Here is a 56840-nt window from a genome sequence, read left to right as displayed (position 1 = left end):
AGCCGGTCAGCGCGAGGAGCGCCAGCACCAGGGCGCGTACCGGCGCCGCCGGCAGTCCGTGCACGGAACCGCCGCCCGTGGCGCGCGGGGAGCCGCCCGCTTCCGCCGCACTCACTGCCGAGCCCCTCGGCGTCGTACCCATGGACCTCTCCTCGCTGTCGGACCGGCTGCGGTCCCCGGTGCGGGCGACCCGCCGCCCCCGTACCAGTCTCGGCCGCCGCGGCGCCGCCGGTCACTGGGCCCTTCCCCCGAGTAGGGGTGGTGCTGGCACCACCCCCCGGACCTCGCCTTACGGCTCCGCACAGGGGGCTCTGACGGCTGGGACACCCGGGCGCCGCTTCCTAGCGTCGGAGACGACCTGAAACCCGCGTTCCGACCTTGGGGGGCCGGCACCATCATGAGGCGCAATCTCGCCGCACGCATCGGTATATGGAGTGCATACCACCGTAAAACGGCAGTCTTCGGCTGGTTGTTGTTCGTCCTGCTCGCCACCGTCGCGGGCGGATCGGCCGGAATGGTCGAGATGAGCGACGCGGAGAACGGCGCGGGTGATTCCGCCCGCGCCCTGAAGATCCTCGAGGAGGCGGAGCTGGAACCGCCCGCGGTTGAGCTGGTGCTGGTCAGCAGCGGTTCGCAGGGCGGCTGGAAGGCCACGGCGACCGAGCTGACCCGGGCCGTCGAGGCGACCGGCGAGACCGCAGAGGCCGACCCGCCGCTGCCGTCGGCCGACGGCAAGGAGGCCCTGATCCGGTTCGAGATGAAGGGCCCCGCGGACGAAGCGGGCGACCGGGTCGAGCCGGTGCTCAAGGCCGTCCGGGCGGCGGCTGAGGGCCGGGACGGGATCGAGGTCCACCAGTTCGGCGCGGCCAGCGCCGACGCATGGCTGAACGACCTGCTCGCCGACGACTTCACCAAGGCGGAGTTCACCGCCGTACCGCTCGCGCTGGGCATCCTGCTGGTCGCCTTCGGCACGGTCGTCGCCGCCCTGCTGCCCGTCGCCCTGGCGCTCACGGCCTGCGCGGCGGCCTTCGGACTGCTCTCCCTCGCCAGCCATCAGCTCCATCTCTTCCAGACCACCTACTCCGTGATGTTCCTGATGGGGCTGGCGGTCGGGGTCGACTACTGCCTCTTCTACCTGCGGCGGGAGCGGGACGAGCGGGCGGCGGGCCGGGACGCCGACACCGCCCTGCGGATCGCCGCGGCCACCAGCGGCCGGGCCGTCCTGGTCTCCGGTATCACCGTGATGCTCGCCATGGCCGGAATGTTCCTGTCCGGGCTGCTGCTCTTCGAGGGCTTCGCGCTCGCCACCATCACCGTCGTCCTGGTCGCCGTGATCGGTTCGGTGACCGTGCTGCCCGCGCTCCTGTCGTGGCTCGGTGACCGCGTCGACGCCGGACGCATCCCCTTCCTCCACCGCCGCCGGACGAAGAACCCGGAGGGCGGGGGATTCGCGGGTACGGTGCTGCGGCCCGTACTCGCCCGGCCCGGACTCTTCGCCGTCGCCGGGACCGTCCTGATGCTGGCTCTCGCCGCACCGGCCCTGGGCATGAAGACCGAGCAGCTCGGCATGGAGAAGCAGTTCGGCTCCGATTCCGCGCTGACCGTGGCGTACGAGAAGATCACCGCCGGCTTCCCCGGCGGACCCGACCCGGCCCGGATCGTGGTCCGGGCCGACGACATCGAAGCCGCCCCCGTCCGCAAGGCCCTGGCCGCCTTCGACCGTGACCGGGTCACCGTCCACCGCGCCGAGAACGTCGCCGAGATCGAAGTCCCGCTGCCCGGCGACGGCAGCGACAGCCGCTCCCGCGAGGCACTCACCGAACTGCGTGAGCGGACCGTCCCGGAGGCCTTCGAAGGCAGCGGAGCCCGTGCCTACGTCGCCGGCGAACTGGCCGAATCCGTCGATTTCACCGCACAGCTGAAGGACGGCATCGCCCCGGTCTTCGCGTTCATCACGGCCGTGACCTTCCTGGTGATGCTCCTGTGCTTCCGGTCCTATGTCATCGCCGTCACGTCCGTGCTGCTGAACCTGCTCTCGGTGGCCGCGGCCTACGGGGTGATGGTCGCGGTCTTCCAGCACGGCTGGGGCGCCTCACTGCTGGGTACGGAGTCGGTGGGCGCGATCGAGAGCTGGCTGCCGCTCTTCGTCCTCGTCGTCCTCTTCGGACTGTCGATGGACTACCACGTGTTCGTGGTCTCCCGGATCCGTGAGGCACGTGACCGGGGCGCGGAGAACCGCGCGGCGATCGCCGAGGGCATCCGCCGCACGGCGGGCGCGGTCACCGGCGCCGCGGTGATCATGGTGGCGGTGTTCGCGGTCTTCGGCACGCTGACCATGCAGTCCATGAAACAGATGGGTGTCGGCCTGGCGGTGGCCGTCCTGCTGGATGCGACGGTGGTGCGGATGGTCCTGCTGCCGTCGGTGATGGCCCTGCTCGGAGACCGCAACTGGCGCACACCGAGACTGCTCCGCCGGCTCCCCGCCCTGGAGCACGGCGAACCGGCGGAGGCGGAACCCCAGGTCCGCCGCCGCCACGCGGCCTCAGCCTGACAGGGAGCGGGCCCGGGGCGGCCGTACCCGTGGCCCGCCCCGCGCCAACCCCTTACCCGGGGCCCGCCCGTCCCCGCCCCTCGCCGCGCCCGCGCCGTACCCCGCGCCGCGCCCCCGCCGTACCGGCAACTGCGTCGGCACCGGCAACCGCGGCGGCACCGAAGCAGCCCGTACCACCGGACAGGCCCCGGTGGTACGGGCTCCACCACGCCCGCGCCCCCGCGGGTCACCCCGCCAGCAGCCGCGCCTCCGTCTCCGGGGAGATCCCCACCCCCGCCGCGGACAGCTCGCCGCCGACCCCGCGCAGCCACTCCCAGGTGTCCGCCACCGTCTCCGCGAGCGGCCGGCATCGCAGCCCCGCGCCCTTGGCTCGCCCCACGTTCAGCGTGTACAGCGCGCCCAGCAGATCCGCGGCCTGCGGCGGGACCCAGATCGGCAGATCCGTCCACGGCGAGACCCCAGCCGCCAGGATCCGCTCGGCAGGCGTCCACCGCAGCTCCACGGGCTCCCGGGAAGCGCCCTTCGGCGGCGGGCTCTCCGACACCACCCGGACGCACTCCGCGAGCACATCCCCGAACGTCGTCCCGCGCTGCTCCCCGACCATGTTGTACGGCCCGCTCAGCCCGGCCGCGGCCGCCGACAGGATCCACTCGGCCATATCCCGTACGTCGATGTACTGCACGGGCGCGTCCGCGGGCCCCGGCGCGAGCACCGTCCCGCCCCGGGCGATCCGCGACAGCCACCACGGCAGCCGCCCGATGTTCTCCCAGGGCCCGAGCAGCAGCCCCGCCCGTACCAGCAGCGAACGGTCCGCGCCGAAGGCCCCGACCGCCGCCAGCTCGCCACCGCGCTTGGATCCGGCGTACGGCACGTCCTCGTCGTCCGCCGAAGCGGTCACCAGCGGAGCCGACTCGTCCGAATCCGGCGGCGCGGGCCAGCTGTAGACCGAACAGCTCGACACGTACACATACCGCCCGGCGCGGTCCGCGAGCAGCCGTGCCGCATCCCGTACGGCCGTGGGCGCGGCCGCCCAGGTGTCGACCACCACGTCCCAGGAGCCGCCCGCGAGCACCGCCGGATCCGGCGGCCGCGTCCGGTCACCGGTCAGCGCGGTGACCCCAGCGGGCACCGGCCGCGTACCCCGGTTGAAGACCGTGACGTCCCAGCCCCGAGCCAGGGCGGCCGCCACGACCGCCCGCCCGGCGAACTCCGTACCACCCAGTATCAGAACTCTCATGCACCGACCCTGCCCCCAACCGCTCCCGGGGGAACAGGACTTCCGCTGACGGAGTAACCGCACGCCCCATCCGTCTCATCCGTCACGGGGCAATTTCCGACCGGACTCTCCCGCTTCCCGACCGGCGATGGCAGCATGTGGGGACCATGACAGAACCCCGGCCGCCGATGCGAGCCCTGCGGGCCGCACTCTTCGCGGCGGTGTGCACCGCTTTGTCGGCGACGGGGCATATGGTGATGTCCGGGCACGTTGTCCCTCTCGCCGTGCTGCTGCCCGCCTTCGCGGTGGCCGCCGCCACCGGCTGGCTTGCCGCAGCCCGCCGCCGCGGCCCGCTCGCGATCGGTACCGGTCTGCTCACGGCCCAGGGCGCCCTCCACTTCCTCTACGCCGGCGCCCAGGGCGACGCCGGCGGCCACCACCAGGGCACCGGTACCGCCGCCGTCGACTGGCTGCCGACCGGTGGTCCGGGCATGCTCGCGGCCCACGTTCTCGCCGCCGCGGTCTGCGGGCTCTGGCTGGCCAGGGGTGAGGAATCGTTCTTTCGGCTGGCGCGTGCCGTCGCCGCCCTCGCCTTCACCCCGCTGAAGCTGCTCCTCGCGTCCCCGGACGCCCACCACGTCCCGCGCCGCCGGGCCCTTCCCCGTACCACCGGGCCCGCGCGCTCCGGCGCCGCCGTCCTCCTCGGCCACACCCTGGTGCGCCGCGGCCCGCCGCCGCTCACCGGTACCCGCGCCACGGCCCCTGGAGCCGCCGTCTGACCGGGGGCCGCCTCCCCCATGTCGACACACTCACCTTCAGGAACGCCATGTCCATCGACACCTCTGCCCACGGCAGAACCGAGACCGAACAGGAGGCGGTGACCGGCTCCCTCTGGAGCAGGCTGCGCCCCCTCGTGCTGCGGATCCACTTCTACGCGGGGCTGCTCATCGCCCCCCTGCTGCTGATCGCCGCCGTCAGCGGACTGCTGTACGCGCTCTCCGTCCCGGCCGAGAAGATCGTCTACCGGCAGGAGCTGACCGTCCCCGCCGGTGACCGCTACGAGGGCCCCATGCCCCTCGCCGACCAGATCGCGGCCGCCCGCAACGCCCGTCCCGACGGCACCGTCACCGCCGTCTGGCCCGCGACCGGCGAACGCGACACCACCCGTGTTCTGATGGACGCCCCCGGCACCCCCGAGGGCACGTCACTCGCGGTCTTCGTCCATCCGCACACCGGCGAGATACGCGGCGAACTGCCCTCCTACGGCAGTTCCGGCGCCCTTCCCCTGCGGACCTGGCTGGACGGGCTCCACCGCGATCTGCGCCTCGGCGAGTTCGGCCGCAACTACAGCGAACTGGCCGCCAGCTGGCTCTGGGTCGTCGCCCTCGGCGGACTCGCGCTGTGGCTCGGCCGCAGACGGGCCTCCCGGCGCGCCCTGATCGTGCCCGAACGCGGAGCGAAGGGCCGCCGGCGAACCCTGTCCTGGCACGGCACCGTCGGACTCTGGGCCGTCGCCGGGCTCGTGGCCCTCTCCGCGACCGGACTGACCTGGTCCCGCTACGCCGGTGAGAACATCGGGGCCGTCCAGGACCAGCTGGGCGGTGCGACCCCGTCGGTCTCGGCGAGCCTCGACGGCTCCTCCGGCGGCGGTGACCACGCGAACCACGGCGGCGGCGGGACCGGCGGCGCCCACCACGGCGCCGACGTCGGTATCGACCGGGCCCTGGAGTCCGCCCGCGCGGCCGGGATCGACGGACAGCTGTCGATCACCCTGCCCGGCGAAGGCACCGGCTATCTGATCAAGGAGACCGACGCCACCTTCCCCGTCCACCTCGACTCCGTCGCCGTGAACCCGGCCGACGGCAAGGTGATGGACGAACTCCGCTTCTCCGACTACCCGCTGCTCGCGAAGCTGACCCGGTTCGGCATCGACGCCCATATGGGTGTGCTGTTCGGGCTCGTCAACCAGCTGGCGCTGGCCGCCCTGGCGCTCGCTCTGATCCTGGTGATCTTCTGGGGCTACCGGATGTGGTGGCTGCGGCGTCCCACCAAGGGCCGCTCCCCGGTCGGCCGCCCGGTACCGCGCGGAGCCTGGCGAAAGGTTCCGCCGCTCGCTCTGCTGGTGCTGGCCGCCGCGACCGTCGTGATCGGCTGGTTCGTACCGCTGCTCGGGATCAGCCTGCTGGTGTTCCTCGCCGTGGACCTCGCGGTCGGTGCCGTGACGAGGCTCCGGGCGCGCAGCGGCACGGCGGTCTGACGGACGCCGGCCGGTACGGCTCCGGGTACGGCCCCGGCCCCCGGGGCCGTACCCGGTCCTGAGTACGGTTCCGGTACCCGGCCCGGGTAGGGAACCCCGGGTGGGTAACCCCCGGGTCGGCCCCGCCCCCGGGCCCCCTTCTCAGGGCGCGTACTTGTACCCCACGCGCCGTACCGTCTGGATCGTGTGCCGGTGCTCCGCACCCAGCTTCCGCCGGAGCCGGGCGATATGGACGTCGACCGTCCGGCCGTCGCCCACATGCCCGTACCCCCAGACCGTCGACACCAGATGGTCGCGGGTGTGCACCCGCTGCGGCCGGGCCACCAGATGGGCCAGCAGCTCGAACTCCAGATATGTCAGGTCGAGGGCACGGCCGCCGACCCGGGCCACGCGTTCGGCCGGGTCGATCGCCACCGGCCCTTCCCCGTAACCGGACTGCGCGGTGCCGCGGCCCGCCGCCGCGGGGGCCGCCGCTTCCCCGGCCGGAGCGACCATCCCGGCCGGCCCGCCGGCCGGGGCCGGAGCGGACGGCAGCTGGTCGGCCGGGACCAGCACCAGATAGCCCACCATCGGCGGCCGCCCCGGCAGGGCCGGGACCTGGTGCTGGGGCGCGGGCAGCCAGGTGGCGCCGGGCGGCAGCAGATCCGTCAGCGTCCGCAGGGCACCGGGCGGTACGACCTCGCCGGGGGCGACGGCCCGCAGCCGGTGACGCTCCGGGCGGGCGGCGGGCGGCCGGCCGCCGGCCCGGCCCGGTACCGCGGAGGCGGCACCGGCCCGGGCCGCGGCCACCGCCGGGGCGGGCGAGAACGTACGGGTACGGGAGTTGACGATATTCGCCATGAGAGGTCAGCTCTCTTTCGCGCGGAGGGTTCGACGAGTCGGTGGAACGGACGTACGTCGTGCGCGCTGGCCGAAGGCCGGAAGACCGGTTTTAGAGGGCCCGCGCGTTCATCGCGCGGCAACACACCCGGTCGAAGTCGTGGTGCTGCCGGGAAGGCCAGAACGGTTCGAGGTCACTGGGACCCGTCACGGAGTTCTGGAAGCCGGTCATGTGCTCATTGAACCAGATGAACTCCCCGTGAAGGAGGGCTCCTCTCACCCATCGAGATGCCTGTCTCATCACACCGGCGGGAGGTTTGGTCCGCCGCGAGCGGTCGGGGGAGCGGACGGCAGAAGGGGCGCACGCCGTCTGCGGCGTGCGCCCCTCCATGGTCTGCCCCGACGGCCCGTCAGACCTGCCCGGCCTTCTCCAGAGCCGTGCAGCAGGTCTCCACGAGGAGCCGGGTGACCACGTACGGGTCGACGTTCGCGTTCGGCCGGCGGTCCTCGATGTACCCCTTGCCGTCCTTCTCGACCTGCCACGGGATCCGGACCGAGGCACCCCGGTCCGACACTCCGTAGCTGTACTCGTTCCACGGCGCCGTCTCGTGCAGACCGGTGAGCCGGTCGTCGATGCCCGCACCGTAGTTCTTGACGTGGTCCATCGGCCTGGAGCCCTCGCCCAGGGACTCGCAGGCGGTGATGATCGCGTCGTACGACTCCCGCATCGCCTTCGTCGAGAAGTTGGTGTGCGCCCCCGCGCCGTTCCAGTCGCCCTTCACCGGCTTCGGGTCGAGCGTCGCGGATACCTTGAAGTCCTCGGCGGTGCGGTAGAGCAGCCAGCGGGCGATCCACAGCTGGTCCGCCACCTCGACCGGGGCGAGCGGGCCGACCTGGAACTCCCACTGGCCCGGCATCACCTCGGCGTTGATGCCCGAGATGCCGAGACCGGCGGTCAGACAGTTCTCCAGATGGGCCTCGACCACGTCCCGCCCGTGGATCTCGTCCACGCCGACACCGCAGTAGTAGCCGCCCTGGGGCGCCGGGAAGCCGCCGACGGGGAAGCCGAGCGGACGGTCACCCTCGAAGAAGGTGTACTCCTGCTCGATGCCGAAGACCGGCTCCTGCCCGGCGAACCGCTCGGCGATCTCCACCAGCTCGGCGCGGGTGTTGGAGGAGTGCGGCGTCATGTCCGTGTTGAGGACCTCGCACAGGACGAGGAGGTGGTCGCCGCCGCGGATCGGGTCCGGGCAGGAGTACACCGGCTTCAGTACGCGGTCGGAGGCGTGGCCCTCGGCCTGGTTGGTGCTGGACCCGTCGAAACCCCAGATGGGAAGCTCCGCGCCGGCCGGAAGGATCCGGGTCTTGGAACGCAGCTTGGCCGTCGGCTCGGTGCCGTCGATCCAGATGTACTCAGCCTTGATGGTCACGGGCCTCATCCTTTGCGGGTGCAGCAGGGTCGCTCAGCAGCTTGGCAACGGGCGATTTCCCACCCGTTGCCCGTTGATGAACCCCGTGTTACGCCCGTGAGCGGCCCATTCGGCAGGTTCGCGCTCCCCGGGCTTCCCCGGGCCCGGCCCCTCTCCCGGTCACGCGTACCGCGCGTACCGCGCCTACCGAAGGTCCCCGTGCTTCAGCAGCGAACCGAATCCCGCGCTCCGGATCCGCCGCGCCAGCTCCTCGACGGACGTCCCCAGCGCCTCCGCGGTCCGCCCCGGCTGCCAGTCCGCCCGGTGCAGGGCGTCCAGCAGATGCCCCCGCCGCACCTGGACCTCCGAAAGCCGGAACGTCTTCAGATAGGCCGTCCGTCCCTTGTGGTCCCGGATCAGCTCTCCGATGTGCTGTTCCCGCCCGGGTACGAACCCCGGCAGGAACCGCTGGAGGGTGAACCCGGCCATGGTGTAAACCCGCTCGAAGCGGTAGCCCTCGGCGAGCAGCCCGGCGGCCAGGATCGAGTCGTGGTCCCGGCGCCACTCGGCCTCGGCGCGCCGGGCCGCGGCCCGCAGATCCGCCGTGGTCCGCACGTTCCGCCCGTCGCCGAGCCGGGCCTCGAACGCGGGCAGCGGACGGGCGTAGTACGCGTACTGGTACACCAGCTCCCCGTACAGATCCTCCACCAGCGTGCGGTGCAGAGCGCGGTAGTCGGCGGGGTGCGGGACCACGAAGGCCGCGGCGAGGGCATCGGCCGCGTACAGCAGCACTCCGCACTGGCGCGGGTGGATCTCGAAGACCCGCAGCGCCTCACCGAGCCCGGGTACGGACGCTCCGGCGTACGCCGCTTCCTCCCGGGGCGACAGCCCGCGCTGGAGCGCCGACCGCGACCACTCGTCCCAGGCGATCGACGGACCGCGGAAGTGGAGGGTCAGATAGCCCGCCAGGGCCAGCTGGAGCGGCAGGAACCGCAGCCGGTCCGTGGCCCGGGGCGGACGGCCGCGACGGCCCCGCTCCCGGACCCGGCGCGCCGGACGCCGGCCGGGGGAGACCGGGATGCGGACGGGTTCCGCGGTACCGTTGCCGGGGCCGAGCCGGGTGCCGTAGGCGGCGCCGCACGAGCCGTCGCCCGACCAGTCGGCGACGAAGGCGTGCGGGACGTACGAGACCCGCCAGGGGCCGTCGCACGGGTCGCCGAGGTCGTCGTCCGCGGCCGTGCCGAGGTCGCGGTGGAGCCGGAGCCCGGCGACGGGCGCGTCGCGCAGCAGGGGCACCAGCCGGATGCCGCCCCACACCTGTGCCGGGCCGGTGGTCAGCCCGGTCATGTCCAGCCCGCTCATATCCGCCCGGCCTCCCCGCCCTCGTACCCGCTCCCGTTCCTGTCCCGTCCGCTGTCCGGCAGGCGTCCCTCGTAGCTCCGCAGGAACCGTTCCGTCCGGCGGTCCAGATAGGCCCGCAGCTCGGCCGGGCCGGTACGGCCCTCCGCGAACTGCCCGATCTCCACCAGCGCCGGCAGATCCTCCGCGTCCCGGATCCCCACGGTCGGCACCGCGGGCGCGAGCCGCCGGACGTCGTACCCCTCCGCGTCGTAGACGGGGTTCACATGGACCACCGCCGTGGCCCGCCCGGGGTCCAGCGCGGTGCGCCACAGCCGCAGCACCTCACCCGCGAGCCCCGGCGGTGCGTTGTCCCAGCCGTCCGACACGATCACCAGCCGGCCGGGGGAGTCCTCCAGGGCGTCGAGGATCCGCGTGCCGAGCGGGGTCGGCCCCACGGGGTGTGCCATCAGCGGATCGGTCAGGCCCGACGTCCAGTGGGGGCGGTACGTCGCGGCGAGCGCCTCCAGCAGGAAGTGCGCGGCCAGCGCCACCGCGAGGGGACGGCGCCGTTTGACCCCGGAGCCGTACGAGGAGTAGCTGTCGTCCAGTACGGCGGAGACCCGGCCCCAGGTGCCCGCGCCGGCACCCGCGGAGCGCCGGGCGGCCGACCGCAGCGCCGCCGTCAGCACGGTCCGGCGGGCCGCCCGCTCGGCGCGGGGCAGGGAGAGGGTGTAGAGCGCGAGCCGGGTGAGCGGCAGCTCCGACAGCTCCTGCTCGCCGGTGCGGCCTCCGGTCGATTCGGCCGTACGCAGCTTCTCCAGCCGGGTCATCCGGGGCGCGATGCCTTCGAGGAAGCGTTCCCGTGGGATGCGGTGACGGGCGGCGAAACCCTGGGCGACGGTGAACGGCAGCTCGTAGACCGCCTGCTGCTCGTAGTGGGCGCGGCGGTAGGCATCGAGGAGGGGATGGCTGTAGCGGGTCCGGGTGCCGGGCCGGAAGAGGAAGTCGCCCAGCTCGCCCGCGCGGCCGTCGGCGAGCGGCCCGGTGCCGAGCACCCGGGCCGCGGGATGGGCGTGCCGGACCGCGGATTTCAGCCCCCGCCGGTACTTGACCGCGTCGAGGCCGAGATCCGGCCGGGCCGCCAGCCAGTCCCGCTGGACGGCGCGGGTGCGCCGGTTGTTCACCCCGGCGGTGCGGAGCGCCCGGAAGAGCCGGTAGACGCGCTGCGGCGGGAGGAGTGCGAGCCGTGCCGCGATCAGCCGGCCCTCGGTGCGCTTCTGCTCGGCGGTGGCCTCGCGCGCGGTGCGGAGCAGCCGTTCGACGATCAGGGCCGCGTTGTGGTCGTTGATATTGAGGGCGAGGGCCGCGGTATAGAGGGAGCGGTGGTTGACCTGCACGTACTCATGGAGGAAGGCGAGTGACAGCTGCTGCTCGGCCGCGTCGGAGCGGAACTCGCGCTGACCGGTCGCGGTGATCGCCGCGTTGACGAAGAGGAGCAGGTCCTCGGCGGCGACGAGACCGGCGCGGTGCTCTCCGGCGGACTGCACTGCCCGTACGGACGGCACCGCCCGTACGGACGGCACCGACTCCGCGGACGGCACCGAATCTGCGGGCCGCACCGACTCTGCGGCCCCTGCGGGTTCCACGGCCATCATGACCTCCGTCCAGTCCGCTCCATGAACACCACGGCGCCCGGAGGGCGTCCGGGCAGCAGAAACCGGCCGGGGAATGGGGGTGCGATCAGCGTAAACAGTGCTTCAGAGGCAAGTTCCGGAAGTCACACCGGAGTCCCGCGGCCGGTCGGTTCAAATTAACATCGCATGATGGCTCGGCGCTGTGGATAAAACGGGATCCGTGCGGTGGGCGATGGGCAGACTGGGCGCATGACGGAAGAAGAGCAGAAGCGGACACCGGCACCGGCACCAGCACCGGCACCGTCTCCGGAACCGGAATCCGAATCGGGGCAGCGGTCCGGGCGGGGGAGGCTCCGGATCGGTCTGGTCGGAGCCGGACCGTGGGCCGAGGAGACCCAGGCGCCCGCTCTCGCGAGCCACGACGAGGTGGTGTTCGCCGGGATCTGGGCCCGGCGCCCGGAGGCCGCCCAAGTCCTTGCCGATACCTGGGACACCACTGCCTACGACGGCGAGGAGGGTCTCGGCAACCTGCTGGCGGCCTGTGATGCGGTCGCCTTCGCGGTGCCGCCGGATGTGCAGGCGCCTTTGGTGGTCCGGGCGGCCCGTGCCGGATGCCATGTGCTGCTGGACAAACCGGTGGCGACCGGTGTGCCGGAGGCCCGGGCGGCGGCGGACGCGGTGGCCGCGGCGGGTGTCGCCTCGGTGGTGTTCTGCACCCTCCGGTTCGCTCCGGCGACCCGTGCCTGGACGGTCGAGCAGTCCGCGACGGGCGGCTGGTTCACCGCCTCGGCCCGCTGGCTGGGCTCGCTCTACGATCCCGCGTCCGATGCGTCCGACCATCGGTTCGCGGCCTCACCCTGGCGGCGGGAGAGAGGCGGCCTGTGGGATCTGGGCCCGCATGTGCTGTCCGTGCTGATACCGATCCTGGGCGAGGTGACCGAGGTGGCCGCCTTCCGGGGCCCCGAGGACACGGTCCATCTGGCCCTGCGCCATACCTCGGGCGCATCCAGCACGGCGGCGCTGGGCCTGAGCGCCCCGCCGAAGGCGGCCGGTGTCCACCTTGAACTCCTCGGTGACCAGGGCCCGGCGACCCTGCCCCGGTGGGCCGGTTCCGTGTCGGCGTTCCACGCGGCGGTGGACGCCCTCGTGGAGAGCGTGCGTACGGGCCGGCCGGACGACTGCGATATCCGCTTCGGTCTGCGCCTGACGGAGATCCTGGCGGAGGCGGAGGACCGTCTGGGAAAGCTGTGAGCGCCCCCGGCGCCCAAGGGGCCGGGACCCGGAACTCACTCAACCTCCACCTCCGAACCTTCTGAGGCAGCCCCGTCGCTGTCAGACCGGCGCCGGGGGCGGGGCGGGGTCAGGGACGTCCGTCACCGCGCTGCAGGGCGTCCCGGACGGCCTCCTCCGTCCGGCCGATCACCGCGGTCCCGTCGTCGGCGGTGATGATCGGCCGCTGGATCAGCCCGGGGTGGGCGGCGAGGGCGTCCACCCAGCGGGCGCGCGAAGCTTCATCGCGCGGCCAGTCCTTCAGCCCCAGCTCCCCGGCAGCCGCTTCCCGGGTGCGGGTGATCTCCCACGGCTCCAGCCCGAGCCGTGCGAGCACCGCCCGGATCTCGGCGGCGTCCGGTACGTCCTCCAGATAGCGGCGGACGGTGTACGAAGCCCCTTCCGCATCGAGCAGACCGAGGGCGCCGCGGCATTTCGAACAGGCGGGATTGATCCAGATCTCCATGGCGCCAACGGTAGCGTGCACCCCGTCTGGCCAGGGCCGATTGTCAGTGGCCCCCAGTAGAATGGAGATCAGTTCGGGATGGTCCCGCCACCGCAACTGGAGGTTGTCGATGGCCGTATCCAGACTTATGAGAAAGCCCGCTGCGGGGCACACTGCGGCGCCCGCTCCCCTGACGAAGACACCCCTCCCGGCGGGTCGGCCGCGCGAGTGGTATGTGACGCACAACCGCCGGCTCAAGGCGATGCGCCTGGCGATAGCCCTGCTGGACTCGGGCGTCTACCACCCGGCGACAGCCGACAATGTCCGGATCCGGACGACGGCGGACCATATCGGTGTCCACCCGCCGTCGGACAGCACCTGCCGGATGGTCAGGGCGCTGATCCGGTACGGCCGCTGAGCGACCCGCGTCCGGTCAGGACGCGATGAGCCGGTGTCCCCGCAGCGCGGCGGGGGCACCGGCTCGGCACCGGCCGGCGCGGCATATCGACCCGGTGCCGCCACCGGGTCCTTCCGGTCTCAGTGCGGAATGCCGTCGATCAGTTCCCGGGCGCCCTGTCGCAGCAGCGCCACCGCGACGGAGGTGCCCAGCGTCGCCGGGTCGAGCGGCCCGGCCCACTCATGGGCGTTGAGCACCTGCTTGCCGTCGGGGGTGAAGACCTTGGCGCGCAGGGACAGCTCTCCGCCGCGTTCGGCCCGCGCATAGCCGGCGATGGGGGAGTTGCAGTGCCCCTGGAGCACATGGAGGAGCATCCGCTCGGCCGTCGCCTCCCGATGGGTGGCCGGTGAGCCCAGCGCGCTGACCAGGTCGATGGTCGCGGTGTCCGCCTCACGGCACTGAAGGGCCAGAATGCCCGCGCCGATCGGCGGGCACATGGTCTCGACGGAGAGGATTTCGCTGATCACGTCCGGGCGCCCGATGCGTTCCAGCCCGGCCGCCGCCAGCAGCAGGGCATCCGCCTCCCCGGCGGCCAGCTTCTCCAGCCGCCGGTTGGCGTTGCCCCGCATCGGGACGCACTCCAACTCCGGGTGGGAGGCCGCCAGCTGGGCGATCCTGCGCACGGACGAGGTCCCGATCCGGGTGCCCGGGGGCAGTTGGTCCAGAGTGAGACCGCCGGGGTGGATCAACGCGTCCCGGATGTCGTCACGGGCGAGGAAGGCGGCGAAGGTGGTCCCTGCCGGAAGGGGCCGGTCGGCGGGGATGTCCTTGACGCAGTGCACGGCGAGGTCGGCCTCCCCGGCAAGGAGTGCCGCGTCGACCTCCTTGGTGAAGGCGCCCTTGCCGCCGAGCTTGGCGAGATCGCCCATCCAGCGGTCGCCGGAGGTCGTCACGGGGACGACCTCCGTCCGGATCCCCGGGTGCAGGGCGGCCAGTTCGCCTCGTACCCGCTCGACTTGGGCGAGGGCCATGGGAGACGAACGGGTGACGATACGGATGAGTTCGGGAACGGACATGCGGAACACCATAGGGGTTTCGGCTCCATGGTCGTTTCACCGCGCCCGGTCCGGCGCGGCAATTCGGCCGCGCCCACCGTCCTCGGGGGCGGTCCGGCCTGTGGCGGCGTCAGCTCCCTTGCTGCGCAACGGCGTTCGCTTTCAGGGTCCGCCCCGTTCGGGGGCATCGGCATCGGCATCGGGCACCGGCAGACCCTGCCGGAACCCGGCGGTGATCGGCTACTGGCGCAGCCGGCGGCACCGGGGCCGTGGACGCCGTGGCAGAAGAAGCGGAAGAAGAAGCGCTGACCGGCCGCCCCCGGCCCGGACACCCGGACCGGAGGGCGTCGGCGCCGACCGCGCCCGGGTGTTACGTGGTGGGGGATTGGACCCCGCCCGTTGCCCGGTGCCGCTTGATGTACGACCAGGTCACCGCGGTCATCAGAACCGGAATGGCCAGCAGCGGGGCGAAGGCGAGGCCCCAGACGGTCTGTGCCGTACCGCTCGACAGGTGGGTCCGGCTCTCGACGGTGAAGAGGACCACGATCTGCCACAGCGCCACCGAAACCAGAACGGCCGATGCGGCCCGTGCCAGGGCGGCGAGGGTACGGGGGCGCAGCGGCCGCCACCGGTCGTGCACGAGGAGCAGCGGAAACAGGGCGGCCAGTTCGGTGACGACGGACAGGCCGACGACGTAAGCGATGCCCCAGCCCGGGATGGCGAACACGTCCCGCAGGACCTGGTCGCTGTAGCCGACGTCAGCACCGGACGCCATGGCGATGCGCCACAGCCCGGACGGGACGGCACAGAGCGCGATGGCATGCGCGGCCCGACGGGCCCAGTCGGGCGCGGCAGGGACGGGCGGGGCGGAGGGCGGCATGTGTTCCATGCTGACCGCGGCCGTGCCAGCCGCACGTCGTCCGCGACGGCAGACCGCCTCCGCCTCCCGCAGGAGGCCGGGCCCGCCGGAAGGAAGACCTCGGAGGGAGCCCTGGGCCCCGTGCGGCTGACCGCACGGCCGAGGGCCGCCGCCTCCAGGAGGAGGTGGCGGCCCTCACAGGGCGTCTCCGGGGCTCAGTGGCAGATGAGCCCGGTCTGCGGTTTAGAGGTCGAAGTACAGCTCGAACTCGTGCGGGTGCGGGCGGAGCTGGATCGGGGCGATCTCGTTCGTGCGCTTGTAGTCGATCCACGTTTCGATCAGGTCGGAGGTGAAGACACCGCCGGCCTGGAGGTACTCGTTGTCCTGCTCCAGCGCCTCGAGGACGGCCGGGAGGGAGGTCGGGACCTGGGGGACGCCCGCGTGCTCCTCGGGGGCCAGCTCGTAGAGGTCCTTGTCGATCGGCTCGGCCGGCTCGATCTTGTTCTTGACGCCGTCGAGGCCCGCGAGGAGGAGGGCCGAGAAGGCCAGGTACGGGTTGGAGGACGGGTCCGGGGCGCGGAACTCGACGCGCTTGGCCTTCGGGTTGGAGCCCGTGATCGGGATGCGCATCGCGGCGGAGCGGTTGCGCTGCGAGTAGACCAGGTTGACCGGGGCCTCGAAGCCGGGCACCAGGCGGTGGTAGGAGTTCACCGTCGGGTTGGTGAAGGCCAGCAGCGACGGCGCGTGCTTGAGGATGCCGCCGATGTAGTAGCGGGCGGTGTCGGAGAGACCGGCGTAGCCCTGCTCGTCGTAGAAGAGCGGGGAGCCGTTCTGCCACAGCGACTGGTGGACGTGCATGCCCGAACCGTTGTCGCCGAAGATCGGCTTCGGCATGAAGGTCGCGGTCTTGCCGTTGCGCCAGGCGACGTTCTTCACGATGTACTTGAAGAGCATCAGGTCGTCGGCGGCGGCCAGCAGGGTGTTGAACTTGTAGTTGATCTCGGCCTGGCCGGCCGTGCCCACCTCGTGGTGCTGGCGCTCGACCTGGAGGCCCTGACGGTCCAGCTCCAGGGAGATCTCCGCGCGGAGGTCCGCGAAGTGGTCGACCGGCGGGGCCGGGAAGTAGCCGCCCTTGTAGCGGACCTTGTAGCCGCGGTTGTTCTCGACCGCACCGGTGTTCCAGGCGCCTGCCTCGGAGTCGATGTGGTAGAAGCCCTCGTTCGCGGAGGTGCTGAAGCGGACCGAGTCGAAGACGTAGAACTCCGCCTCCGGACCGAAGTACGCGGTGTCCGCGATACCGGTGGAGGCGAGGTAGGCCTCCGCCTTCTTGGCGATGTTCCGCGGGTCACGGCTGTACTGCTCGCCCGTGATCGGGTCGTGGATAAAGAAGTTGATGTTGACCGTCTTGTCCCGGCGGAACGGGTCGACCCGCGCCGTGGACAGATCGGCGCGCAGCGCCATGTCGGACTCGTGGATCGCCTGGAAGCCGCGGATGGACGAGCCGTCGAAGGCCAGCTCCTCCGACGGGTCGAAGACGCTCGCCGGGATCGTGAAGTGCTGCATCACACCTGGCAGGTCGCAGAACCGGACGTCGATGAACTTGACGTCCTCGTCGGCGATGAACTTCTTCGCGTCGTCGGCGTTCTGGAACATCCAACTCCTCCTACTCCCGTCCCGGGTGGGGGCGGGTTGGTAGCTCGTCCGTACGGCCAGTGCGGTGGCCACACGCAGGCCCGACCATAGGCAGAGGGGATTTCTCAAGGATGACCCGATTGTTTCGGACGCGTTAACCGGGCGGGTGTCCCGGGTCGGGTACGTCACTGCGGGCCGTGCCGCTGCGAACGTGAGCGGGGCGACCCGGCTGCCGCGGGACCGATCCGGGCCCAGTACCGTGGACGGGTGGACAACAGGCAAGCAATCGGATCGTGGCTCTCCGGACCCCGCGCGGCGGCCGAGGACATGGGCGTCGACTTCGGGCACCGGGGCAAGCGGCTCGGGCTGCCGGAGGAGGGGCCCGGCGCCATCGCACCCACCGGGCGGCGGCTCGGCGCCATCTTCGTCGACTGGGGGCTCTGCTTCCTGGTCGCGAGCGCCTTCTTCGCCGACGGCAACCGTCAGACCGGCGGCAACTGGGCGCTCGGCATCTTCTTCGTGCTGAGCGTGCTGACGCTCGGGACCGTCGGCTTCACCCCGGGCAAGCGGATCTTCCGCCTCCGGGTGGTGGCGGTCGAGGGCGGCCCGCTCCCCTTCGGCCGGGTGCTCCTGCGCAGTCTGCTGCTCTGCCTCGGGCTTCCCGCCCTGATCTGGGACCGTGACGGGCGCGGGCTGCACGACCGGTTCTCCAAGGCCGTCCAGGTCCGGCTCTGAGCTTTTGCCGACGGCGCCCGGCCCGAGGGCCGGTGCCGGGGTGGCGAGGACCGCCCGCCGGGCCGTGATGAGGCGGTGCGCAGGGGACGCGGAAGGGGCGGCCCGGAGAGTTCTCCGGGCCGCCCCTTCCGTATCAGGCGGGATTCGGTCAGCGCATCTTCGGGCCGCCGCGCGGCATCCGCATGCCCTTGGGCATCGGGCCCTTCGGCAGGGGCATATTGCTCAGCAGGTCACCGAGTGCGCGCAGCCGGTCGTTGGTCGCGGTCACCTGGGGGCCGGAGAGCACGCGGGGCAGCTTCAGCATGGTCGTACGGACCTTCTTCAGCGGCACCTGGCCCTCGTCCGTGCCCACGATGATGTCGTGCACCGGTACGTCCACCACGACCCGGGACATCTTCTTCTTCTCGGCCGCCAGCAGCGTCCTCAGCCGGTTCGGGTTGCCCTCCGCGACCAGAACGATGCCCGCCCGGCCGACCGCGCGGTGCACCACGTCCTGGTTGCGGTTCATCGCCACCGCGGGAGTGGTCGTCCAGCCCCGGCCCACGTTCTGCAGGACGGCGGCCGCCGCACCCGGCTGGCCCTCCATCTGGCCGAAGGCCGCCCGCTCGGCCCGGCGCCCGAAGACGATCGCCATCGAGAGGAAGGCGAGCAGGAAGCCGAGAATGCCGAGATAGATCGGGTAGCCGACCCAGAAGCCGATTCCGAGGAAGACACCGAAGGTGACGATTCCTACGGCCGCGATGACCAGACCGACCACAGGGTCGGCCTTCCGGGTCATCTTGTAGGTGAGGGCGATCTGCTTCAGTCGCCCCGGGTTCGCAGCAGCGTCAGTGCTGTCCGTTTTTGCCTTCCTCGCCATACTGCGAAGTTTACGTGGCCCGCGGCGCGCGCTCCGCCACGGCCTCCAGTACATGCTCCGTCTCGACCCGGTCCCTGGCCCGGCGGCGGTCCTCCAGGACGGCCGTCCAGGCGTTGCGGCGGGCGGTGCGCTGGCCGCCGCCGAGCAGCAGGGACTCCATGGCGCGCAGGGCGCCGGTCACGGACGGGAGGGCGGTGGCGCGTACCGGACGTGCCTGCGCGGCCTGCATGGCGGGGCCCCTTCGGGGAGTGGCGACCGCGGCCGGGGCCGCCGGAGGGCGGGGGAAGACCGGTCGCGGTCGGTGGACGGACGGGAGTGATGCGGTGGTACGGGGTGGGGCGACGGGCACGTGCGACGGTGCGGGGACCCGGAGCGGTGGTGCGCGGGCGGTGCCGTGTCCCGGAGGGCCGGCGGCCCGGTGCCGTGCCGCAGCCGGGTGGTGCCGGGTGGTAGCAGATGGCATCGGATGAGACGGATACGGCTGTGCCCGACCGTTTCCGATCGCCTTTGGCCGGACGGTCCCCGGGTCCTGACACCAGGGTCACTGCTCGGTGTTACCAGGGCGTGACCGACCGGTCAAACGCCGATGAATCCCTGACGCCCGGCCCCCGGATCCTGACGCGGCCCGTACGCCGTCCCCACCTGCGGGAAGCATACGGGCCGCGCCGGCCCTCGTGTTACCGAGGGGTAATGTCTTGTGCTTGAATTCACACCACGGGCAGCGTGGTCCGCTCGCCCGCCAGCCGCTTCTCCATCGCCTGCTGGTAGAGCCGCCCCGCCCGGTACGACGAGCGCACCAGCGGTCCCGACATCACTCCGGAGTAGCCGATCTGCTCGGCCTCCTCCTTCAGCTCCACGAACTCGTCGGGCTTCACCCACCGCTCCACGGGGTGGTGGCGGACCGACGGCCGCAGGTACTGCGTGATCGTGATCAGCTCGCAACCCGCGTCGTGCATCTGCCGCAGCGCGTCGGAGACCTCCGCCCGCTCCTCGCCCAGCCCCAGGATCAGATTCGACTTGGTGACCAGACCGGCCGCACGGGCCCGGGTGATCACCTCCAGCGACCGCTCGTAGCGGAAGCCGGGGCGGATCCGCTTGAAGACCCGCGGCACGGTCTCGACATTGTGCGCGAAGACCTCCGGCCGCGAGGCGAAGACCTCGTCCAGCAGCTCCGGCACCGCGTTGAAGTCCGGGGCCAGCAGCTCGACCTTGGTCCGGCCGTCCGCGCGCCCGGCGGTCTGCCGGTGGATCTCCCGTACCGTCTCCGCATACAGCCAGGCGCCGCCGTCCGGGAGGTCGTCCCGGGCGACACCGGTGATCGTCGCGTAGTTCAGATCCATCGTGACGACGGACTCGCCGACCCGGCGCGGCTCGTCACGGTCCAGCGCCTCCGGCTTCCCGGTGTCGATCTGGCAGAAGTCACAGCGCCGGGTGCACTGGTCACCGCCGATGAGGAAGGTGGCCTCGCGGTCCTCCCAGCACTCGAAGATATTGGGACAGCCCGCTTCCTGGCACACCGTGTGCAGATCCTCGCGCTTCACGAGGCTCTGCATCTTCGTGTACTCGGGGCCCATCTTCGCCCGGGTCTTGATCCACTCGGGCTTGCGCTCGATGGGGGTCCGGCTGTTCCGGACCTCCAGGCGCAGCATCTTGCGTCCGTCGGGTGCGACAGCGGACACGTGGCGCCCCTTTCTGCTATCGCGGCATTCGATTCTGCGGCGCACACCAGGGTACGCCCGTGCTTTGTACGGCCCTGTCTCGTGACAACCCGGTCACGCTGAGGCGCATTCCCCCGAACGGCCCCAGGGCGGTTCGACGGCCGACCGTTCAGCGGTCGCCGGGCCGGCAAGGGCCGGCCGCCGACCGGCTCCGGGCCGGTTCAGGCGGTCGTCCCGACCGCCCGCGGAAGCGGATCGGCGCCCTCCAGCACCTCCCGCAGCTGCCGCTCCACCACGGGCAGCACCTCCGCGATCGTGATGTCACGGCCCAGCTCGCCCGCGAGCGACGCAACGCCCGCGTCCCGGATACCGCACGGCACGATCCGGTCGAACCAGGTGTTGTCCGGGTTCACATTGAGCGCGAAGCCGTGCATCGAGACGCCCTTCGCGATCCGGATCCCGATCGCGGCCAGCTTGCGGTCCTCGCGCCGCTGGCCCGCGTTGGAGGGGGCGTACTCGGGGCCGTTGAGCCGCGGGTCGAACTCCTCGTCGTGCAGCCGGGGGTCGAAGTCCAGGGAGAGCCCGCCCGCGGACGGCCGCTGCTCCACCGGGTCGCCCAGCACCCAGACGCCGCTGCGCCCCTCCACCCGGCTCGTTGCCAGGCCGAACTCGGCGCAGGCGTTGATCAGCGCCTCCTCCAGCCTGCGGACATGCGCCACCACGTCCACCGGACGCGGCAGCTTCAGGATCGGATAGCCCACCAGCTGCCCCGGACCGTGCCAGGTGATCTTGCCGCCGCGGTCCACGTCGACGACGGGAGTGCCGTCGAGCGGCCGCTCGCTGTCCTCGGTCCGCCGCCCCGCCGTGTACACCGGCGGGTGCTCCAGCAGCAGACACGTGTCCGGGACCTCGTCCGCGAACCGCGCGGCGTGGACCTCGCGCTGCTTCTGCCACGCCTCCTGGTACTCGACGGCGTCCCCGCCGAAGCCCAGTCGGACGAACCGCAGCTCACCCACGGCACTGCCTCCTTCGAACCTTGCGTCGTGCCCGCCGTGCCCGCCGTGCCCGTCGTGCCCGCCGCGCCCCTGCCACTGTACGGCGGGGGGTACGGGCCACGGGCGGGAGGTTTCTCCCGTCAGCGCACCCCCCATCCTCACACGTTCGGATGAAGCTCCTTCGAAGCCTGCGGGCCGGACCGGAGGGGCCGCTAAATTCGCGCCGTTCCATGAGGGCTGCGACCGGCCCGGAAGGCAGGAGACCACACGGCTGATGACGGAACGACCCCCGCAGCGCATCCCCAACCGCCAGCTTGCCGCACTCATCGCCGAAGCCGGATTCTCCAATGCCGGGCTCGCCCGCAGAGTGGACCAGCTCGGTCTGGAGCACGGTCTCGACCTCCGCTACGACAAGACGTCCGTGACCCGCTGGCTCCGGGGCCAGCAGCCGCGCGGCACCACCCCCGCACTCATCGCCGAGGTCTTCACCCGCCGGCTCGGCAGACGGCTGTCCGCGCAGGATCTGGGGCTCGACGCCTGCGCCCCGGTCTACGCGGGGCTGGAGTTCGCCGCCACCCCCGAGGAGGCCGTGGAGATCGTCGGCGGGCTCTGGCGCAAGGACTCCGGCAGCCATGCCGAACTGCGCAAGATCGCGTTCACCCCCGCCGGGCTCGTCGTCCCCAGCCGTGACTGGCTGATCGGACGGGCCGACGAACGCGTCGGCCGGGGCGACCCCGCGCCCGGCGCCGGACCCGGCGGACCGCGGGTACCCGTCCAGGGCGGCAGCGGCGTCCCCCGGCAGCGCACCGCCGACCGGATCACCGAACGCGCCCCGGGCCAGCGGGTCTCCGGCGGTGACATCGCCGCACTGCGCTCGGTCGGCGAACTGTTCCGCACGATCGACAACGCGTACGGCGGCGGCCATGCCCGCCAGGCCCTCGTCCGCTATCTGGAGCACGAGGCCGAACCGATGCTCCGCGGTACGTACGGGGAGGTCACCGGGCGCCGGCTGTTCGGCGCCGTCGCCGATCTCACCCGGCTCGCCGGGTGGACCTCGTACGATATCGGCGCCCACGGCCTGGCCCAGCGCTACTTCGTCCAGGCGCTGCGGCTGGCGCAGGCCGCCGGGGACCGGGCCTACGGTTCGTACGTCCTGGTCACCATGAGCCGCCAGGCCGTCTATCTGGGCCACGGGCGGGAGGCCGTCCAGCTCACCCGGGTCGCCCAGCAGGGGCTCGGCCCCTCCGCCCCGCCCGTGGTGCAGTCCCTGCTGCACGCGGTGGAGGCCCGTGGCCACGGCGTCCTGGGGGAGGCCCGCGCCTGCACCGCGGCCCTGGTCCGGGCCGAACGGGCGCTGGAGTCGGCCCGCTCGGGCGACGAGGTGCCGCACTGGGCTCGCTTCTTCGACGAGGCACAGCTCGCGGACGAGTTCGGGCACTGCTACCGGGATCTCCAGCAGTACCGCCCCGCCGTCCAGCACGCGGAGCGTTCCCTCCGGCTCCGCCCGCACGGGCCGGCCCGCAGCCGCCTCTTCTGCCGGGTCGTCCTCGCCACCGCCCGCCTCGGCCTCGGCGAACTCGACCAGGCGTGCGCGCTGGGCGCGGAGGCCGCGCTCCAGGCGTCCGAGATGCGCTCGGTCCGGGCGCTGGAGTACGTCCGCGATTTCGAGCGCAGGCTGGAGCCGTACCGCGAGGCGGCGGCGGTACGTACCTACCGGGAGCGGGTCGCGGCCCTCGGCTAGCCGCCACCGGTGCGGGAGGCCACGGGCCCGGCGGGCGGGCCGTGGCCGCCACCACCCGGCCGTGCCCCGGGCCCCGGGGCACGGCCGCAGCGAGGGCTCACGCCGCGAGCGGCAGGTCCGGGACGCCGGGGATGCCGAAATCGCGCAGGACCGCCTGGGCGGCGCGGCGGCCCGAGCGGAGGGCGCCCTGGACCGTGCTCGTGTCGCGGTGGTCGCCGCAGACGTACAGGCCGGACAGCACCCGGACCCGGCGGCGCGGATCGTGCGGGGCGGGCATCGCGGGGACCGCGTCGGGCGTCCGGTGGACCGCGAGCAGCTCCCAGTCGTCCGTCGGCACCCCGTACAACCTCGCCAGCTGGGCGCGGACCACGGCGTCCGTACCGGCCGGGGGAGTGCCCAGCACCGCCGAGGTGATCAGCGCGCGGCCCGCGGGCGCACGCGCCGGGTCGACCGCGCTCATCACCGCGGTGTGCGCCACCGGGCCCGTCCGGTCCGCGTCCAGCACCAGCGCCGCACCCGTCGGCGGCGCCTCGGGCGCGCTGTGGTGCACCAGGGTCACCGGATGGAAGTCCGGCACCCGCAGCCCCGGCAGCAGTTCGGCCGCCTCCCGGGCACCCGTGGCGAGGACCAGCGCCCGGCAGGTCAGTTCGCCGTACTCCTCCGTACTGACCCGGTTGATCGACGCCTCCTTGACCCGGACGCCGGTGAGCACCGTGCCCGGAGGCAGGGCCGCCGCCAGCAGGCCGGGAATCGTCCCCGAACCGCCCTCGGGGACGCAGAGGCGGCCCCGGGCGAAGCTGCGCAGTACGAGATCGGCGCACCGGCTCGACGTCGTCAGCTCCGGATCGCACAGCAGCGCCGACAGCAGCGGACGCAGAAAGCCGTCGACGGTCCGGGCGGGCAGCCCGCGGACGGCTATCGCCTCGGCCGCCGGACGCTCGGGGCGGGCCGCCAGCCGCACCGCCGACATCCCGGCGAGCCGGGCCAGGGAGGCGCTCAGCCGGGCCTCGTCCAGCGGTCTGGGGGCGCTCGCGAGGGCGCGCGCCATGGTCAGTGCTCCCCCCACGCCCCTGCGGCCCGCCCATGCGCCGTACGCGCCGGAGGGGTCGGTCCCTTCGGGATGCGCCCGGGGGTACGGCAGGGGCGCCGGGCCGCGGCGGCGTACCACCTCGCCCGTACGGTGCAGCCTGCCGTCGCCGTGGACCAGCACCCCCGGCGCGAACGGACGCAGCGTCAGGGCCGACAGGGCCGGCAGGCGGTGCAGCTCCCGGTGGGAGGTGCTGAGGAACCGGCCGACGCGGTCGAGACGGAACCCGTCGGTCTCCTCGGTGGTCATCCGGCCGCCCGGCCGGTCCGAGGCCTCCAGTACGGAGACTCCGATGCCTGCGGCGGTGAGTGCGAGGGCGGCGGAGAGCCCGGCGGCGCCGGCTCCCACGACAATCACGTCCGCATGGTCCGCATGGTGTGAGGTGCTGCTGAGCACGTGCCCCTCCCCGAGGTCGGCAACGGCTGGCGGGAGATCGGACTCCCACAGGGTGATGCCCTCGACGGGCCCGACGAATACCGGAGTTCGGCACGAGGTTAGGAGCGGTGGCCGATCCTCGCCGCGCGCGTGCGGCGGGGCACGGGGGCGTGCGGGGCGCATGGCCCCGGCCCCCGGCCCCGGCGGTGTCCGCCCAGCTCGGGGCGGGGGAGGAACCGTCGTGCCCCGGGCGCTCGCGGGCATGCCGTCGCGGGGTGCCGACGGCATGTGCCACAGGTGCCCTTCAGGGCCCGGGGAACGGCCCCCGCGGCGGTGGGGGTGCGGCCGGCGGACAGGACCGGCCGGGCGGGACGTACCGGATCAGGCCGAGCCGCCCGGCGCCGCCGGATCCGGCCCGCTGAGGGCCGCCGTGATCGCCGCGTCGATACCGGGGAAGGCGAACGCGAAGCCCGAGTCCAGCAGTTTGCGGGGGACCGCGCGGGTGCTCGCCAGGACATCGGACGCCATCTCGCCCAGCGCGGCACGCAGCGCGAAGCGGGGGACCGCGAACAGGGCCGGGCGGTGCACCGCGCGCGCCATCGCCGCCGTGATCTCACGGTTGGTCAGGGGTTCGGGCGCGGTGCAGTTCACCGGACCCGACAGGGCAGGCGTATCGAGGAGGTGCCGCAGCGCCGCCACCTCGTCGTGCAGCGAGATAAAGCTCCAGTACTGCCGACCGTCGCCGAGCCGTCCCCCCAGACCGGCCCTGAACAGCGGGAACATCCGGCCCCAGGCGCCACCGCGGCGCGCCACCACCAGCCCGGTGCGGGCGAAGACGGTACGGATGCCCGCCTGCTGCGCCGGGCCGGCGGCCGCCTCCCACTCCACGCAGACCTCCGGCAGGAAGCCCGACCCCGCGGGGGCGCTCTCGTCGACCGCCCGGCCGCCCGTATCCCCGTAGTAGCCCACGGCGCTGCCGCAGAGCAGCACCCGCGGCGGAACGTCCAGGGAGGTGACGGCATCGGCGAGCGCCGCATTGCCCAGCACCCGGCTGTCGCGGATCTCCTTGCGGTACGCGGCCGTCCAGCGGTGGTCGCCCACACCCGCGCCCGCGAGGTTCACCACGGCCTCGCAGCCGACCAGACCCGCCGTGTCGACCTGTCCCCGGTGCGGATCCCAGCGCACCTCGTCCCCGGTCCGCGCCGGTCTGCGTACCAGGGTGACCACCTGGTGGCCGTCGGTGCGCAGGGAGTGGACGAGTGCCCTGCCGATGAGTCCGGTGGAGCCGGAGACCGCGATCCTCATAAAGGCCATCCTGCCCTGTGAAGGGGTGTGAAACAGTGACCCGCATGTCCGAGTTCCCTGCATCAGCCATGCACTCAGCTCGCTCCGGTTCGTTCCGGGTCCGGTCCGCACGGGCCGAGGACGGGGCGGCCCTCGGTGCGCTCGACCGGGACACCTGGTCGACGCTGCACGCCGTCGCGCCCGAGCCGGTCCCGCCGTACGACCCCTTCTTCGACTCCACCCACCGGCCCGAGCACTACCTCGTCGCCGAAGAGGTCGGAGGGGTCGGAGGGGTCGGGGAGACCGAAGGGGCTGAAGGAGGCGGTGAGCTGCTCGGATACATCCGGCTGGTGCCGCCGACCCCGCTCGCCTGCAACCGGCACGTCCGCCAGATACAGGGACTGGCCGTCGCGGAGGCCGCCCGCGGGCGCGGGGTGGCCCGGGAGCTGCTCCACGGCGCGTACGACGAAGCGCGGCGGCAGGGCGCCGCCCGGATGACCCTGCGGGTCCTCGGGCACAACGCCCCCGCCCGCGCGCTGTACGAGAGCGAAGGGTTCACCGTCGAGGGCGTACTGCCCGGAGAGTTCCATCTCGGCGGGGAGTACGTGGACGACGTCCTCATGGGCCGTCGCCTGGACTGAGCCCCGGCCGGGGACCGCCCGCCCCGGTCACTCCGGCCCGAAGCGCTCCCAGAGCCGGGGGAAGCGGCGGGCCAGATCCGCGTCGTCGTCGAAGGCGAACGGGGTGCCCAGCGGCTCCGCGGGCTGCGGCGGCAGCCCCAGATCGGGTGCGATCGCCCCGGTGAGCTGCTCGTACGCCTCGTCGGCCGCGTAGCCGAGCTCCTCGCCGTCGCCGTCGATGTCCTCGTCGAAGTCGTCGAGCAGCTCGGCGAGGGAGTCCGGATCGTGCACCGCCCCCTCGAAGACCTCCCGGCCCTGGCCGATCAGCCAGCAGCGGAAGTAGTCGAAGGCGTCGTCGCTCGCACCGCGCAGCAGCACGGCCGCCGCGCCCCACAGATCCCAGGTGTACGCGCGGTTGTAGCGGGCCTCGAAATGGCGGGCGAAGTCGAGCACGGAATCGGGGTCCAGCCGGAGCAGCCGCTCGACCAGCAGATCCGCGTGGTCCTCGGGATCGCCCTCGGCGGCATCGCGGGTGCCGTCGACGATCTCCCAGAACTCCGTCTCGTCCATCACGCGTCCAGCATCGTGCGTCAACGCGGGACGCGCACGCGGAGCGCGGTGTTCCGCCGGGGACGGGACACCCGGACGGGGCCGGGAACGGGCGCCTGGATCCGCTGCCGTCGGCGGGTGTGGGGAACGACTGCGGGAAGGCCCCAGGGGACGGCCGCGAGGAACGGTGCCCCTAAGCATGGGCCCTGACCACGGGCCCTGAGCACGGGCCGGGACCGCGGGCCGAGGCCCCGCAGGCCCGGCGCTCCGCGGCCTCGGTGCCGAAACCCCGTGGCGAAGCCGGACAGCAGATGTCGGGATTCCCTGACACGGTCGTTGCCATGACAGCGAGCACACCGAAGCAGCAGCCACTCGCCGGACGGATCGCCTTGGTCGCGGGCGCCACCCGGGGCGCCGGGCGCGCCCTCGCCGTGGCCCTGGGCGCGGCCGGCGCGACCGTCTACGCCACCGGACGCACCACCCGAGACCGGGTCAGCGAACTGGGCCGCGCGGGCGAGACCATCGAACAGACCGCGGAGCTGGTCACCGCGGCGGGCGGCGAGGGCATCGCCGTACCCACCGACCATCTCGACGCCGAGCAGGTGCGCCGGCTGGTCGCCCGGATCGACCGGGACCACGGACGCCTCGACATCCTCGTCAACGACGTCTGGGGCGGCAACGCGCTGCTCGACTTCGACACCCGTATGTGGGACGTCGACCTGGAGCGCGGGCTGCGGATGATCGACCTGGGGGTGCGGACCCACATCATCACCAGCAGTATCGCCCTGCCGCTGCTGGTCCGGCGGCCCGGCGGGCTGGTCGTCGAGGTCACCGACGGCACCGCCCGCACCAACCGGGGATTCCGCGAGAACTTCTACTACGACCTGGCGAAGAACGCACCCATCCGGATGGCGTTCGTCCTGGGCGAGGAGCTGAAGCACGTCGGCGCTTCCGCGGTCGCCGTCACCCCGGGCTTCCTGCGCTCCGAGGAGATGCTCGACCACTTCGCCCTGACCGAGGAGACCTGGCGCGACGGCATCGGGACCCTCCCCGCCCACTGGGCGCTCTCCGAATCGCCCGCCTATCTCGCCCGCGGGGTCGCCGCCCTCGCCGCGGACCCGGAGCGGTCCCGGTTCAACGGACACTCCCTCGACAGCGGAGAGCTGGCGAGGGAGTACGGCATCACGGACACCGACGGAAGCCGGCCCGACGTCTGGGGCTTCATCCTGGCGGAGCAGGCGGGGGAGACACCGGATCCGGCCGGCTACCGCTGAGCCGCGCACCCGCTCCGTACTGCTCCGCCATCCGCGCCGCGGCCTCCGCGAGGAGCGCCCGCAGCTCGGGCGGGCCCAGCACCTCCGCGTCCGGGCCCAGGGAGAGCAGCTGGCCGTACGCCACCTCGGTGGACTCGACGGGGAGGGTGACCGTCACCCGCCCCTCGCCGTCCGGTTCCACGGCGGCCAGCGCCTCCCGGGCGGCGGCCCGGTCCGTCACGTACGGCAGTCGCCGCGCCCCCTGCGCCGTCAGCCGGAGCACCACTTCGGACCGGAGGATGGAGCGGGCGAACTGGGCCGCCCGCTCCTCCCAGAACGCCGGGAGGTCGAAGTCCGGGTCGCGGTCGAAGACACTGCTGTCCCCTTCGGAGGCGGAGACCCCGGGGGAGGCCCCTGGAGCGGGTCCGGGGGCGGCGGGGGAGAGCGCGGTGAAGCGGTCGATGCGGTAGACACGGAAAGGTCCGGAGGCCTCGGAGGGCGTGGAGGGCGTGGAGTCGGTAGGGGAGGACGCGTCCTCCCCGCCCCCGGCCACGCGCGCGCAGAGGTACCAGACACCCGCCTTCAGCACCAGACCGTGCGGTTCCAGCACCCGCTCGACCCGCTCCCCGCGCCGGTTCGCGTACGCCGCTGTCACCCGCAGGTCCCGCCAGACCGCGTCCGCCAGCTCCGCCAGCAGCGGCGGGGTCTCCGGCTCGGAGTACCAGCCCGGCGCGTCCAGGTGGAAACGCTGCGCCGCGGTGTGCGGGGCGTCGCTCAGGGAGGGCAGCAGGGCGGCGGAGACCTTCAGCCGGGCCGCCGATGCCGCGTCCTCCAGGCCCATCTCGCGCAGGGCGCCCGGCAGCCCGGACAGGAACAGCGCTTCCGCCTCGCTGCGGCCCAGACCGGTGAGCCGGGTCCGGTAGCCGCCGACGAGCCGGTAGCCGCCGGCCCGGCCGCGGTCCGCGTAGACCGGCACGCCCGCCTCGGAGAGGGCGAGCGCGTCCCGGCTGACGGTGCGCTCGGAGACCTCCAGTTCCCGGGCCAGCTCCGCCCCCGTCATCGAGGGCCTCGACTGGAGCAGCAGGACCATTCTGATCAGCCGGGCAGCGCGCATTCCCCCATCATGCCCGCAACACCGCGACGGCCGCCCCGGACGGTGTCAGAGCAGGGGTTCCTGGAGTTCGGTGACCCATTTCTCCCGGTCGGGCGGGCACTCCAGGGTCACCTCCCGGGCGAACCCGGCCGAGCGGTGGCCGTGCGCGTCGACCCAGCGGGCGAGCGTCTGCGACGTCGGAACGACCGCGTCCATCGAACCGCGGTGCACGATCGTCGCCGCCCGCTCCAGCGCCGGGAGCACCACCACCGGCACCTCCGGGCCCGGCCGGTCCCCCGCGGACAGCGTGACCGCCGCATGCACCAGGACCGCGCCCTCCCCGCAGCCCTCGGCGCTCGCGGCACTCTCGTAGTACGCGATCCCCGGACCGGCCGGGGAGACGCCCGCGGCCGCGAGCCGCCGGAACAGCTCCTCGTACAGCGGACCGATGACGGGGCTGATGTCCTCGGGGCCGTAACTCCGCGCGACGGCCGTCAGCTCGGCCACCCGGACCGCCGGGACGGACTTGAGGACGACGTCGTCGGCCGGCATCCGGCCCTCGTTCTCGATGGACCGCAGCCGGGCCTCGACCGCGCCGAGCCGCCCGGCGGCCGCCGCCATCGCCGCCTCCAGCTCGGCCCGGCGCAGCAGCAGCATCCCCCGCAGCTCCTCCGTACCCACCCGGTCGTCCAGGATCCGCCGCACCTGCTCCAGGGTGAAGCCGAGGTCCTTCAGGGCGACGATCCGGTTGAGGACCGCGAGCTGGGCGGCCGCGTAGTGGCGGTAGCCCGTCCGCGGATCGGTGTGTTCCGGGCGGAGCAGCCCGATCGCGTCGTAGTGCCGGAGCATCCGGGCGGACACCCGGCCGTGGCGGGCGAAGTCCCCGATGGTGAACACGGACCACTCCTCGGATTCCGGCGGCGGTACGGCTGCCCCGCACCCGCCCCGCAGCCTATGGGTGCAGGGATGCCCGCCGACCGGTACGGCGAAAGCCTCCCGGCATGCCCGGCCTCCCGCCCGGCCCCCGCCCGGCCCGCAGCCCGGCCCGTCGGGCGGCGGCCCCGGAAACGGCATCACCCCCGGGCGGTGGTGCGTACCGCCCGGGGGTGATCTTCAGAAACGTCAGAGCCCGTAACGCTCCCGGGCTTCCTTCACCGCCGAGGCCGGAACCTCGCCGCGCCGCGCCAGCTGCGCCAGCGCCGCCACGGTGATCGACGGAGCGTCCACGCCGAAGTGCCGGCGCGCCGCCTCACGGGTGTCCGACAGACCGAAGCCGTCGGTGCCGAGGGACGACCAGTCCTGCTCGACCCACTGGCTGATCTGGTCCGGCACCTGCCGCATCCAGTCGCTGACCGCGATGACCGGACCCGGCGCCCCGGCCAGCGCCTGACGGACGTACGGGGTGCGCTCCTCGCCGCGGAGCAGCGCCTCGTCCGCCTCCAGGGCGTCCCGGCGCAGCTCGCCCCAGGACGTCGCCGACCACACATCGGCCGTGACACCCCACTCGTCGGCGAGCATCCGCTGCGCCTCCAGCACCCAGTGGATCGCCGTACCGGACGCCAGCAGCTGAAGCCGCGGCGAGTCCGGACGGGCCGGGGTGCCCTCGCGGAAGCGGTACAGGCCCTTGAGGATGCCCTCCTCGACACCCTCGGGCATCGCGGGCTGCGGCTTGGGCTCGTTGTAGACCGTCAGGTAGTAGAAGACGTCCTCGGCGTCCGGACCGTACATCCGGCGCAGACCGTCCTTGACGATCACCGCGATCTCGTACGCGAACGCCGGGTCGTAGTTGAGCGACGCCGGGTTCGTGGACGCAATCAGGTGCGAGTGGCCGTCCGCGTGCTGGAGGCCCTCACCGGTGAGGGTCGTACGGCCCGCGGTGGCACCGACGATGAAGCCCTTGCCGAGCTGGTCGGCGAGCTGCCACATCTGGTCGCCGGTGCGCTGCCAGCCGAACATGGAGTAGAAGATGTAGAACGGGATCATCGGCTCGCCGTGCGTCGCGTACGACGTCGCGGCGGCGATGAAGTCCGCCATGGCCCCGGCCTCGGTGATCCCCTCGTTGAGGATCTGGCCGTCCGTGGCCTCCTTGTAGTACATCAGCTGGTCGCGGTCGACCGGCTCGTACGTCTGGCCCAGCGGCGAGTAGATACCCGCGGACGGGAACAGGGACTCCATACCGAAGGTACGGGCCTCGTCGGGGACGATCGGCACCCAGCGGCGGCCGGTCTCCTTGTCCCGCATCAGGTCCTTCACCAGGCGGACGAAGGCCATGGTGGTGGCCATCTCCTGGCTGCCGGAGCCCTTCTGGAGGGCCTTGAAACCGCGCTCCTCCGGCTCGGGCAGCACCACCTGGTGCACCCGGCGGACCGGGGCGGGGCCGCCGAGGGCCGCGCGCCGCTCCTGGAGGTAGCGGACCTCGGGGGAGTCCGCGCCCGGGTGGCCGTAGGGGACCACGCCGTCGGCGAACGCGCTGTCCGGGATCGGCAGCCCGAGCAGCTCCCGCATGTCCTTGAACTCGTCGACCGACAGCTTCTTCATCTGGTGGTTCGCGTTCTTCGACGCGAAGCCCTTGCCGAGGGTGTGGCCCTTCACGGTCTGCGCGAGGATCACGGTCGGCGCGCCCTTGTGGGCAAGGGCGGCGCGGTAGGCCGCGTACACCTTGCGGGCCTCGTGGCCGCCGCGGGAGGTGGAGAAGCATTCGGCGATCTTGGCGTCCGTGAGGACCTTCGCCAGCTCGGCGAGGGCGGGCTCGGCGCCGAAGAAGTGTTCGCGGATGTACGCGATGTCACGGGTCGCGTACGTCTGGAACTGGGCGTCCGGCACCTCGCGCAGCCGGCGGACCAGCGCACCGGTGGTGTCGAGGGCGAACAGCTCGTCCCAGGCGTTGCCCCAGAGCGTCTTCACGACGTTCCAGCCGGCGCCCCGGAACTGGGCCTCCAGCTCCTGGACGATCTTGAAGTTGGCGCGGACCGGACCGTCGAGGCGCTGCAGATTGCAGTTGATGACGAAGGTCAGGTTGTCCAGCTGCTCCCGGGCCGCCAGCGCGAGGGCCGCGGTCGACTCGGGCTCGTCCATCTCGCCGTCGCCGAGGAAGGCCCAGACGTGCGAGTTGGCGGTGTCCTTGATCGACCGGTTGTGGAGATAGCGGTTGAACCGCGCCTGGTAGATCGCGGAGAGCGGGCCCAGGCCCATGGAGACCGTGGGGAACTCCCACAGCCAGGGCAGCCGGCGCGGATGCGGGTACGACGGCAGACCGGCGCCGCCCGCCTCCTGGCGGAAGTTGTCGAGGTGGGCCTCGGTGAGGCGGCCGTCGAGGAAGGCGCGGGCGTATATGCCGGGCGATGCGTGGCCCTGGATGTAGAGCTGGTCGCCGCTGCCGTCGCCCTCCTTCCCGCGGAAGAAGTGGTTGAAGCCGGTCTCGTAGAGCCAGGCCGCGGACGCGAAGGTCGCGATGTGGCCGCCGACGCCCAGGCGGGCGCCGCGGGTCACCATGGCGGCCGCGTTCCAGCGGTTCCAGGCCGTGATCCGGGCTTCTATCGCCTCGTCGCCGTCGAAGGCGGGCTCGGCGGAGGTGGGGATGGTGTTGACGTAGTCCGTCTCCAGCAGCCGGGGTACGGGTACGCCCGCCTGCTCGGCGTGGTGCAGGGTGCGGCGCATCAGGTACGCGGCGCGGTGGGGGCCGGCGTGCTGGGCGACGGCATCGAGGGATGCCGCCCATTCGGCGGTCTCCTCGGCATCGCGATCCGGGAGCTGGTCCAGCTCGCTCGGAAGCTTGCCTACGGGGTCGGTCATGATCGCCGCCTTCCGGACTGGGAGGTGGGGTGGAGATGGTGGAGGCAGGTGGTACTGGGTGGGTACGCGATGCCTTTGGGGGGTGCCTTGTCTGGCAGGACAGGGCGGTCGGGGCAAACGTGCCCCGAGTGACTGTAAGCCTCTGATCGATGATCGATCAAAGTGCTTGGAGGTAAAACTTGTCCGGAGGGCGAAATTGGCATTCCGTGCCATGAAATAGGGCACGCGGTGCCGGTGACCTGGGACTTTGCGTAGCGCCCCGCTCACGCAGCGCCGTGCGCTCCCGCCCGGGGTGGAGGCGAAAAGCTCCCGAGCCGGGTGGTCGCGGCTTGAGCGCCGACCGCGCCATGGCGGGTTGCTCGCGCAGTTCCACCCCCTACGCCCGGACAGGGCCTAGCGGCGTGGTGGACCCCAGCGCCCGTCGGAGCCGGTTTCCCGTCCAGGCCGGGGCGCCGGAGGGCATTCAGGGGCGCTGGGGGTCCCCCCATTGCCGCAGGCATAGGGGGCGGAACTGCGCGACAAGCCCACGACGGCATGGCGTCGGCAGTCCACCGCATGCACGCAGCTCCTACTGCTCGGAACTGCGTGATCAGCCCACCGGCGAGGCGAGGCCGGCACTCGACGCACGCTCGCAGCTCCACGGCCGTCGCCGGAGGACCAGGGGCATCCCCGGGTGGGCCCGCCCCGGGGCCCGCCCCCCCACGACCGCGCCGTCAGGCGCGTGGCGCGCAGCCGAGGACGTGCGCCTTCACCAGCGGCCCGATTTCCGGGTCCCGGCGCTGGAAGGCGTCCACCAGAGCCTGGTGCTCCTCCGCGTACGACTGCTGAACCGTGCCCAGCCAGCGGATGGACAGGGCCGTGAAGACCTCGATGCCCAGGCCCTCCCAGGTATGCAGCAGAACCGCGTTGTCCGCGGCCCGGACCAGTTCGCGGTGGAAGCCGACCGTGTGCCGGACCTGGCCCGCGGAGTCGCCCGCCCCGTCGGCCTCGTACAACGCGGCGACGTGCGGGGTCAGCGCCGAGCAGTCCCGGGCCAGCTTCTCCGCCGCCAGCTCGGCCGCGATCTGCTCCAGGCCCGCCCGGACCGGGTAGCTCTCCTCCAGGTCCGCGGCTGTGAGGTTCCGCACCCGGACGCCCTTGTTCGGCACCGACTCGATGAGCCGCAGGCTCTCCAGCTCCCGCAAGGCCTCGCGTACGGGTGTCTGGGAGACCTGTAGTTCGGTCGCGATGCCCCGCTCGACGATCCGCTCGCCGGGCTTCCACCGGCCGCTGACGATGCCCTCCACGATGTGCTGGCGGATCTGTTCCCGCAGCGAGTGGACGAGGGGCGGGGTCATGAGAGCTCCCGAGGGGGGACCGGAGATGGGATGCCCGCCCATTATCGCCGCCACGGGTCCGCACCGGTCGGCCGGTGGCCCCGCGGCGCGCTGAGGGCCTTGGGGAAGCCGTGAACGGGCCCGGACGCGCGGCGCCCCCGCCGGGGTTCCGGCGGGGGCGCTGGGCTGCCTGGTGCGGCTGTGCGGCGGTCGGCTACAGGCCGAGTTCGACCTCGAACTCGCCGGCCTCCAGGATCGCCTTGACCGTCGTCAGGTAGCGGGCGGCGTCGGCGCCGTCCACCAGACGGTGGTCGTAGGAGAGCGACAGGTAGACCATGTCGCGGACGCCGATGACGGTGCCGTCGGCGGTCTCGATCACGGCCGGGCGCTTGACCGTGGCGCCGATGCCCAGGATGGCGGCCTGGGTGGGCGGCACGATGACGGTGTCGAAGAGCGCACCGCGCGAACCGGTGTTGCTGATGGTGAACGTGGCGCCCGCCAGATCGTCCGGACGGATCTTGTTGGTGCGCACGGCACCCGCCAGCTCCGCGGTCTTCTTGGCGATACCGGCGAGGTTCAGATCACCCGCACCCTTGATGACCGGGGTCATCAGGCCCTTCTCGGAGTCCACGGCGATGCCGATGTTCTCCGAGTCGAAGTAGGTGATGGTGCCCTCGTCCTCGTTGATCCGGGCGTTCACGATCGGGTGGGCCTTCAGCGCCTGGGCCGCGGCCTTCACGAAGAACGGCATCGGGGAGAGCTTGACGCCCTCACGGGCGGCGAAAGCACCCTTGGCCTGGTTGCGCAGCCGCATCAGCTTGGTGACGTCGACCTCGACGACCGTCGTCAGCTGCGCCTGGCTGTGCAGCGCCTTCATCATGTTGTCGCCGATGAGCTTGCGCATCCGGGTCATCTTGACCGTCTGGCCGCGCAGCGGGGAGACCTCCAGCACCGGGGCCTTCGCACCGCTCGCCGCCGGGGCGGCGGCAGCGGCGGGGGCCGGAGCGGCGGTACGGGCGGCCTCGGCCGCGGCGGCGGCGCTGACGACGTCCTGCTTGCGGATCCGGCCACCGACACCGCTGCCCTTGACCGCGGACAGGTCCACGCCGTTCTCGGCGGCGAGCTTACGGACCAGCGGGGTCACGTACGCGTCCCCCGCAGACGGAGCGGACGGAGCCGTCGGCGCGGCGGGAGCCGCGACGGGCGCGGGCGCGGCCGGAGCCACCGGAGCCGGGACGGCGGCGGGGGCAGGGGCAGGGGCCTGCACCGGCTGCGGGGCCGGGGCGGGCGCCGCCGGAGCGGGCGCCGGAGCCTCGGCGGCCGGCGCGGGGGCCGCAGGAGCAGCCGGAGCCGGGGCCGGGGCCGGAGCGGGCGCGGGAGCCGCGGGGGCGGCGGCGGGTGCGGCGGCCGGAGCCGCACCGGGGGCACCGATGACGGCCAGCTTGGCGCCGACCTCGGCCGTCTCGTCCTCGGCGACGACGATCTCCAGCAGCACCCCGGCGACCGGGGCGGGGATCTCGGTGTCGACCTTGTCGGTGGACACCTCCAGCAGCGGCTCGTCCTCCTCGACCGACTCGCCGACCTGCTTCAGCCAGCGGGTGACGGTGCCTTCGGTGACGCTCTCCCCGAGCGCGGGCAGCACGACGTCCGTACCGGACGCGCCACCGGCGGGGGCGGCGGCCGGGGCAGCCTCGGCAACCGGCGCCGGGGCCTCGGCGACCGGGGCCGGCGCGGCGGCGGGCTCGGCGACAGGCTCGGCGGCCGGGGCGGGCGCGGCCTCGGCGGCGGGCGCCGGAGCGGCGGCCGGGGCACCCGTACCGTCGTCGATGATCGCCAGCTCGGCGCCGACCTCGACGGTCTCGTCCTCGGCGACCTTGATGGACGCCAGGACGCCGGAGGCCGGGGCGGGGATCTCGGTGTCGACCTTGTCGGTCGAGACCTCCAGCAACGGCTCGTCGGCCTCGACGTGCTCGCCCTCGGCCTTCAGCCAGCGGGTGACGGTGCCCTCGGTGACGCTCTCACCGAGCGCCGGAAGGGTTACGGAAACCGGCATGGTTTCTGTTGCTCCTAACGGATGGGTCTCCCCAGCTCCGGCGCGCGGGCGTGGGGAAGTGCGGAAGTGGTCGTCGGGCCGGTGGCCGTGTTGTCAAAATAGCGCCGTCCGCCCGATGGGCGGGGCCGGCGGCTCCCCCGGCCCTGCGGCCGGGGGACCCCCAGAGGCGTGCAGACGACACGGCCCGGCCTCAGTCGTGGGCGTGCAGCGGCTTGCCGGCCAGCGCCAGGTGGGCCTCGCCGAGCGCCTCGTTCTGCGTCGGGTGGGCGTGGATGAGCTGCGCCACCTCGGACGGCAGCGCCTCCCAGTTGTAGATCAGCTGGGCTTCGCCGATCTGCTCGCCCATCCGGTCGCCGACCATGTGCACGCCGACCACGGCACCGTCCTTGACCTGCACGAGCTTGATCTCGCCCTGAGTCTTGAGGATCTTGCTCTTGCCGTTGCCGCCCAGGTTGTACTTGAGTGCGACGACCTTGTCCGCGCCGTAGATCTCCTTGGCCTTGGCCTCGGTGATGCCCACGGAGGCGACCTCGGGGTGGCAGTACGTCACCCGGGGCACACCGTCGTAGTCGATCGGGACGGTCGTCAGACCGGCCAGCCGCTCCGCCACCAGGATGCCCTCGGCGAAGCCGACGTGCGCGAGCTGGAGGGTGGGGACCAGGTCACCGACCGCCGAGATGGTGGGGACGTTCGTGCGCATGTACTCGTCGGCCAGGACATAGCCGCGGTCCATCGCGACGCCCTGCTCCTCGTAGCCGAGACCGGCGGAGACCGGGCCGCGGCCGACCGCGACCAGCAGCACCTCGGCCTCGAAGGTCTTGCCGTCGGCCAGCGTCACCCGGACGCCGTCCTGCGTGTACTCGGCCTTCTCGAAGAAGGTGCCCAGGTTGAACTTGATACCGCGCTTGCGGAAGGCCCGCTCCAGCAGCTTGGAGCTGTTCTCGTCCTCGACCGGGACGAGGTGCTTGAGGCCCTCGATGACGGTGACCTCGGCGCCGAAGGAGCGCCAGGCGGAGGCGAACTCGACACCGATGACGCCGCCGCCGAGCACGATCGCGGACTGCGGGACCCGGTCCAGCTTCAGCGCGTGGTCGGAGGAGATGATGCGGTTGCCGTCGATCTCCAGACCGGGCAGCGACTTCGGGACCGAGCCGGTCGCCAGGAGGATGTGGCGGCCGTCGATCCGGCGTCCGTTGACATCGACGGAGGTGGGGGAGGACAGCCGCCCCTCGCCCTCGATGACGGTGATCTTGCGGGAGGCGATCAGCCCCTGGAGGCCCTTGTACAGGCCGGAGATCACATCGTCCTTGTACTTGTGCACGGCGGCCACGTCGATGCCCTCGAACGTGGCCTTCACGCCGAACTGCTCCGACTCGCGGGCCTGGTCGGCGATCTCGCCGGCGTGCAGCAGGGCCTTGGTGGGAATGCAGCCGTAGTGCAGGCAGGTACCGCCCAGCTTGCCCTTCTCGATCAGGGCGACGTCGAGCCCCAGCTGCGCCCCGCGCAGGGCCGCGGCGTAACCACCGCTACCGCCGCCGAGGATCACTAGGTCGAAAACGGTGCTGGCGTCGTTCGCCACGTCACGTCCTCCATGCATGTGCGCCGGTCACCGGTTCCCCTCGTTCGCCGGGGCGACCGGCCTTGTCGGCTGGTGTGCGGCCGATGTCTCGTCGGCCCTGTGGTGGGGGCCCTGTCCTGCCGGTGCCCATCTTCGCACTTGTCGCGGGAAGACGGGACGCGGGGCAGCGGTCCGATGGCGTCTGCTCCGTCACCTTCGCCGTTACCGGTGCGTAGAACGTCCCGTACCGTCCCCTGATTCCGGAGTACGCCGTCCGGCCCCCCGGTTTCGTCCACAGCGAACGCCCGTGCGTTCCTGCCGGAGGCCGCCGCTTCCCGGCGGGGCCGGGGCCGGGGCGGCGGGAGAAGCGGGGAAAGGGGTACGGCCCCGGGCGGGGAGCCCGGGGCCGTACCCCCTGTCCTGAGCCGCGGGGCCGGTCAGCCCAGGTCGCCCTCGCCCAGCTTCTCCGCCAGCCGGACCAGGGTGCGCACGGACGAGCCGGTGCCGCCCTTCGGGGTGTAGCCGTAGGGCGCGCCCTCGTGGAACGCCGGACCGGCGATGTCCAGGTGGGCCCAGGTGATGCCCTCGCCGACGAACTCCTGGAGGAACAGTCCGGCGACCAGGCCGCCGCCCATCCGCTCGCCCATGTTGGCGATATCGGCGGTCGGCGAGTCCATGCCCTTGCGCAGCTCCGCCGGGAGCGGCATCGGCCACGACTGCTCGCCGACCTCCGCCGCCGTCTCGTGGACCGCGGTACGGAAATCGTCGTCGTTGGCCATCACACCGAAGGTGCGGTTGCCGAGCGCCAGCACCATCGCGCCGGTCAGCGTGGCCACGTCGACGATCGCGTCCGGGTTCTCCTCGGACGCCTTCCACAGCGCGTCCGCCAGCACGAGCCGGCCCTCGGCGTCGGTGTTGAGCACCTCGACCGTCTTGCCGCTGTACATCCGCAGCACGTCGCCGGGGCGGGTGGCGGAGCCGGACGGCATGTTCTCGGCGAGCGCCAGCCAGCCGGTCACGTTGACCGGCAGGCCGAGCCGGGCGGCGGCGACGACGGCCGCGAACACGGCGGCGGCGCCGCTCATATCGCACTTCATCGTCTCGTTGTGCCCGGCCGGCTTCAGGGAGATGCCGCCGGAGTCGTACGTGATGCCCTTGCCGACCAGCGCCAAGTGCTTGGCGTCCTTGGAGTGGGTGTAGACCAGCTTCACCAGGCGCGGCGGGTTGACCGACCCCTGACCGACGCCCAGGATCCCGCCGAAGCCGCCCTTGACCAGCGCCTTCTCATCGAGGATCTGGACCTTGAGGCCGACCTCCTTGCCGGCCGCGCTCGCCACCGCGGCGAACGCCTCCGGGGTGAGGTCGTTCGGCGGGGTGTTGATCAGGTCGCGGGAGCGGTTGATCTCCTCGGCCACGACGAGCGCGCGCTCCGCGGCCGCCTTGTAGGCCTTGTCGCGCGGCTTGGCGCCGAGCAGGGCGACCTCGGCGAGCGGGGCCTTGCCGCTGCCCTTGCCGTCGCCGCCCTGGTAGGCGGTGAAGGCGTAGGCGCCGAGCAGGGCGCCTTCGGCGATGGCCTCGGCGTCCGCGGGGGAGGCGATCGGCAGCGCGAACGCGGCCTTCTTCGCCCCGGTCAGGGCGCGCGCGGCGGTGCCCGCGGCCCGGCGCAGTGCTTCGGCGCCGTACACCCCGTCCTTCGGCGCGGCACCCAGGCCGACGGCGAGGACGACGGGGGCCTTCAGTCCGGCGGGGGACGGGAGCTTGATCGCCTCGCCTTCGGCGCCGGAGGCACCGAGGGTGTCCAGGACGGTGGCGAGGGTCCCGTCGAACGCCGTGTCCACGGCCTCGGCGCCCGGCGCGACCACCGGGCCCTTGGCGCCCTTCGCGACACCGACGACCACGGCGTCGGCGCGCAGCGTCGCTGCGCCGGCAGTGCTGAGAGTGAGTGCAGTCACGGTGCTGTTGTCTCGCTTCCGTTGAGTTCAGGGCCGGTGACGGCCACGAGGCGTGGGGACGGCTCGGCGTCCTGTCCGGACAGAGCCTACGCGCGCGTCCGGGACTCCCTTACGGCGGCGGCGGGTCACCGGCGGGCGGGGGCGGTTCCGGCGGGGGTGCCACCGGCGGGCGGCGGCCGGGCCGTTCGCCGGGGAGCCCGGCCGGACCCGGCGACCCGGCGGTCACCGGCCGCGCCGCCGGGCCGGGCAACTGGACCCCCGCCGAGGGGATTTGGCCCCCGCCGGGCTCAGTGGCCGAGGACCAGGACGACCAGCGCGGTGGTGGCCGCGGTCTCCGCGAGGGCCCCGAACACATCGCCGGTCACACCCCCGAAGCGGCGCCGGCAGTGCCGCAGCAGCAGTTCGGCCGCGACGACCGCGGCGAGGACGGCCAGCCCGTACCGGACCCCCGTCTCCGCGCCGTGCACGGCGCCCGCGCCCGCGCACAGCGCGACGGTGAGCGCGACCGCCGCCAGCGCGGCGCGGACCGGGACGGCACCGGCGACCGCCGCGCCCAGCCCCTCGGGCCGGGCCGCCGGAACCCCCGCGCGCGAGGCCGCGGTCAGCGCGAGCCGGGCGGCGACGGCCGCCAGTACCGCGCCCCCGGCGCCGTACCCCCAGCCCCGTCCGTACAGCGTCGCGACCGCTGCCACCTGTGCCAGCAGCACGAACAGCAGGGTGATCACCCCGAACGGCCCGATATCCGACCGCTTCATGATCTCCAGCGCGGCGGCGGCCGGTCTGGCGCTGCCGAGCCCGTCGGCGGTGTCCGCGAGGCCGTCCAGATGCAGTCCGCGGGTGAGCACCGCCGGTACGGCGGCGGTCGCCACCGCCGCCGGGAGGGTGCCCGCTCCCGCCAGCCAGAACAGCGCGCCCGCCGCGGCCGCCGCGATCCCGACCGCCAGCCCGGCGAACGGCGCGCACAGCATTCCGGTCCGGGCGGCGGCCCGGTCCCAGCGGGTGAGCCGGACGGGCAGCACGGTCAGGGTGCCGAAGGCGAACCGCAGACCGGTGACCGGACCGGCGCGTGCGGGGGAGGGGGGAGGCTCGTTCACCGCCGAAGGCTAACCCACCGTCTAGATTGCCCCGAAGACAGGCATTTCAGGAGAAAACTGGAGCGGTCTCCATGGGGCAGTGGTTCCACGACAACATCACCGAGCCGGGCAAACTGCCCATGCTCCTCGCGCTTGCCGCCTTCGTCCTCACCTTTCTGATCACCAGGACCGTGACCCGGCTGATCCGAGCGGGCCGCGGCCCGTTCCGCAACGTCACCCCCGGCGGGCTCCATATCCACCATGTCGTCCCCGGGGTGATCCTCACCGTCGTCGGCGGATTCGGTGCGGTCGGCAGCGGCCGCCACGGCTGGGCCGCGGCCGTCTTCGCGGTCCTCTTCGGCACCGGCGCCGGACTGGTGCTCGACGAGTTCGCGCTGATCGTCCATCTCGACGACGTCTACTGGACCGAGGAGGGGCGGCGCAGCGTCGAGGTCGTCGTCCTCGCCACCGCCCTCGCGCTGCTGGTGCTCGGCGGCTTCTCGCCCCTCGGCGTGGACACCCTCAACGCCGACGAACGGCAGAGCCGCACCACCCTGCTCGTCACCCTGCTGATCAACTTCCTCTTCGTCCTCGTCTCCTTCCTCAAGGGCAAACCGATCACGGCCCTGATCGGGGTCCTGGTGCCGTTCGTGGCGGTGTTCGGCGCGGTACGGCTGGCCCGGCCCGGCTCGCCGTGGGCCCGCAGGTGCTACCGGAACCGGCACCGGGCCAGGGCCCGTGCGCGGTTGCGCGCGTACCGCCACGACCGCCGCTGGAACGGGCCCCGCCGCCGGTTTCAGGATTTGATCGCCGGAGCGCCCGACCGGCTGCCGTCCCGTACCCCGCCGCGGTCCCCGGGTCCGGGCGGCGACTGACCCCGCCACCACCGGAAGGCCGCCGCCACCGCGCAGAGCACCAGGGCCGCCGCGATGGCCACGAGATGCTCCTTGCCCGCCAGATTCGGTTTCACCACCACCTCGACGGCCATGGCCACCACCACCAGTGCGCCGGTGAACCACGCCCGCTGCTGGAAGCACACCACCACCGCGAGCCCCACCACCGCAGCCGACGGGCCGGTGTCCACCACCTGGGCGTCCGCCTCCGGCAGCCCCAGCGGCCCGCCCGGCCCGACCGCGATGCCCAGCCGTGCGTACAGCGTCCCCGCCAGGGTGCAGACATAGGCCACCAGCAGGGTCCGGACCCGGCCCAGACAGATCTCCGCCACCCCGAACACCAGCAGGACCTGCGCCAGCGCACCCCACACCGGCAGATCGAGCGCCGGTACGAACAACGACAGGGGGGTACGGACGAGGGCGAGCCACAGCGGATCCCCGGCCCGGACGAAGCCGATCGCGCTGACCGGTCCGTAACCCCAGTCCTGGTTCTGCACCAGCTGGAAGGCGGCGATCAGCACGACCGCGGTGAGCGTCAGCGGCACCGCCCGCCACCGCCGCTCCACCAGCGCCCCGCGCACCTCCCCGTACAGCGGCCCCCATTCGCGCCGCGCGAAACCGGCGACCGCGGACCGGGCCGTCACCGCCCGCCCTCCAGATGGCGGCGGTGCAGCCACTTCGGCAGCCCCGGCGCCTCCAGGAAGCCCTCGGCACGGCCCGCCGCCAGCGCGATCCGCGGCAGATCGGCGCTCTTCTCGAAGAGGAGGAACCGGGGCTCCCAGATCGGCCGGTACTTGGCATTGGCCCGGTACAGAGATTCGATCTGCCACCAGCGGGAGAAGAAGCTCAGCAGTGACCGCCACAGCCGCAGCACCGGGCCCGCGCCGAGCCGGGAGCCGCGTTCGAAGACCGAGCGGAACATCGCGAAGTTCAGCGATACCTGGGTGACCCCGATCTCACCGGCACGCTCCAGCAGCTCGATGACCATGAACTCCATCAGCCCGTTGTCGGAATCCCGGTCACGGCGCATCAGGTCGAGGGAGAGCCCCTCGGGGCCCCAGGGGACAAAGCTGAGCAGCGCCCGCAGCTCGCCGTCCGCGTCCGTGCACTCCAGCATCACGCACCGGCCGTCCTCCGGATCGCCGAGGCGGCCCAGCGCCATCGAGAAACCGCGCTCGGTGGCCCCGTCGCGCCAGTCGTCGGCGCGCCGCAGCAGCACGTCCAGCTCCGCGCGCGGGATCTCCTCGTGGCGGCGGATCCGGACCGTGTACCCGGCCCGTTTCACCCGGTTGTAGGCCTGGCGTACGGTCCGCATCGCCCGGCCGTCCAGGGTGAACTCCGCGGTCTCCACGATCGCCTCGTCGCCCAGCTCCAGCGCGTCCAGACCGTGCCGGGCGTAGATCGTCCCGGCCTCTTCGCTCGCGCCCATCACCGCCGGGATCCACCCGTGCTCCCGGGCCTGCGCCAGCCAGGGGGTGATGGCGCCCGGCCAGGCCTCCGGATCGCCGATCGGGTCGCCGGCCGCCAGACAGACCCCGCCGACCACCCGGTAGGCGACGGCCGCCTTGCCGGTCGGGGACCACACCACGCTCTTCTCGCGGCGCAGCGCGAAGTAGCCCAGCGAATCGCGCTCTCCGTGGCGGTGCAGCAGCTCCCTGAGCTGCTTCTCGTCGTCGGGGCCGATCGGATCGACCGCGCGGCGGGAGCGGAAGGCCGCGTACAGCACCCCGAGGAGCAGCAGGGTCGACATCACGTTGATCGTCACGTCCACCCAGCCGGGGGTGTGGATCGCCGGGACGTCCGGATCCTTGGCGGCCAGCGAGATCAGCCGCAGCACGCCGTACCGCCAGCGCTCCAGGAAGGACGGCGAACCCGGGGCGGTATTGGTGACGGTCACCAGCGCGGCGGCCAGCAGCGAGGTCACCAGCAGCCCGCCGGCGGCGACCGCCGCGGCCAGCTTCGGGTTGGCCCGGTCGCCCTTCGCGTAGAACTCGCGCCGCCCCACCAGCAAGGCGGTGAAGAAGGCAGCGGTCAGGATCAGCGACACCCAGTTCTGGGCGTGGGCCCTGATCGCCGGGTCCTGGAGGAACGCCAGCACGAACAGCGGCAGGAACAGCCCCACCAGCACCAGATTGAGGATCCAAGCGGCCCGTTTCCGGCGGCGCATGGTGATCGCCAGGAAGAGTGTGAACACCCCCGAAGCGAAACCCGCGCTGAGCAGATAGGGGGTGAAGTAGTCGTCGATGTTGTGGCGGCGGATGTCCTGGCCGAAGGAGACCCAGACGGCGCTCAGAAGATTGACGGATGTGACGGCGCGCAGGTACCAGACGGTGAACGCCCAGCTCCGGCGGGCGCGGGCGGTGGTGGCGGGGCGCTGAGCATCGCTGGACAAGCGGACCTCTCCCATGAAAGGCGATCATATGGTGCATCACCGTGCATAGTGGGTCAGGATGCGGTCGTCGCCGTGGTCCGTGGCGGCGACCGCGCCCGTTGCGTCAGTCCTTCGCGGCCTCCGCCGCTCCACCGTTCGGCACGGTCGCCGGAGCCCCGTCCCCGGCCGGTTCGTCCCCGGCCGGTCCGTCCCCGGGCTCCGGCTCCTCGCGTTCCGGCAGCTCCGCCAGCAGTGCGGCAGCCGCCTGAACGAGGGGGAGTGCCAGCAATGCCCCGGTTCCTCCGCCTGTGGTGACGCCCTGTTCGAGGATCGGGTTGAGCGCCATCCGGTCCAGCGCCTTCGCCTGACCCGGCTCACCCGTGAGCTGACCGGCCAGCCACCAGTCCGGCGCGCGGAACGCCGCCCGCTGCCCCACCAGGGCGCACGCCGCGGAGACGACTCCGTCGAGAATCACCGGGGTACGGCGGACGGCACACTGCAACAGGAAACCCGTCATCGCCGCGATATCGGCCCCGCCGACCGCCGCCAGCAGATCCGTCTGATCGCCCAGCACCGGGCGGGCCCGGCGCAGCGCGTCGCGGATCGCCGCGCACTTGCGCATCCACGCCAGATCGTCGATCCCCGCACCGCCGCGGCCCGTCACCACCGAGGCGTCCGTACCGCAGAGCGCGGCGATCAGCACGGCCGCCGGGGTGGTCCCGCCGACGCTCAGATCGCCCAGGACGACCAGATCCGTACCCGAATCCGCCTCCTCGTCCGCGATCGCCGCTCCCAGCCGCAGCGCCGCGTCGACCTCGTCCGGCGTCAGCGCGTCCTCGACGTCGATCCGGCCGCTGCCCCGGCGCACCCGGTGCCGGACGATCTCCTCCGGCAGCAGCTCCGGATCGCAGTCCAGGCCCGCGTCCACGACCCGCACCGGCACCCCGGCGCCGCGGGCCAGCACCGCGACCGGGCTCGTGCCCTCAATTGCCTCCCGCACCAGGCGGTACGCCTCGCCCGCGCGCCGACCCGACACATCGAGCCCGGCCACTCCGTGATCACCGGCGAACAGCACCACGCGCGGCCGGGCGATCACCTTCGGCGGCGACACGCCCTGTGCGGCGACCAGCCACTCCCCCAGCTCGTCGAGCCGCCCGAGGGCCTTGGGGGCGACGGCGAGACGGGCGCGGCGGTCCTCGGCGGACTGCCGCAAGGCGCCGTCGGTGCGGCCGATCAGATCGGAGTAGTCATCGAGATTCACCCTGCTCATTCGCCGAACAGTACCGGGACGCCTCCCGCTGCGGGGTACGCCGTGGACCCCCGGCTCCCCAGGGCCCTGCCGGTGCGGGCTCTCGGCCCCGGCCGTGCGGCTCCGCTGCGCGGTGAGCGCGGCGCCCCGGGGCGGGGGACTTCAGGGCCACGGGCCCTCGACTGCGGCGAGCGCCGTGCCCGGCGGGCGTTGAGCGCCGACTGCTGCGCCGTTGCGGCCGTTCGCGCAGTTCCCCGCGCCCCCATTTGCTCGCATCGGCCCTGGAATGGGTTGCCCACCAGAAGGTTCCCCGTTCCGGGCCGGGCGGGGGAAGGGCCCTGGGGGCGCGGGGAACTGCGCGAAGGGCCCACGGCGGCCCGCGGCCGGCGAACCGCCCCCGGGGGCACGGCGCCTGTCCGCCGCCGAGGCGCCCGGGGCGCTGGAAACACCCCTGCTTCGGGAGCCGGGCGCTCGCAGCGGAGCGGCGCCCCCGGCGGCAGGCGCCCGGGGCACAGGCAGACCACGGGCGCACCCCGCAGCGGGAGGCGTCACGCGCGCAGCGGGACCGCCTGGCCCGCGACCACCAGCAGCAGGTGCTCGCACTCCGCCGCCACCGCCGCGTTCAGCCGCCCCAGCTCATCGCGGAAGCGGCGGCCCGACGGCGTCGCCGGGACCACCCCCGAACCCACCTCGTTCGTCACCGCCACAACCGTCCGCCGCGTCCGGCGCACCGCCTCCACCAGCTCCGCCACCCGCTCCCGCAGCGCCCGTTCGCCGCCGGAGCGCCAGCTGTCGTCGGACCACGCCCCGGCCCGGTCCATGGCATCGGTGAGCCACAGCGACAGACAGTCGATCAGCAGCGGCGGGCCCGGCTCCGCAAGCAGCGGTACGAGATCGCAGGTCTCCTCGGTACGCCAGGAGCCGGGACGCCGCTCGCGGTGCAGCCGGACCCGGTCCGCCCACTCCGTGTCACCGCCCCGGGCCCCGCCGGTGGCCACGTACAGCACATCCGGGAAGGCCTCCAGCCGCCGCTCCGCCTCCAGCGACTTCCCGGACCGCGCGCCCCCGGTGACCAGGGTCCGCCGGGGCACGTCGGGCACCGCGTGGTACTCGCCCACCAGCAACGTGGACCCGTCGGGTACGGCGCGGGCGCCCGCCGCCGCGAGCCGGCGGTCCAGCTCGGGCCCGCCCGGCACATCGTGGTCGAGGTGGACGGCGACGATATCGGTGGTCGGCCCGACCGCCCCCACCGCCCGCAGCCGGGCGATCGCGTCGGGCCGCCCCACGACGTCCGCGACGACCATCTCGTACGGGCGGGACGCCTCCGCGGGGGCCGCGGGCGCGCCGCCCGGCGGCAGATACAGCAGCCGGTCCCCGTCCGGCGATGTCACCTCGTACCCCGTGCCCGGCGCGTCCATCGGCACCGCCCGTACCCGATGGCCGCTGATCAGCGTCAGGACCCGCCCGTCCGGCACCCGGCCCGCCGCGGGCAGCCCGGGGGGAAGATCGACCGGCGGACCGTCGTGCGGATGGGTCAGCAGGACCTGGCGCACCCCCACCAGGGAGTGCCCGGCGCGTGCCGCGGCGAGTGCCGCGCCCGGAGTGAGGTCGAGCAGCAGCGCCCCGTCCACCAGGAGGGCCGTGGCGGCCCGGGCCCGAGTCCCCCGGGCGAGGGCGCAGACCGCGCACGGACAGTCGGACCTCGGGAGTCCGGCGGGGGCGCCGGTGCCGAGCAGAGTGAGTTCCACCCCTTGATCCTCCCGTGTCCCCGGCGCCGTTGCGCGCCCGGATACGCTGCGGGCAGGACGGAGATCACCTACAGCCCTCCGGAGGCGGACATGGCATGGACGTGGCGGTTCGAGAAGTCCGAAGGCGAGCAGGTCCCGCCCGCGGTGGAACCCGAGGAGTTCACCACCCAGGGGGACGCCGAATCGTGGCTCGGTGAGCACTGGAAGGCGCTGCGGGCCGGAGGCGCCGATCAGGTCGTCCTGCTGGAGGACTCGACGGTGATCTACGGCCCGATGAGCCTGGACGCGCCCGAGTAGCCGACGGGTGAAAGGGGGGCGCGGCTCAGACCTCGCCGAGCGTGACCTGCGCTGTTCCGCGCTCCCCGGCCCTCGTATAGACCACGGCGACCTTGTCGCCGGGGCTCTCGGACGCCAGCGCCTCCGCCAGCGAGGTGATCGTGGTGATCGGTACGGGGCCGATCTTGGTGATGATGTCGTTCGGCCGCAGTCCCGCCTTGTCCGCCGGGCCCCCCTTCTCGACCTCGACGATGGCCGTGCCCGCGGGCTGGTAGTTGTCGTCGAGTACGGTCCGCGCCGTGATGCCGAGCGCCGCCCGGCCCGAGTCGGTGACCCGCCCGTCCTTGATGATCTGGTCGGCGACGGTTCTGACCATGGACGAGGGGATGGCGAAGCCGATCCCGGGCGCCGCGCTGTTGCCGAGGTCGGGGTCGGTAGCGGCCAGGGTGGGGATGCCGATGACCTCGCTGTTCAGATTGACCAGCGCCCCGCCGCTGTTGCCGGGGTTGATCGCGGCGGACGTCTGCACCATGTTGCCGATGGTGGCGCCCGTACCGCCGCCGGACGAGCTTTCGGTCACGGTCCGGCCGACGGCCGAGACGATGCCCTGGGTGACACTGCCGGACAGGCCCAGGGGCGAGCCCATGGCGAGGACGATCTGCCCGACCTCCACCTTGCTGCTGTCGCCCAGGGTCGCCGGCTTCAGACCGGTGGGGACCCGGTCCAGCCGGAGGACGGCGAGATCCTGTTCCGGATAGGCGGAGACCAGTTTCGCGGGGATCGGCTCCTCGCCGGTGGCGATGGTGACCTGGAAGGTCTTGCCCGAGTCGATGACATGGGCATTGGTGATCACATGGCCGCGGGTGTCGTAGACGACGCCGGAGCCCAGGCTGTCGCCGGTTTCGATCTGGACGACCGACGGCAGGACGTTCCGGATCACGGTCTCGTAGTCGGTCTGGAGGTCGTTGACGGCCTTCGGGGCGGCCGCCCGGGTCGAACCGGCCGGTACCGCCCCGGGCGCGGGCTCGTCCCCGCAGCCCGCGACGAGGGCGATCAGGGATATCGCGGCGGTCAGCGCGAGCAGGGAGCGGCGTACGGGCGGGCGGGTGCGGGGTGCGTCGTCCATGTTCGGAGTCTCCCCGGGACCCGCCCCCTACGGCCTGTTGTACGCCTCCGATCAGGTGGCCCGTACCCCGGCCGCAGCGTCGGCCGGGTCGGCCCTGTCCGCAGCGTCGGCCGGGTCCGCCGGGTTCGCCGGGTCGGTCGCGGCTGCCCCTCTACGGGGTTCCGCCACCATCGGGGCGGACGCCAGGAACTGGGTGGCCGCCAGCTCCCCGTACAGCGGATCGCGCTCCACCAGCTCCTCGTGCGTGCCCACGGCCCGGACCCGGCCCGCGTCCATCACCACGATCCGGTCCGCCAGCGTCACCGTCGACAGCCGGTGCGCCACGACCAGCACCGTCACCTCCCGCGCCACATCCGCGACGACGTCCCGCAGCGCCATCTCGTTGACCGCGTCGAGCTGCGAGGTGGCCTCGTCGAGCAGGAGCAGCCGGGGGCGGCGCAGCAGCGCCCGCGCGATCGCGACCCGCTGGCGCTCCCCGCCGGAGAGTTGGGAGCCGCGGTGGCCGACGAGGGTGTCCAGACCGTCCGGCAGCCGGTCCACGAGCCCGTCGAGCCGGGCCCGGACCAGGACCTCCCGGACGGCGTCGTCGCCGGCGTCCGGGGCCGCGAAGACGAGGTTCTCGCGCAGGGTGCCCGAGAGTACGGGTGCGTCCTGCTCCACATAGCCGATGGACGCCCGCAGCTCGGCCAGCGGCCACTCCCGGACGTCGCGTCCGTCGATCAGGATCCGGCCGCCGGCGGCCTCGTAGAAGCGTTCGATCAGTCCGAAGACGGTGGTCTTGCCCGCGCCGGAAGGGCCGACGAAGGCGGTCATCCCGGCGCCCGGCACGGTGAAGGAGACACCGTGGTGGACGTACGGCAGCTCCGCGCGGTAGCGGAAGCGGACGTCGTCGAACTCGACCGCCGCCGCCCGGTCCACCGCCCCGAACGTGCCCTTCGCCGCTCCCGGGTCCTCGGTCTCCAGCCGTTCGGCCTCCACGATCCGGGCGATCGCCGCCGCCCCGATCTGGTACTGCGTCGCCGCGTCCACCAGTGAGGTCACGGGTTCGATCAGATAGAAGAGGAAGAGCAGGAACGCCACCAGCGTGGAGACCGCGATCTCCCCGGACGCCACCCGCGCCCCGCCGACGCCCAGCACCGCCAGGAACGAAACCTGGACGGCGAGCCCGATCGACGTGAAGGCCACGGCCTCCCACTTCGACGACCGTACGCCGTACTTCCAGGCCCGTACCGCCGCCCGGTCGACCACCTCGGTCTCGCGCTCCTCCGCGCCGGAGGCCTTGATGGTCCGGAACGCGCCGAAGGCCCGCTCCAGCACCGTGGAGATCTCCCCGACCGCCTCCTGGGACTTCTTCGCCGCCTTGGAGATCTGCGGCATGACCATGGCGACGGCCCCGCCGATCAGCACGATCACCGCCAGGGTGACGCCGAGCAGCACCACGTCCAGCAGGCCCATCAGGACGATCGTGGCCACGAAGGTCACTCCGCCGCTGATCGCCGCGACCACGGAGCGGGTGGTGACCGCCTTCAGCAGGGTGGTGTCCGAGGTGACCCGGGACATCAGATCGCCCGGCTGGGTCCGCTCCACCTCCGGCAGCCTCAGCCGCAGCAGCCGGCCGATCAGGGTGCGGCGGGCGGCCAGCACCACCGATTCGGCGGTGCGGTCGAGGACGTACGCCCCCACCGCGTCGATCGCGGTACCGACCAGTACCAGCGCCGTCAGCAGGATCAGCACTCCGCCGATCGCGTCGTCGCCGCCCAGCCGGTCCACCAGCGATTTCGCGGCCAGTGGCTGGGCGAGCCCGGCGGCGGCCCCGGCCAGCGCGCAGAGCGCGCCGAGCACGACGGCCCAGCGGTGCGGCCGGAAGTGGCCGTACAGCGCACGCCAGGTCTCTCCGGCGGTCAGCCGCGGCGCGCTGCCGGAACGGATGTCGTCAGTCGTCGAAGACCGGGGGGTGTCGTCATTTCGGGTGGTGTCGGTGGTGCTCACGTGACCGGTGACGCAGAATCCCCGGCGGTTGCCTGACCGCGGACCGGGAATCACCGGTGAAGGCCGGGGCCGGCGGCCGGGGTGGGCCCGCGGCCCCGGATCCGGCCGGGGTCAGCCGCGTACGCCGCAGAGGTGCAGCAGGGCCGCCGTGCGCCGGTACGGATCGGTCCGCCCGGCCCGGTCCTCCGCGGCCAGCAGCCGTTCGAGGCCGGGCGCGTGGGCGCCTTCCGCGACCACCGGGAGCTTCGCGTCGTCGGCCCATTCGCTGAAGACCTGCACGCCGTACCAGACGTGCAGCGGTGCGGCGATTCCCGCGAGGGTGGCGGTGAGCGCGTCCAGCCGGTCGGCCCGCAGGGCCCGGCCGGTCCGCTCGTCGGTGAAGGCGGTGGTGTCCGGGTCCAGTGCCGACAGCGCCCCCGCCCAGTCCCCGGCCAGCCCGGGGCCGAAGGCGAGCGCATCCGCGTTCCGTACGACGAGGGAGAGCAGCCCGCCCGGCGCCAGCACCCGGGCGAGGCCCGCGAGCACGGCGTCGGGCTCCGGGGAACTCATCAGCACCCCGTGGCAGAGCACCACATCGAAGCTGCCGGGCGCGAAGTGGGCCCCGGTCTCACGGCCGTCGCCCTCGATGAGCCGGACCCGTTCCTGGATTCCGGCGGGCTCGGCGGCCAGGGCCTCCCGGGCGGCCGTCAGGAGTTCGGGACCGGACTCCAGCCCGGTGATCGCGTGCCCGGCCCGGGCCAGCCGCAGGGCCTGGAGGCCGCGCCCCATGCCGACATCGAGGATCCGCAGCCGTCGGCCCACCGGGTAGCGGGCGACGATCTGCTCGTCGAGCTGACGGGAGAGCAGCTCCTCGCGGAGGAGTTCCCGTACCGCCCCGGGGGCCGGGCCCGGCCCGGGGGGTCCGGGTGCCACAGCGGTCGCGAGTGCGGCTTCGGGCGCGGAGCCACCGGGGAAAGCGGTTTCGGGCAGCTCGGAGCCGGGACCGGCGAACGCCGGTCCGCCCGGCGCTCCGGCGCCGGGCGACTGACCGCTCAGGGCCGCTCTCCGCGCTTGACCTGCGGCTTCGGCAGACGCAGCCGGCGCATCTGGAGAGTCCGCATCAGACCGTAGGCGACGGCGCCGCGCTTGGACTCGTTCGGGAAGCGCTCGTTGAGCTGCTTCTTCAGCCGGATCGACAGACCCACCGAGTCGATGATGATCATGACGATCACGCCGAGCCAGAGCAGCAGCGAGATGGTCTGGAGCTGGCCGACGCGGATCATGCTCAGGACGAGAATGATTACCGCCATCGGCAGGAAGAATTCCGCGATGCAGAAGCGGGAGTCCACAAAATCGCGGACGAAGCGGCGGACCGGGCCCTTGTCACGGGCGGGCAGATACCGCTCGTCACCATTGGCCAGAGCTTCGCGCTGGCGCGCCAGCTCTGTCCGCCGGGTCTCCCGGGCCTGCTTCATCGCCGCCTTGCGGTCGCGCGGCTGTGTGGCGGCACGGCGGCGCTGGCTCTGGGCCTCGCTCCGCTTCGGAGTCGGGCGGCCCTTCGGGGCCTGCGGATCGCGGGTCTGCTGGGAGTCGGCCGCCGTCAACTGCTCGGCGGGGGCCTTCTCTGTCTTGGCGCGGCTACGGAACACAAAAACCAAGGGTACGGGGTCGTTCGCAGGGACCCAACGCCGGATGGGAACGAAACGGCAACACCGTACGTGTGTACTGAAGGGAGGCTGCACCGAAATCGGCACCGGGACGGCCTCTGCGGCCCGTGCCCGCGCGGGCACGGGCGGTGGTGCACCGATGCCGAGGAGTGGGTGCAGAACGCCCGGGAGAACCCCGCCGGGGCGGCGACCCTGACGCTCGTCTACTCCTTGCGCCGGATCGGACGCCGTGCGCAGTCGTCCTTGGGGAGGAGCGCATCCGCGCTCGAACAGTGCGGTAATGGAGGCAGGGCCCGTACTGTGGGTTCTGTTGGAGTGCTGGAGCTGTAGTCCGTCAGAAGGGGGCGCGCGAAGCCCATGAGCGGTGTCATGAAGCGTATGGGGATGATCTTCCGCGCGAAGGCGAACAAGGCCCTTGACCGGGCCGAGGACCCGCGCGAGACCCTTGATTACTCGTATCAGAAGCAGCTGGAGCTGCTCCAGAAGGTGCGCCGTGGAGTCGCGGACGTCGCGACCTCCCGTAAGCGCCTGGAGCTCCAGCTCAACCAGTTGCAGGGCCAGTCCGCCAAGCTGGAGGACCAGGGCCGCAAGGCGCTGGCGCTCGGCCGGGAGGACCTGGCCCGTGAGGCGCTGTCCCGGCGTGCCGCCCTCCAGCAGCAGGTCAGCGACCTGGAGACCCAGCACAGCACGCTCCAGGGCGAGGAGGAGAAGCTCACCCTCGCCGCTCAGCGGCTCCAGGCCAAGGTCGACGCCTTCCGTACCAAGAAGGAGACCATCAAGGCCACCTACACCGCGGCGCAGGCCCAGACCCGGATCGGTGAGGCGTTCACCGGCATCTCCGAGGAGATGGGCGACGTCGGCCTGGCCATCCAGCGGGCCGAGGACAAGACCGCCCAGCTCCAGGCCCGCGCCGGGGCCATCGACGAGCTGCTCGCCTCGGGCGCGCTCGACGATCCGACCGGGATGGCGAAGGACGATATCGCCGCCGAGCTGGACCGGATCGCCGGCGGGACCGATGTCGAGCTGGAGCTGCAGCGGATGAAGGCGGAGCTGGCCGGCGGCAGCAGCACCGGCCAGCAGGCCATCGAAGGCGGCTCGGCACAGGACGGCCCGAGCCGTCCCGACTTCAACAAGCACTGACCCCGACCGGCCACCCGGCCGCCCCCGGACCGGCATCCCGCCGGCACCGACAGCACCGACAGCACCGAGCACCGGGTACCGACCCGGGGAACCGAACACTACGGACCGCAAGGACGGCGGGAGGCACCGCTCCGGGGAGACCCGGACCGGTGCCGAACCGGCCGGCACACCGGGAAGTGAGGGCTCGTCATGATCGTACGGATCATGGGGGAGGGCCAGGTGAGGCTGGCGGACAGCCACTTCGCCGAACTGAACAGGCTCGACGACGAACTCCTCGCCGAGCTGGAGGCGGACGACGAGGACGGTTTCCGCCGTACCTTCACCGCACTGCTCACCCGGGTCCGGGAACTGGGCGAGCCCCTCCCGGACGATGTGCTGGAACCCTCCGAGCTGATCCTCCCCGCCCCCGGGGCCACTCTGGAGGAGGTCCGCGAGCTGTTCGGCGACTGGGGCTTCATCCCCGGCTGACCTCGGGCCCGCGCTCCTGCTCCGGGGCCGATGCCCCGGAGGCCGGTATCTCCGGGGCCCGTCCGGTACGGCTCCGCCGCGTACCCACTCCGACACTCCGGCACAGCACACCGCGCCCACCGGGTCACCCCCCGGTGGGCGCGTGCGTTCACCCGTCGCGCGCCGGTGGTGCCACCGCGTCCCCGCGTGGCGCAGTCCATAGGCCCGTTCGGGCGTTCCGGCGGGCGGCACACCGTACCGTTGCTTGACGTGACGACCCTCGCCGACGGTTTCGACCGGACCCGGTGCTGGCTGCGCGAGCACCCCATGGCGCTCGACGGAGCCCTCGCGAGCACCGTTTTCCTCTGTATGGTCGTGGGCTCGTTCGCCGAGCCGTACGGATACGGGGAGCACGGTCCGCGGTTCCGGGTCCGCACCCCCGACGAGCGCAGCCTGGTCCTGATGACCCTGGCCGCCGCCGCGCTGGTGCACCGCCGCCGGAACCCGATGGCGGTCCTCGCCTTCACCTCCGTCCTGACGGCGGCCGAACTCCTCTACGGCAACCGGCCCGCGCCCGTCGCCATGGCCGCCGTCATAGCCCTCTTCACCGTCGCCTCCCGCACCGGCCGGGCCACCACCTGGCGGGCGGGCCTGCTGACGATGACCGCCCTCACCGGCACCGCCATGTTCTTCGGCAGCACCCCCTGGTACACGCAGGAGAACCTCGGCATCTTCGCCTGGACCGGTATGGCGGCCGCCGCGGGGGACGCGGTCCGCAGCCGCCGCGATGTCGTCGAGGCCATCAAGGAGCGGGCCGAACGGGCCGAACGCACCCGCGAGGAGGAGGCCCGCCGCCGGGTCGCCGAGGAGCGGCTGCGGATCGCCCGGGATCTGCACGATGTAGTCGCCCATCACATCGCCCTGGTCAATGTGCAGGCGGGCGTTGCCGCCCATGTCATGGACCGCCGCCCGGACCAGGCGAAGGAGGCGCTGGGGCATGTCCGGGAGGCCAGCCGCTCGGCCCTGAACGAACTGCGGGCCACCGTCGGACTGCTGCGGCAGTCCGGCGACCCGGAGGCCCCCACCGAACCGGCGCCCGGACTCGATGTCCTCGACGAACTGGTCACCACCTTCCGGCAGGCCGGCCTGCCGGTGGAGGTGGCCCGCGCCGACGAGGGCGTGCGACGTCCGGCGGCCGTCGATCTGGCCGCGTACCGGATCATCCAGGAAGCCCTGACCAATGTCCGCAAGCACGCGGGGCCGGACGCACGGGCCGAGGTCAGCGTGATCCGGGTGGGCCCGACACTGGAGGTCACGGTGCTCGACAACGGGCTTGCCGGCCGGATGCCGGATGCGAGGACCGGGCCCCCGGACCCCGGCCCCGACGTGCCCCGGCCCGGCTCCGGGGACGCCGCAAGAGCCCCGGGCACCCCGGCCCCCGCCGCGGTCGCCGCCGCGGGCGGCCCGCCGCACGGGATCGGCGGCACCGGCCACGGACTCCTCGGCATGCGGGAACGGGTCTCCGCGCTCGGGGGCAGGCTGACCACCGGCCCCCGCTACGGAGGCGGCTTCCGGGTCCAGGCGATACTGCCCCTCACCGCGCGTTCGGGGGAGGACACATGATCATCCGGGTCTTGCTGGTCGACGATCAGACGCTGCTGCGCAGCGCGTTCCGGGTCCTGGTGGACTCCGAACCGGATATGACCGTCGTCGGAGAGGCGGCGGACGGCGCGGAGGCCGTCGAACTCGCCCGCGCCGAGAAGCCGGACGTGGTCCTGATGGATATCCGGATGCCCGGTATGGACGGCCTGGCCGCGACCCGGCTGATCAGTGCCGATCCCGAACTGGACCGGGTACGGGTGGTCATGCTGACCACCTTCGAGGTGGACGAGTACGTGGTCAGGTCGCTGCGCGCCGGAGCCTCCGGCTTCCTCGGCAAGGGTGCCGAGCCCGATGAACTCCTCAGCGCCATCCGGATCGCCGCCGCCGGGGAGGCGCTGCTGTCACCGGTCGCCACCAAGGGGCTGATCGCCAGGTTCCTCGCCCAGGGCGGCCCGGACGAGGACGCCGCCGAACCCTACTCCGACCGGCTCGACGCGCTCACCGGACGGGAGCGGGAGGTCCTCGTCCTGGTCGCGGGCGGCCACTCCAACGACGAGATAGCCGAACGGCTCGCCGTCAGCCCGCTGACCGTGAAGACCCATGTGAATCGCGCCATGGCCAAACTGGGCGCCCGTGACCGGGCCCAACTCGTCGTCATCGCCTATGAGTCGGGGCTGGTCCGCCCAAGGGTTGACTAGTGCGGGAGCCGCGTACTCCACCTGCGGTATGCGCGAGATAAAGAACGGGACTTGGGGGCGACGGGTCCGCCCTGAGGGGTGCCTGATCGTATAAGCGGGCCGTTGTGCCCGGCCGTCCCGGGACTCAGCCCGGAACACCAGCCCCCGAAGGAGAGTCGAACCGGTTATGTCCTGGCTGTCCAGCTTCAGCCTGAAACAACGCGCTTTGGTCGGGTTGATGTCCATCATCGCACTCGTCTTCGGGGCGATTGCGATACCTCAGATCAAACAGCAGTTACTGCCATCCATCTCACTGCCGGTGGTGTCGGTGCTCGCCCCCTACGAGGGTGCCTCCCCGGACATGGTGGAGAAGCAGGTCGTCGAACCGCTGGAGAACTCCATCGAGGCGGTCGACGGCATCAAGGGCATCACCTCCACGGCGAGCGAGGGCAACGCCGTGATCATGGCCAGCTTCGAGTACGGCGAGGGCACCAAGCAGCTCGTCGCCGATGTCCAGCAGGCCGTGAACCGGGCCAGGGCCCAGCTGCCGCAGGATGTCGAGCCCGAGGTCATCGCCGGTTCCACCGACGACATCCCGGCCGTCGTCCTCGCCGTCAGCTCCTCCACCAAGGACGAGCAGGCGCTCGCCGACCAGCTGGAGCGGGTCGTCGTCCCGGCGCTGGAGGACATCGAGGGCACCGGCCAGATCACCATCGCCGGTGTGCGCGACGTCCAGGTCTCCGTCACCCCGGACCCGGCCAGGCTCTCCGCCGCGGGCCTGAACAACGCGGCGCTCGCC

Annotated in this window: 49 protein-coding genes (2 of these 49 only partly in view); 16 read left to right on the top strand and 33 right to left on the bottom strand. The window is 72.8% G+C overall.

Features of this window, described 5'->3' with window-relative positions; genetic code table 11:
- On the bottom strand, positions 1-142 hold the 5' portion of the coding sequence (locus ACIQ9E_RS19880; protein ID WP_403708719.1) for a histidine kinase. 1190 nt of this gene lie to the left of the window's left edge; only the first 142 of its 1332 coding nucleotides appear in the window; the start codon lies at positions 140-142; its stop codon lies beyond the left edge, outside the window.
- A 255-nt stretch (positions 143-397) separates the two neighbouring features.
- Here ACIQ9E_RS19880 and ACIQ9E_RS19875 point away from each other — a divergent pair, with 255 nt between their 5' ends.
- The gene (locus ACIQ9E_RS19875; RefSeq protein ID WP_403708717.1) at positions 398-2551 is read left to right on the top strand and encodes an MMPL family transporter; all 2154 of its coding nucleotides are present in this window, start codon (positions 398-400) and stop codon (positions 2549-2551) included.
- A gap of 226 nt (positions 2552-2777) precedes the next feature.
- Here ACIQ9E_RS19875 and ACIQ9E_RS19870 read toward each other — a convergent pair whose 3' ends face one another.
- Positions 2778-3788, bottom strand: coding sequence for an NAD-dependent epimerase/dehydratase family protein (locus ACIQ9E_RS19870; protein WP_403708715.1), 1011 nt, complete (start codon positions 3786-3788; stop codon positions 2778-2780).
- A gap of 146 nt (positions 3789-3934) precedes the next feature.
- On the opposite strand from ACIQ9E_RS19870, the gene ACIQ9E_RS19865 reads away from it, so the two are divergent.
- Positions 3935-4546 carry a hypothetical protein gene (locus ACIQ9E_RS19865; RefSeq protein WP_403708713.1) on the top strand — a complete coding sequence of 204 codons (612 nt, stop codon included), beginning with the start codon at positions 3935-3937 and terminating at the stop codon, positions 4544-4546.
- A gap of 47 nt (positions 4547-4593) precedes the next feature.
- Positions 4594-6024: a PepSY-associated TM helix domain-containing protein gene (locus ACIQ9E_RS19860; protein ID WP_403708711.1), complete on the top strand. Its 1431-nt coding sequence runs from the start codon at positions 4594-4596 to the stop codon at positions 6022-6024.
- A 141-nt stretch (positions 6025-6165) separates the two neighbouring features.
- Here the strand turns inward: ACIQ9E_RS19860 and ACIQ9E_RS19855 are convergent, their stop codons facing one another.
- The 4 genes from ACIQ9E_RS19855 to ACIQ9E_RS19840 all read right to left on the bottom strand — a co-directional run bounded on the left by ACIQ9E_RS19855 (position 6166) and on the right by ACIQ9E_RS19840 (position 11248).
- Complete coding sequence (locus ACIQ9E_RS19855) at positions 6166-6864, bottom strand: winged helix-turn-helix domain-containing protein (protein WP_403708709.1); 699 nt, start codon at positions 6862-6864, stop codon at positions 6166-6168.
- Between the two features lie 389 nt (positions 6865-7253).
- Complete coding sequence (glnII, locus tag ACIQ9E_RS19850) at positions 7254-8273, bottom strand: glutamine synthetase (RefSeq protein WP_403708707.1); 1020 nt, start codon at positions 8271-8273, stop codon at positions 7254-7256.
- Positions 8274-8456: 183 nt separating this feature from the next.
- Positions 8457-9614 (bottom strand): ARPP-2 domain-containing protein, encoded by a 1158-nt coding sequence (locus tag ACIQ9E_RS19845; protein WP_403708705.1) that lies wholly within the window; start codon positions 9612-9614, stop codon positions 8457-8459.
- The gene (locus ACIQ9E_RS19840; protein WP_403708703.1) at positions 9611-11248 is read right to left on the bottom strand and encodes a hypothetical protein; all 1638 of its coding nucleotides are present in this window, start codon (positions 11246-11248) and stop codon (positions 9611-9613) included. Before ACIQ9E_RS19840 ends, ACIQ9E_RS19845 begins: the two co-directional genes overlap by 4 nt.
- A 228-nt stretch (positions 11249-11476) precedes the next feature.
- Here ACIQ9E_RS19840 and ACIQ9E_RS19835 point away from each other — a divergent pair, with 228 nt between their 5' ends.
- Positions 11477-12478 carry a Gfo/Idh/MocA family protein gene (locus tag ACIQ9E_RS19835; RefSeq protein ID WP_403708701.1) on the top strand — a complete coding sequence of 334 codons (1002 nt, stop codon included), beginning with the start codon at positions 11477-11479 and terminating at the stop codon, positions 12476-12478.
- Between the two features lie 109 nt (positions 12479-12587).
- On the opposite strand, the gene ACIQ9E_RS19830 is transcribed toward ACIQ9E_RS19835, so the two are convergent.
- Positions 12588-12962 carry an arsenate reductase family protein gene (locus ACIQ9E_RS19830; RefSeq protein WP_403708699.1) on the bottom strand — a complete coding sequence of 125 codons (375 nt, stop codon included), beginning with the start codon at positions 12960-12962 and terminating at the stop codon, positions 12588-12590.
- 127 nt (positions 12963-13089) lie between these two features.
- On the opposite strand from ACIQ9E_RS19830, the gene ACIQ9E_RS19825 reads away from it, so the two are divergent.
- Positions 13090-13359 carry a hypothetical protein gene (locus ACIQ9E_RS19825; RefSeq protein ID WP_403708697.1) on the top strand — a complete coding sequence of 90 codons (270 nt, stop codon included), beginning with the start codon at positions 13090-13092 and terminating at the stop codon, positions 13357-13359.
- Between the two features lie 119 nt (positions 13360-13478).
- Here ACIQ9E_RS19825 and hemC read toward each other — a convergent pair whose 3' ends face one another.
- From hemC to glnA, 3 genes are all read right to left on the bottom strand, one after another.
- Positions 13479-14414 carry a hydroxymethylbilane synthase gene (hemC, locus tag ACIQ9E_RS19820; protein WP_403708695.1) on the bottom strand — a complete coding sequence of 312 codons (936 nt, stop codon included), beginning with the start codon at positions 14412-14414 and terminating at the stop codon, positions 13479-13481.
- 349 nt (positions 14415-14763) lie between these two features.
- The gene (locus ACIQ9E_RS19815) at positions 14764-15273 is read right to left on the bottom strand and encodes a hypothetical protein (RefSeq protein ID WP_403708693.1); all 510 of its coding nucleotides are present in this window, start codon (positions 15271-15273) and stop codon (positions 14764-14766) included.
- Positions 15274-15495: 222 nt separating this feature from the next.
- Complete coding sequence (gene glnA / locus ACIQ9E_RS19810; RefSeq protein WP_006349678.1) at positions 15496-16905, bottom strand: type I glutamate--ammonia ligase; 1410 nt, start codon at positions 16903-16905, stop codon at positions 15496-15498.
- Between the two features lie 246 nt (positions 16906-17151).
- Here glnA and ACIQ9E_RS19805 point away from each other — a divergent pair, with 246 nt between their 5' ends.
- Entirely contained in the window at positions 17152-17619 is a 468-nt protein-coding gene (locus ACIQ9E_RS19805; protein ID WP_040916515.1) for an RDD family protein, read from the top strand.
- Between the two features lie 148 nt (positions 17620-17767).
- Here ACIQ9E_RS19805 and ACIQ9E_RS19800 read toward each other — a convergent pair whose 3' ends face one another.
- The 4 genes from ACIQ9E_RS19800 to lipB form a co-directional block, all read right to left on the bottom strand.
- Entirely contained in the window at positions 17768-18478 is a 711-nt protein-coding gene (locus ACIQ9E_RS19800) for a DUF4191 domain-containing protein (protein WP_403708690.1), read from the bottom strand.
- Between the two features lie 10 nt (positions 18479-18488).
- Complete coding sequence (locus tag ACIQ9E_RS19795) at positions 18489-18707, bottom strand: hypothetical protein (RefSeq protein WP_403708688.1); 219 nt, start codon at positions 18705-18707, stop codon at positions 18489-18491.
- Between the two features lie 478 nt (positions 18708-19185).
- Complete coding sequence (gene lipA / locus ACIQ9E_RS19790; RefSeq protein ID WP_403708686.1) at positions 19186-20157, bottom strand: lipoyl synthase; 972 nt, start codon at positions 20155-20157, stop codon at positions 19186-19188.
- A 200-nt stretch (positions 20158-20357) separates the two neighbouring features.
- Positions 20358-21152, bottom strand: coding sequence for a lipoyl(octanoyl) transferase LipB (gene lipB, locus ACIQ9E_RS19785; protein WP_403708684.1), 795 nt, complete (start codon positions 21150-21152; stop codon positions 20358-20360).
- Positions 21153-21405: 253 nt separating this feature from the next.
- Here lipB and ACIQ9E_RS19780 point away from each other — a divergent pair, with 253 nt between their 5' ends.
- Complete coding sequence (locus tag ACIQ9E_RS19780) at positions 21406-22872, top strand: regulator (RefSeq protein ID WP_403708682.1); 1467 nt, start codon at positions 21406-21408, stop codon at positions 22870-22872.
- Positions 22873-22969: 97 nt separating this feature from the next.
- Here the strand turns inward: ACIQ9E_RS19780 and ACIQ9E_RS19775 are convergent, their stop codons facing one another.
- Together ACIQ9E_RS19775 and ACIQ9E_RS19770 are read right to left on the bottom strand one after the other, a co-directional pair.
- Positions 22970-24316, bottom strand: coding sequence for an NAD(P)/FAD-dependent oxidoreductase (locus tag ACIQ9E_RS19775; RefSeq protein ID WP_403708680.1), 1347 nt, complete (start codon positions 24314-24316; stop codon positions 22970-22972).
- A gap of 399 nt (positions 24317-24715) precedes the next feature.
- Positions 24716-25648: a TIGR01777 family oxidoreductase gene (locus ACIQ9E_RS19770; RefSeq protein WP_403708678.1), complete on the bottom strand. Its 933-nt coding sequence runs from the start codon at positions 25646-25648 to the stop codon at positions 24716-24718.
- Positions 25649-25683: 35 nt separating this feature from the next.
- Here ACIQ9E_RS19770 and ACIQ9E_RS19765 point away from each other — a divergent pair, with 35 nt between their 5' ends.
- A complete protein-coding gene (locus ACIQ9E_RS19765; protein ID WP_403708676.1) occupies positions 25684-26259 on the top strand; it encodes a GNAT family N-acetyltransferase in 576 nt (191 codons plus the stop codon).
- Positions 26260-26286: 27 nt separating this feature from the next.
- Here the strand turns inward: ACIQ9E_RS19765 and ACIQ9E_RS19760 are convergent, their stop codons facing one another.
- Complete coding sequence (locus tag ACIQ9E_RS19760; RefSeq protein ID WP_006349688.1) at positions 26287-26808, bottom strand: DUF4240 domain-containing protein; 522 nt, start codon at positions 26806-26808, stop codon at positions 26287-26289.
- A 320-nt stretch (positions 26809-27128) separates the two neighbouring features.
- On the opposite strand from ACIQ9E_RS19760, the gene ACIQ9E_RS19755 reads away from it, so the two are divergent.
- Positions 27129-28061 (top strand): SDR family oxidoreductase, encoded by a 933-nt coding sequence (locus ACIQ9E_RS19755; RefSeq protein ID WP_403708674.1) that lies wholly within the window; start codon positions 27129-27131, stop codon positions 28059-28061.
- Here ACIQ9E_RS19755 and ACIQ9E_RS19750 read toward each other — a convergent pair.
- The 8 genes from ACIQ9E_RS19750 to ACIQ9E_RS19715 all read right to left on the bottom strand — a co-directional run bounded on the left by ACIQ9E_RS19750 (position 28009) and on the right by ACIQ9E_RS19715 (position 40898).
- Entirely contained in the window at positions 28009-29154 is a 1146-nt protein-coding gene (locus tag ACIQ9E_RS19750) for a helix-turn-helix transcriptional regulator (protein ID WP_403708672.1), read from the bottom strand. The genes ACIQ9E_RS19755 and ACIQ9E_RS19750 overlap by 53 nt on opposite strands.
- A 45-nt stretch (positions 29155-29199) precedes the next feature.
- On the bottom strand, positions 29200-30030 hold the full coding sequence (locus ACIQ9E_RS19745; RefSeq protein ID WP_403708670.1) for a MerR family transcriptional regulator: 831 nt from the start codon (positions 30028-30030) through the stop codon (positions 29200-29202).
- A 225-nt stretch (positions 30031-30255) separates the two neighbouring features.
- A complete protein-coding gene (aceE, locus tag ACIQ9E_RS19740) occupies positions 30256-32925 on the bottom strand; it encodes a pyruvate dehydrogenase (acetyl-transferring), homodimeric type (protein ID WP_403708668.1) in 2670 nt (889 codons plus the stop codon).
- Between the two features lie 713 nt (positions 32926-33638).
- Entirely contained in the window at positions 33639-34262 is a 624-nt protein-coding gene (locus ACIQ9E_RS19735) for a GntR family transcriptional regulator (protein WP_389889086.1), read from the bottom strand.
- A gap of 193 nt (positions 34263-34455) precedes the next feature.
- Positions 34456-36294 (bottom strand): 2-oxoglutarate dehydrogenase, E2 component, dihydrolipoamide succinyltransferase, encoded by a 1839-nt coding sequence (gene sucB / locus ACIQ9E_RS19730; RefSeq protein ID WP_403708666.1) that lies wholly within the window; start codon positions 36292-36294, stop codon positions 34456-34458.
- A 190-nt stretch (positions 36295-36484) separates the two neighbouring features.
- Entirely contained in the window at positions 36485-37873 is a 1389-nt protein-coding gene (gene lpdA / locus ACIQ9E_RS19725; protein WP_006349695.1) for a dihydrolipoyl dehydrogenase, read from the bottom strand.
- A 416-nt stretch (positions 37874-38289) separates the two neighbouring features.
- Complete coding sequence (locus tag ACIQ9E_RS19720) at positions 38290-39804, bottom strand: leucyl aminopeptidase (RefSeq protein ID WP_403708663.1); 1515 nt, start codon at positions 39802-39804, stop codon at positions 38290-38292.
- 287 nt (positions 39805-40091) lie between these two features.
- Positions 40092-40898, bottom strand: coding sequence for an adenosylcobinamide-GDP ribazoletransferase (locus ACIQ9E_RS19715; RefSeq protein WP_403708661.1), 807 nt, complete (start codon positions 40896-40898; stop codon positions 40092-40094).
- Between the two features lie 71 nt (positions 40899-40969).
- On the opposite strand from ACIQ9E_RS19715, the gene ACIQ9E_RS19710 reads away from it, so the two are divergent.
- Positions 40970-41752, top strand: coding sequence for a hypothetical protein (locus ACIQ9E_RS19710; protein ID WP_403708659.1), 783 nt, complete (start codon positions 40970-40972; stop codon positions 41750-41752).
- Here ACIQ9E_RS19710 and ACIQ9E_RS19705 read toward each other — a convergent pair.
- The 4 genes from ACIQ9E_RS19705 to ACIQ9E_RS19690 form a co-directional block, all read right to left on the bottom strand.
- A complete protein-coding gene (locus tag ACIQ9E_RS19705) occupies positions 41674-42414 on the bottom strand; it encodes a hypothetical protein (RefSeq protein ID WP_403708657.1) in 741 nt (246 codons plus the stop codon). The two genes, ACIQ9E_RS19710 and ACIQ9E_RS19705, sit on opposite strands and share 79 nt — an antisense overlap.
- Positions 42411-44177 carry a phosphatidylglycerol lysyltransferase domain-containing protein gene (locus ACIQ9E_RS19700; RefSeq protein WP_403708655.1) on the bottom strand — a complete coding sequence of 589 codons (1767 nt, stop codon included), beginning with the start codon at positions 44175-44177 and terminating at the stop codon, positions 42411-42413. Before ACIQ9E_RS19700 ends, ACIQ9E_RS19705 begins: the two co-directional genes overlap by 4 nt.
- An 88-nt stretch (positions 44178-44265) precedes the next feature.
- Positions 44266-45402 (bottom strand): nicotinate-nucleotide--dimethylbenzimidazole phosphoribosyltransferase, encoded by a 1137-nt coding sequence (locus ACIQ9E_RS19695; RefSeq protein WP_403708847.1) that lies wholly within the window; start codon positions 45400-45402, stop codon positions 44266-44268.
- A gap of 536 nt (positions 45403-45938) precedes the next feature.
- Entirely contained in the window at positions 45939-47138 is a 1200-nt protein-coding gene (locus tag ACIQ9E_RS19690; protein ID WP_403708653.1) for a bifunctional adenosylcobinamide kinase/adenosylcobinamide-phosphate guanylyltransferase, read from the bottom strand.
- A 90-nt stretch (positions 47139-47228) separates the two neighbouring features.
- Here ACIQ9E_RS19690 and ACIQ9E_RS19685 point away from each other — a divergent pair, with 90 nt between their 5' ends.
- The gene (locus ACIQ9E_RS19685; protein ID WP_403708651.1) at positions 47229-47435 is read left to right on the top strand and encodes a hypothetical protein; all 207 of its coding nucleotides are present in this window, start codon (positions 47229-47231) and stop codon (positions 47433-47435) included.
- A gap of 25 nt (positions 47436-47460) precedes the next feature.
- Here ACIQ9E_RS19685 and ACIQ9E_RS19680 read toward each other — a convergent pair whose 3' ends face one another.
- From ACIQ9E_RS19680 to ACIQ9E_RS19665, 4 genes are all read right to left on the bottom strand, one after another.
- Entirely contained in the window at positions 47461-48540 is a 1080-nt protein-coding gene (locus tag ACIQ9E_RS19680) for a S1C family serine protease (protein WP_403708649.1), read from the bottom strand.
- A gap of 51 nt (positions 48541-48591) precedes the next feature.
- Complete coding sequence (locus ACIQ9E_RS19675; protein WP_403708647.1) at positions 48592-50529, bottom strand: ABC transporter ATP-binding protein; 1938 nt, start codon at positions 50527-50529, stop codon at positions 48592-48594.
- A gap of 111 nt (positions 50530-50640) precedes the next feature.
- Positions 50641-51441, bottom strand: coding sequence for a class I SAM-dependent methyltransferase (locus tag ACIQ9E_RS19670; protein ID WP_403708645.1), 801 nt, complete (start codon positions 51439-51441; stop codon positions 50641-50643).
- Positions 51442-51560: 119 nt separating this feature from the next.
- On the bottom strand, positions 51561-52157 hold the full coding sequence (locus ACIQ9E_RS19665; protein ID WP_403708643.1) for a DUF3043 domain-containing protein: 597 nt from the start codon (positions 52155-52157) through the stop codon (positions 51561-51563).
- 387 nt (positions 52158-52544) lie between these two features.
- Between ACIQ9E_RS19665 and ACIQ9E_RS19660 the strand changes: the two genes are divergently transcribed.
- The 5 genes from ACIQ9E_RS19660 to ACIQ9E_RS19640 all read left to right on the top strand — a co-directional run.
- Positions 52545-53315 (top strand): PspA/IM30 family protein, encoded by a 771-nt coding sequence (locus ACIQ9E_RS19660; protein ID WP_403708641.1) that lies wholly within the window; start codon positions 52545-52547, stop codon positions 53313-53315.
- Between the two features lie 189 nt (positions 53316-53504).
- Positions 53505-53783 carry a hypothetical protein gene (locus tag ACIQ9E_RS19655; protein ID WP_403708639.1) on the top strand — a complete coding sequence of 93 codons (279 nt, stop codon included), beginning with the start codon at positions 53505-53507 and terminating at the stop codon, positions 53781-53783.
- A gap of 249 nt (positions 53784-54032) precedes the next feature.
- Positions 54033-55385 carry a sensor histidine kinase gene (locus tag ACIQ9E_RS19650; protein ID WP_403708637.1) on the top strand — a complete coding sequence of 451 codons (1353 nt, stop codon included), beginning with the start codon at positions 54033-54035 and terminating at the stop codon, positions 55383-55385.
- Positions 55382-56062 (top strand): response regulator, encoded by a 681-nt coding sequence (locus tag ACIQ9E_RS19645; RefSeq protein ID WP_403708635.1) that lies wholly within the window; start codon positions 55382-55384, stop codon positions 56060-56062. The genes ACIQ9E_RS19650 and ACIQ9E_RS19645 overlap by 4 nt, the downstream gene beginning before the upstream one ends.
- Positions 56063-56228: 166 nt before the next feature.
- A protein-coding gene (locus tag ACIQ9E_RS19640; RefSeq protein ID WP_403708633.1) for an efflux RND transporter permease subunit crosses the window boundary here: on the top strand, positions 56229-56840 show its 5' end (the start). 2520 nt of this gene lie beyond the right edge of the window; the window shows 612 of its 3132 coding nt (coding positions 1-612); it begins with the start codon at positions 56229-56231; the stop codon falls past the right edge of the window.

Origin of the sequence: Streptomyces sp. NPDC094448 (assembly GCF_044763775.1) — a bacterium.
Lineage (GTDB): Bacteria > Actinomycetota > Actinomycetes > Streptomycetales > Streptomycetaceae > Streptomyces.
This window is presented reverse-complemented; position numbering and strand designations above follow the sequence as displayed.

Coding starts and splice junctions, on each gene's coding strand:
- ACIQ9E_RS19795 (WP_403708688.1), bottom strand. CDS start 18,707: ATGCAGGCCGCGCAGGCACGTCCGGTACGCGCCACCGCCCTCCCGTCC.
- ACIQ9E_RS19780 (WP_403708682.1), top strand. CDS start 21,406: ATGACGGAACGACCCCCGCAGCGCATCCCCAACCGCCAGCTTGCCGCA.
- sucB (WP_403708666.1), bottom strand. CDS start 36,294: ATGCCGGTTTCCGTAACCCTTCCGGCGCTCGGTGAGAGCGTCACCGAG.
- aceE (WP_403708668.1), bottom strand. CDS start 32,925: ATGACCGACCCCGTAGGCAAGCTTCCGAGCGAGCTGGACCAGCTCCCG.
- ACIQ9E_RS19700 (WP_403708655.1), bottom strand. CDS start 44,177: ATGGGAGAGGTCCGCTTGTCCAGCGATGCTCAGCGCCCCGCCACCACC.
- ACIQ9E_RS19840 (WP_403708703.1), bottom strand. CDS start 11,248: ATGATGGCCGTGGAACCCGCAGGGGCCGCAGAGTCGGTGCGGCCCGCA.
- ACIQ9E_RS19845 (WP_403708705.1), bottom strand. CDS start 9,614: ATGAGCGGGCTGGACATGACCGGGCTGACCACCGGCCCGGCACAGGTG.
- ACIQ9E_RS19755 (WP_403708674.1), top strand. CDS start 27,129: ATGACAGCGAGCACACCGAAGCAGCAGCCACTCGCCGGACGGATCGCC.
- ACIQ9E_RS19865 (WP_403708713.1), top strand. CDS start 3,935: ATGACAGAACCCCGGCCGCCGATGCGAGCCCTGCGGGCCGCACTCTTC.
- ACIQ9E_RS19750 (WP_403708672.1), bottom strand. CDS start 29,154: ATGCGCGCTGCCCGGCTGATCAGAATGGTCCTGCTGCTCCAGTCGAGG.
- ACIQ9E_RS19835 (WP_403708701.1), top strand. CDS start 11,477: ATGACGGAAGAAGAGCAGAAGCGGACACCGGCACCGGCACCAGCACCG.
- glnA (WP_006349678.1), bottom strand. CDS start 16,905: ATGTTCCAGAACGCCGACGACGCGAAGAAGTTCATCGCCGACGAGGAC.
- ACIQ9E_RS19800 (WP_403708690.1), bottom strand. CDS start 18,478: ATGGCGAGGAAGGCAAAAACGGACAGCACTGACGCTGCTGCGAACCCG.
- ACIQ9E_RS19860 (WP_403708711.1), top strand. CDS start 4,594: ATGTCCATCGACACCTCTGCCCACGGCAGAACCGAGACCGAACAGGAG.
- ACIQ9E_RS19735 (WP_389889086.1), bottom strand. CDS start 34,262: ATGACCCCGCCCCTCGTCCACTCGCTGCGGGAACAGATCCGCCAGCAC.
- ACIQ9E_RS19875 (WP_403708717.1), top strand. CDS start 398: ATGAGGCGCAATCTCGCCGCACGCATCGGTATATGGAGTGCATACCAC.
- ACIQ9E_RS19655 (WP_403708639.1), top strand. CDS start 53,505: ATGATCGTACGGATCATGGGGGAGGGCCAGGTGAGGCTGGCGGACAGC.
- ACIQ9E_RS19765 (WP_403708676.1), top strand. CDS start 25,684: ATGTCCGAGTTCCCTGCATCAGCCATGCACTCAGCTCGCTCCGGTTCG.
- ACIQ9E_RS19855 (WP_403708709.1), bottom strand. CDS start 6,864: ATGGCGAATATCGTCAACTCCCGTACCCGTACGTTCTCGCCCGCCCCG.
- ACIQ9E_RS19830 (WP_403708699.1), bottom strand. CDS start 12,962: ATGGAGATCTGGATCAATCCCGCCTGTTCGAAATGCCGCGGCGCCCTC.
- ACIQ9E_RS19870 (WP_403708715.1), bottom strand. CDS start 3,788: ATGAGAGTTCTGATACTGGGTGGTACGGAGTTCGCCGGGCGGGCGGTC.
- hemC (WP_403708695.1), bottom strand. CDS start 14,414: ATGTCCGTTCCCGAACTCATCCGTATCGTCACCCGTTCGTCTCCCATG.
- ACIQ9E_RS19680 (WP_403708649.1), bottom strand. CDS start 48,540: ATGGACGACGCACCCCGCACCCGCCCGCCCGTACGCCGCTCCCTGCTC.
- ACIQ9E_RS19815 (WP_403708693.1), bottom strand. CDS start 15,273: ATGCCGCCCTCCGCCCCGCCCGTCCCTGCCGCGCCCGACTGGGCCCGT.
- ACIQ9E_RS19760 (WP_006349688.1), bottom strand. CDS start 26,808: ATGGACGAGACGGAGTTCTGGGAGATCGTCGACGGCACCCGCGATGCC.
- ACIQ9E_RS19660 (WP_403708641.1), top strand. CDS start 52,545: ATGAAGCGTATGGGGATGATCTTCCGCGCGAAGGCGAACAAGGCCCTT.
- ACIQ9E_RS19825 (WP_403708697.1), top strand. CDS start 13,090: ATGAGAAAGCCCGCTGCGGGGCACACTGCGGCGCCCGCTCCCCTGACG.
- ACIQ9E_RS19645 (WP_403708635.1), top strand. CDS start 55,382: ATGATCATCCGGGTCTTGCTGGTCGACGATCAGACGCTGCTGCGCAGC.
- ACIQ9E_RS19770 (WP_403708678.1), bottom strand. CDS start 25,648: ATGGCCTTTATGAGGATCGCGGTCTCCGGCTCCACCGGACTCATCGGC.
- ACIQ9E_RS19685 (WP_403708651.1), top strand. CDS start 47,229: ATGGCATGGACGTGGCGGTTCGAGAAGTCCGAAGGCGAGCAGGTCCCG.
- ACIQ9E_RS19710 (WP_403708659.1), top strand. CDS start 40,970: ATGGGGCAGTGGTTCCACGACAACATCACCGAGCCGGGCAAACTGCCC.